Source organism: Klebsiella planticola (assembly GCF_000783935.2).
Classification (GTDB): domain Bacteria; phylum Pseudomonadota; class Gammaproteobacteria; order Enterobacterales; family Enterobacteriaceae; genus Klebsiella; species Klebsiella planticola.
Window position 1 is genome coordinate 2,127,479 of sequence record NZ_CP026047.1, and the last position, 55,448, is coordinate 2,182,926.

Here is a 55,448-nt window from a genome sequence, read left to right on the forward strand (position 1 = left end):
CTCTGATCGACAGAGTGGCACTTCAGCGCCAGTAATTTACGCTGCGCTTCCGCCGTTTTACGCTCGTTCTCTTCATGGAACAGCCCCATTGCCCCTTTATAGCCGCCGTGTTTCAGGCTTTGACTGACAGCCATGTTTTGCGCAATGGAGAAATTGCCGAAGAAACCGTTGTCCCGGCGACTCTCCGTGATGTAACCCATTCCTTTCTTCAAGGCATCCAGCGGTGAACGCGGGGTAATCGCTTTACCATTGAGGATGATTTCACCGCTGCTGCGCTTATCAACGCCAAACAGACAATCCATCAGTTCGGTACGCCCGGAGCCCACCAGACCGGCAAAGCCGAGAATTTCACCGCGATTGACGCTAAAGGAGATATCGCGGACCTTTTTCTTGTCCCGGCTGGTGACATTTTTCACCTCGAATACCGTTTCGCGCGCGATATTTCCGGTGTTCTCTTTCATCGCGTTAAAGCGGTTTTGCAACTCACGACCGACCATCAGACGTACGATATCGTCGTTATTGACCTCGCTGACCATGCCACTGCATACGCTGCTACCGTCCTTCATCACCGTGTAGCGGTCGCAGATTCGGCGTATCTCCGCCAGCTTGTGCGAGATATAGACGATGGCGGTCCCCTCTTTACGCAGCTGGTTCATGATCAGGAACAGGTAGTCCACCTCTTTGTTGGTCAGCGAAGAGGTAGGTTCATCCATGATCAGCACTTTGGCGTCGAGCATCAGTGTTTTCGCGATTTCCAGCATCTGCTTATGGCTGATGGACAGATTCGCGACTTTCTCATCTAAATCGACCTTTAATCCGATGCGCAGCAGCATCATTGCCGCTCTGATGCGCATCTCTTTCCAGTCGATAATATTGACGCCACAGACTTTTTTCGTCAGATGGCGGCCGATATATAAATTTTCCATTACGGTTAATTCATCAATAACGCTGAGTTCTTGATAAATAATGCCGATGCCGAGTCTGGCGGCTAATTTATGATCGAGTCGGGCATAATTCACGTTATTAACCGTGATGGTGCCTGTGGTCGGTTCATGTATTCCCGACAAAACTTTCATTAACGTTGATTTCCCGGCACCGTTTTCCCCTAGCAACGCATGTATTTCGTGCGGGTAAACGGTTAAATCGACCGATTTTAATGCGTGAACCGGACCAAATGATTTGCCGATCCCCGCCATTGAAATATATGGCGTGAGCATAATAACTCCTTACTTATTTTTACCCTCCTGAGGTCAGGAGGGTAAGGGGAGAACATCGGGCTAGCTGCTGGAAAAATTATTTTGTGACCAGAATAGAATCCACCAGTTTGAATTCCGGTGTTTTATCCAGTGCAATCACCTTGCCGGTTTTTTCGGCATCAACCATCATTTTCAGTCCCGTCGCGCCGATATTGCCAGGGTTTTGCGCAATCGTTGCGGTCATCTGACCGGCTTCAACCATTTTACGCGCTTCAGGGATACCGTCAGTGCCGACCACCAGAACCGTTTGGCTTTTCCCGGCGTTGGCTACAGCCTGGGCAACGCCCATTGCCATGGTGTCATTCGCGCAGTAAAAGGCTTTCAGGTTAGGGTTCCGCTGTAGCACATTAGTGGCAACATCGAGCGCCTTAATGCGATCCCAGTCGGCTGGCTGGCTGGCAACAAGCTTGATCTGAGTGGCTTTTTTGAATGCCTCCGTCGCACCGTTACGACGGGCTTCGCCCGACGCGTTCCCCGCTTTTCCCTCGATGATGGCAACGTCGCCGCCCTCAGCTCCCAGTTTCTCGATAATAAAATCGGCCCCTTTTGCCCCCACCGCGACGTTATCCGTGGTGACGAAACCTTCCACGTTACCGCCTGCTTTCTTCAGGTTATCCATATCGATTTTTTCATCGAGATTGACCAGATAAATCCCTTTCTTCCAGGCTTTCGCCACGGGCATCACCAGGTTGACCGATGAGAGAGGGGCGAAAGCGATGCCTTTATAGTTCTTATTGCTTAAGTCTTCGAAGAGCTGAAGCTGTGATTGAAAATCCCCTTCCGAAGGCGAGGCAAAAATATCGACGCTGACTCCCAGCGTTTTAGCCTCATCTTCAATACCTTTTTTCATATCAACCCAGAAAGGATTCGATAATGTTTTTAATACCACAGCGTAATCGGCGGCGGCAAAAGCGCTGGTAGATAACATTACGCCCATAGCCGCGCCGCTGAAAATTTTCAGGTATTTATTCATAACAGTGTTCTCGGTGTAGGATACAGTAATATTGATCCCACCGTAGTGGGATCGGTGTTTATTATTTACTTCAGCGCTCCTGGTGAAAAGAAATCAACAATGGCGCCGGTTTTTTGCATGTTTAAAGTGGCCTGTTCAATATTTTGTTGGGCTACCGAAACAAAAAAAGCATCTAATAATGTAAGTTGTAAAATACGCGCTGAGGCGTTTCTCCCTAATAGAGGAGTTTCTGGTGCTGGCGAGCAAATAATAAAATCAGCTAATTTAGCAATCGGTGAATGGTAACTATGGGTAATACAGATAATTTTAGCGCCGTTCTTCTTTGCCAGTTCTACTGCCGATTTAATATCGCTGGTGCGCCCGGAATGGGTGACTACCAGCACGACGTCGCCTTTTTTCAATAACGAGGCGGACATCATCATGATATGCGCATCCGGATATGTCTGGCAGCGCACGCCGATACGTAAAAACTTATGCTGCACATCGGCGCAGATGGCATTTGATCCACCGGCACCGTACAGATCGCGCTGGTTGGCCTGGGCGAAGAAACGTGCCGCGCGATGAATTTCGTCGACATTAACGATCGACTGACCTTCCATAATGGTACGCAGGGTAATATTAAAAACCTTATTCACCACGTCCTGAGGTGCTTCATCAAAGGAGAGCTCTGCCGGAAGGACCTGTTCAGATTGAGAAAAATACTCCACCAGGGCGCTACGCAGGTTACGAAAACCGCTAAAACCGAGCAGTTTGGAGACCTTAACGATCATTGCTTCGGAAACCGACAGCGCTTCCGCTACATCTTTAATGGCGGGAGCGTCGCTCAGATTGCCAGGTTTAAGCAACCATTCGACGATTCGGCTTTCGTTTTCGGTCATTCCTTCCTGCTTCATGCGTAGCCAGGGGGCGAGGCCGATACCGTTGGGGAGCGAACTGGATTCTGACTGACTCATCGCTTTCTCTTGTCCATAAAGTGAAGACGTCACTATATCACCACAGGCAAAACAGAAAAGATACAATCAACTTCACAAAAATATAATTTTTATAAAGTTTTAGTTTTTGTAAAGTGTTGGCGATTTTGAGAATGGCCATTTTTTGATTAACTATTTATAAAACAAGTATTTTTCATCTTTACCCGTAAGATTTAAGACGACAGGTAATATGAGCTGGCTATTTTTCTCGCTTGATTTGTGAATTTTCGCGATGTAGAAAGGGCACGTCAGACCGGATTTTTGACGATTATTGCGCCAGTTTTTCCGGTTTAAATCACAACTCCATCTATGTTCGTAAAGTAAGAACAGGCGAGGTTAAGTATGAAAAGGATTGCAATTGGCTGTGATCACGTCGGGTTTATCCTTAAAAACGATATTATGGCGCATCTCCGGCTGCGGGGGATCGAGGTGCTGGATAAGGGAACATGGTCACCTGAGCGTACCGATTATCCCCGTTATGCCAGCGCTGTCGCGCAGGCCATTCTGACAGGCGAAGCCGAGGGGGGGATCCTGATCTGCGGCACCGGCGTCGGGATCTCCATCACCGCCAATAAATACCCCGGCATTCGCGCGGTGGTGTGCAGTGAACCCTATTCGGCCCAGCTATCGCGGCAACATAATAATACCAATGTGCTGGCCTTCGGCGCGCGCGTGATAGGTCTTGAGCTGGCGAAAATGATTGTCGATGCCTGGTTGGGGAGCGAGTATGAAGGCGGACGTCATCAGACGCGAATTGATGCGATTACCGCGCTTGAACAGCCGCGGATTTGAGATTCCTCCGCTACTCGCCGCCACGACCGTTGATTAACGTAGGGCCAGCCCCCCGAAGAGACTGGCTCTATGAAACGTTACTTTACCGCTTTAATCCTCTGCACGCTGTCGCTGAGTAGCCAGCTGGCGCGCGCTGATATTATTGACGACGCAATCGGTAATATTCAGCAGGCGATTAATGATGCCTACAACCCCGGCGATAACCGCTCTGATGACGACGACCGCTATGATGACGGACGTTACCAGGGCAGCCGCCAACAAAGCACCGATCGCCAGCGGCAGTATGACGATCGGCAACGACAGATAGAGGATCGTCGCCGTCAGCTCGACGATCGCCAGCGCCAGTTGGATCAGGATCGTCGGCAGCTGGAGAACGACCAGCGGCGACTGGATGACGACGATTAACCGAGCTGCGTTTCTGGCCGTGGCGACGCGATGCTGACCGGGTGACGATAGCGCTTACCCGGGTTAAAGATTAATCCAGCACGATCTCCATACCGTCATAGCCGGCCTCAAATCCCGGCGGCAAGGGATGCTCCATCATCCAGAGATCAAACCGGTGGCTGATATGAGTCAGAATGACCCGCGGGCAGGCCAGTACCTGGTTGATGGCGCGTACCGTATTCAAATCGCAGTGGTTGCGCGGAGGCTGCGGGCGCGGCTCATGGCTGCAGTCGATCACGATCGCCTGCGGCTGGTTATTCAGTAAGAATTTGAGCGTTTTTTCCGGTAATCCGGCGGTATCCGACAACCAGGCTACCCGGCTGTGCGCCGACTCCAGCAGATAGCCGTAGGTCAGCTTCGAGTGATTGAGCGGTAGCGGCGTCACCCTCAGCCCCTGCAAGGTAAACACCACAAACGGCTCAACGGTATGGCTGAAGTCCAGCAGGCCGGGGTGTTTAAACAGGTCATCGCAACCTTCAGGGTCCGGCGGTCCAAACACCGGAATTGGCGCGCCGACGCCCCAGCGCAGCGGGAATAATCCCTGAACATGATCCATATGATAGTGGGTAAGTAAAAACTGCTGAAACTGGCCGGCGGGCCACTGGTCCATCAGGTCGGGCAGCCCGGCATCCAGCAGCGTCACGGCGTCATTGAAGGTCACGACCGCGCTACAGGGGCGCCGACGATGCGCCTCATCGCTGCGCGCACGCTGACAGACTGCGCAGTCGCAGCCGAAGACTGGAACCAGCTGGGCGCCGCCGGTGCCGGTTAAGCGGATAGTCAGGCCCATACTTCCTCCTCACAGCGCTTTTTTAAAACGCAGATGGCTTTGCGTATACCCTTCACGGAGATAGAAACGGTGGGCGTCGGGACGGGCTTTGCCGCTGGAGAGCTCCACCATTTGCGCGCCGTGTTCGCGGGCTTCCTGCTCCGCCCATGCCAGCAGCGCCTGGCCGACGTGCAGGCCGCGTCTCTGCGGCAGCACCACCAGTTCCTGCACTTCCCCGATCCAGGCGTTGAAATTAAGCGGAAACTGCAACTGTAGCCCAATCAGCCCGACCGTCTCTCCCTCCACCTGAGCCAGCTGATAGCGCAGGGTTGGATTTTGCAGGTTCATGGCAAATCCGGCGGTGAAATGGCGGCGATCGTACGCTTTCTGCTTTAATTCGCAAATTAACGCATATACGGCATCGACGTCGTCCAGAGTCGGGGCCCGGAGTTCACAGGTAGGCATGTTGATTCTCTTGTCGGGCGTAGTGGCGGCGCAGCAGCGTGAGGAACTGGTCGACGGATTGCCCGAGGCTGCCGTTGTTGTTCAACGTCAGACAGTCGGAAGGGGCATAGCGCGCCGCACGCTCCAGGCGCAGGGCTATCTCCGCTTCGCTCTCTCGCCCGCGTTGTTGCAGGCGCTGGCGTAGCACCTCCGGCGTGACCTGCAGGCAGATGGGTAGCAGGGCGTCAGCGTAGCGCGCCCGGGCCTGCGGCAGATGGGCGCGGGAGCCATTGGCCACCACGTCAAAACCGGCGTGCAGCCACAGGTCAATTTCGATACCAATTCCGTAGTAATTGTTATTGGCATGCCAGCTCAGGGCGAACAGCTGGCGCTCGGCGCGGTTGAAAAACTCCTGCTTGCTGAGCGCAATATGATTTTCGCTGCCGGCGTTGAACGGGCGCGTAATATAGCGATGCGCCACCAGCAGCTGGGCATTTTCGCGCTGGCGTAAGGCCGCCAGCAGGCTATCTTTTCCGGAGCCTGAGGCACCCACCAGCCAAATCAATTTTCCGCTCATCAGAAGACCCTCTTTCCTTGACGCCAGACGTGGTCAATATGGACGTGTTCGCCGCGACGGTGCGCCAGCACCATATCGGCACGCTTACCTTCCGCGATCACCCCGCGGTCGTCTAATCCCAGAGCCTGGGCCGGATTTTTGCTGACCAGACGAATGGCCTGCGGCAGCGAGAAGGCGTTGTCGTGGTCGTCCGCGATGCGGAACGCCGCATCGAGCAGGCTGGCGGGATAATAGTCTGACGACAGAATATCGAGCAGGTTGCTGGCCGCCAGCTGATGGGCCGCGACGTTGCCGGAGTGTGAACCGCCGCGCACGATATTGGGGGCGCCCATCAATACGTTCATACCGTGGCGACGTGACGCCTCGGCGGCGGCTAACGTCGTGGGAAACTCGGCGATCACGCTGCCAAGCTGATGGGATTCGAGGACATGCTCCGCGGTGGCGTCGTCGTGGCTGGCGAGCGCAATACGGCGATCGCGACACATTGCGGCGATGGACCGGCGGTTGGCGTGGGACCAGGTTGCCGCCAGCGCGATCTGCTCTTCTTCATAGCGCAGCATCTGCTCATGAGTTAGCTGATATTTGCCCTGGTAATACTCGCGATACTTCTCGCGATTGGCGAACTGACGCTGACCGGGCGAGTGGTCCATCAGCGAAACCAGGGTGACGGGTTCACGGTCTACCAGCTTTTCAAACAGCGGCAGCGTGGTGTGGTGCGGCAGTTCACAGCGTAAATGCAGGCGATGTTCGGCGCGGTTGATGCCCCGTTTCTGCGTCTCCTCGATGGCGTTGATCATCTTTTCCAGATTCTCCAGGCGATCGCCGCCGTCGCGTACGTCGCCGATGGCGACCGCATCCAGAACGGTGGTGATACCGCTGGCGACCATCAGCGCATCGTGGCTGCTCATCGCCGAGTGGGCGGGCCAGTCGACTTTCGGGCGCGGAGTAAAGAATTTGTCCAGATTATCGGTATGCAGCTCAATCAGCCCGGGCAGCAGCCAGCCGTCTTCACCGTCGAGCGCCTGCGGCAGCTGGCTCTGACTTTCGGCAAAGGCGTAAATGCTGCCCTCCTGCACTTCCAGCGATCCGTGCACCACTTCGTCTTCGAGAACCAGGTTTACATTATTGATAATCATGCTGTTATTCCCATCGGGTGCAGTCGGTCGGCGACCTGATTGCGGACCGTTTCATCATGGAAAATGCCGACGATAGCCGCGCCGCGCGCTTTGGCTTCGTTAATCAGTTCCACTACGGCGGCGCTGTTTCTGGCGTCCAGCGAGGCGGTCGGCTCATCAAGCAGTAAAATCGGGTAGTCCACCGCGAAACCGCGGGCGATATTGACCCGCTGCTGTTCCCCGCCGGAAAATGTGGACGGCGCCAGATGCCATAACCGTTCCGGAACGTTCAGACGCGTCAGCAGGCGGGCAGCCTGCGAAGCGCAGGTATCGCGCGCAATGCCGAGGTCGAGCAGCGGTTGCATCACCACTTCGAGAGCCGAGATTCGCGGGATGACGCGCAGAAACTGGCTGACCCAGCCGATGGTGCGCTTGCGGACTTCCAGCACTTTACGCGGCGAGGCGTTGACCAGGTCAACCCATTCGTCGCCGTGGCGGATATGGATATGGCCGGTGTCCGGCAGGTAGTTGGCATACAGCGAACGCAGCAGGGTGGATTTGCCGCTGCCGGAATGGCCGTGCAGCACCACGCATTCGCCATGGCTGACCTCCAGAGAGGCATTCTGCAGCACCGGCAGACGCACGCCGTTTTGCTGGTGGAGTACAAAGGTCTTACTGACATTTTCAACGTGAATCATTTTGGCCTCGTGGTTTGGGTGCCGGGTGGCGGCTTCGCCTTACCCGGCCTACGGTGCTGTGTTCATGGCCTTACCCGGCCTGTGGGCGCTGTGTTCATAGCCTGACCCGGCCTGCTGGCGCTGCGTTCATGGCCTAACCCGGCCTGGGGCGCTGCGTTCGTGGGCCTAACCCGGCCTGGGGGCGCTGTGTTCATGGCCTTACCCGGCCTGTGGGCGCTGCGTTCGTGGGCCTAACCCGGCCTGGGGGCGCTGTGTTCATGGCCTTACCCGGTCTGGGGCGCTGTGTTCACGGCCTTACCCGGCCTGTGGGCGCTGCGTTCGTGGGCCTAACCCGGCCTGTGGGCGCTGTGTTCGTGGGCCTTACCCGGCCTGGGGGCGCTATGTTCATGGTCTTACCCGGCCTGTGGGCGCTGTGTTCATGGCCTTACCCGGCCTGGGGCGCTGTGTTCACGGCCTAACCCGGACTGGGGGGGGCTGTGTTCGTAGGCCGGGTAAGCGCAGCGCCACCCGGCGACAGCAACCTCAGTTCTGCAATACCGATGACACCAGCAGCTGGGTATACGGATGATGAGGATCGTCCAGCACCCGGTCGGTTAAGCCACTTTCCACCACCTGACCCTGTTTCATGACCAGCAGACGATTAGCCAGCAGGCGCGCCACCCCCAGGTCGTGGGTGACAATCACCACCGCCAGGTTCAGCTCGACCACCAGGCCACGCAGCAGGTCGAGCAGACGCGCCTGCACCGAGACATCCAGACCGCCGGTCGGCTCGTCCATAAACACCAGCTTCGGCTGGGTCACAAGGTTGCGGGCGATTTGCAAACGCTGCTGCATACCGCCGGAAAACGTGGTGGGCAGATCGTCAATACGCGACGGCGGAATTTCGACATCGCTCAGCCACCGTTCGGCGGTGGCGCGGATATTTCCGTAGTGGCGTGCGCCGGTGGCCATCAGGCGCTCACCGATATTGCCGCCCGCTGACACCTGGCGCCGCAGGCCGTCCATCGGATGCTGATGTACCACGCCCCATTCGGTGCGCAGCAGACGGCGGCGATCCGCTTCGCTCATCGCATACAGCGAGCGGTTTTCATACCGCACTTCACCCTCCTGCGGCGCCAGGCGCGCCGAGAGGGCTTTCAGCAGAGTGGTTTTCCCCGAGCCGGACTCGCCCACGATACCCAGCACTTCACCGGGCCACAGTTCAAAAGAGACGTCGCTGAAGCCTTTGCCCGGCGCATAAAGATGGGTCAGATGATTGACCGCGAGTAACGGATGGCTCATTTGTTCAGCGCCTCGCTCTGTTGGCGGCAATAGTCGGTATCGGAGCAGACAAACATCCGTTTGCCGCTGTCATCGAGTACCACTTCATCAAGGTAGCTGTGGCGAGACCCGCAAATGGCGCAGGGTTCATCCCACTCCTGGACGGTAAAGGGGTGGTCGTCGAAATCGAGGCTCTCCACCGGGGTAAACGGCGGCACGGCGTAAATACGCTTTTCCCGCCCGGCGCCGAACAGCTGTAGCGCGGGCATCATGTGCATTTTCGGGTTGTCGAATTTAGGGATAGGCGACGGGTCCATCACATAGCGGCCGTTCACTTTTACCGGGTAGGCATAGGTGGTGGCGATATGACCGAAGCGGGCAATGTCTTCATACAGTTTCACCTGCATCACGCCGTACTCTTCCAGCGCATGCATGGTGCGGGTTTCGGTCTCGCGCGGCTCAATAAAGCGCAGCGGTTCCGGGATCGGCACCTGGAAGATCAGGATCTGATCTTCGGTGAGCGGCGTTTCCGGGATCCGGTGACGGGTCTGGATCAGCGTGGCATCGCAGGTTGCCTCGGTGGTCGCGACGCCGGTGACGCGCTTAAAAAACTGCCGTATCGACACCGCATTGGTGGTGTCATCGGCGCCCTGGTCAATCACCTTCAGCACGTCATGCTCACCGATGATACTGGCGGTCAGCTGAATACCGCCGGTGCCCCAGCCGTAGGGCATCGGCATTTCGCGGCCGCCGAACGGTACCTGGTAGCCGGGAATCGCCACCGCTTTGAGAATTGCCCGGCGGATCATGCGCTTGGTCTGCTCATCAAGATAAGCAAAGTTGTAGCCAGTGAGTGGGTTAGCCACGTTCGTTCTCCCGTTGCAGGCGTTTCAGCAGCGCCAGTTCGGCCTGGAAATCGACATAGTGGGGCAGCTTGAGATGCGAGACGAAACCGGCCGCCTCGACGTTATCGGCGTGGGCGAGGACAAACTCTTCATCCTGCGCTGGCCCGGCTATCTCCTCGCCGTACTCCGGCGCCTGTAGCGCCCGGTCGACCAGCGCCATCGCCATCGCTTTGCGCTCGCTCAGGCCGAATACCAGGCCATAGCCGCGCGTAAAGTGCGGCGGTTCGCTTTCCGGCGCCACGAAACCGTTGACCATCTCGCATTCCGTCATCAGCAGTTCGCCGATATTGACCGTAAAACCCAGCTCTTCGGGGACGATCTCAATGGCGACGTAGCCGCTGCGAATCTCACCGGCAAAAGGGTGGTTGCGGCCGTAGCCGCGCTGCGTGGAGTAGGCCAGCGCCAGCAGATAGCCTTCATCGCCGCGCACCAGCTGTTGCAGGCGTGACGAGCGAGAACAGGGATAGACCGGCGGATTGCGGGTGATGTCGTCGGGCCGGGCGTGGGACTCCTGTTCCGCTTTCGCCAGCCCCTGCTGCACCAGCAGGTTAAAAACGTGCGGTGTGGCTTCCGGCGGCCGTTCGGCGGTTTTCAGCGGCGGCGTTTCGCCGTTGGCCAGCAGGGTGAAATCCAGCAGGCGGTGGGTGTAATCGTAGGTCGGGCCGAGCATCTGGCCGCCGGGAATATCCTTATAGACCGCCGAAATACGGCGTTCCAGGCGCATGCTGGCGGTATCGACAGGTTCGCTCACCGCCAGCCGCTGCAGGGTGGTGCGATACGCGCGCAGTAAAAAAATGGCTTCGACGTTGTCACCGCTGGCCTGTTTGAGCGCCAGCGCCGCCAGTTCACGATCGGCGATGCCGCCTTCGGTCATCACCCGATCGACCGCCAGGTGTAGCTGTTGGGTAATCTGTTCAATGCTCAGTTCGGGAAGCCGTCCATCGCCTCGTCGTTTATGTTCCTGTAAGGCGTGAGCGGCTTCGATCGCTCGCTCTCCGCCTTTGACGGCAACGTACATCAGCAAACCTCCACGTGGGTGGTGCGCGGGATAGCCAGCAGGCGCTCGCCGCAGGTGAGGATCAGGTCAATGCCCAGCGGGAACGGGTGCGGGCGTTCGGTCAGCTCATCAATGATGCAGTCCGGCAGCTGCGGGGCAATCATGCGCTCTTCAGCGATACCGGCCCCGGTCAGGCGCAGCATGCGCCCGCCGCTGAGGCTGGCGAGTTGGACAATCAGCGTGACGCCGGTTTCCGGCGCAGCGACGGTACCAGCGGACAGGACGTTAAGCTGTTCGCTGCTGATACGTTCATCGGTGACGGCGAAGACCGCCTGCTGCGGCAGTTCCACCAGCGGTGCGCCGGTATGAAAACGTAAGTTCTGGCCGACGAGGTCGTTATGCAGCGCCGATGAGAGCCAGACCGGCGTTTCGTGGTCCGCCAGTGTCAGCAGCAGGCTGGTGGAGGCGATATTCAACGGCTGCCAGCCGTGCTGGAGCTGCTGCAGGGCGACAATGACGCCCGGCTCGCTCATGGCTTTGAGCAGGCGACGAAAACTGTGCTGGGCATCCTGCACCGGTAGGGTAAAAGCGGTTTGTAAGGTCATGCGTTATCTCCGCGAACCAGAGTAAAGAAGTCCACCCGGCTGGCGTTGACTTCGGCGCGTCGGGCTTCAATGCGTGCGCTTCGTTGTGCTTCCAGCGGGGTAATCAGGGTTTCCATTAAGGTGTGAAAATGGTGGGGCGATTGCATCAGCGCGTCGATGGTGGCGCAGCGTTCGGCATGTGGTCGATCGCGACCGAGGATCCAGCTGTAGCCGATGGTGCCGTCGGCAAGGCGAATGGCGGCGCGGGTGAGGGTGGCGTCGCCGGCGAAGAAGCGATCGCCGATCCCGCCCATCCGTGCCTGCAGCTGCACCAGGCCGGTTTCCGGCGCGCGAATCAGTTCATAGTCCGGCGCCAGCTGCAGGGTCTGCATCCGTGCCAGCAGCTCCTCGGGTTCACTGTGGGCCAGCACGGACATCCAGCGCTGGCGGGTTGCGGTATCAAAGTGCATTCAGTGCTCCATGGTGAATTCAATCATGTCCGCCCGGGTCAGGCTGACGGAGTACTCCGTAGCCTGCGTTTCGCCCGCGCGGTGGTTCAGGGTTCTCACGCACAGCAGCGGCGCCATGTTGGGGATCCCGAGAATATTGCTCTCTTTAGCCTGGGCGCGACGGGCGCTGATTTTGGTGCGCGCGCGGGTCAGTTCGACATCCAGCCGTTGGCGCAGGAAATCGTGCAGTGAACCCTGGGTGAAAGTTTGCAGCGCTGGCCAGAAGCGCAGGTCGGTGAAGTAGTGGTCGATCAGGCACAGCGCGACGCCGTTGACGCGGCGCAGGGTCCGGAGATGAATGACGTTGTCGCCTTCATCAATGCCAAAGGCTTCGGCGACGTGGCTGCTGGCCGGGCGCAGTACCGACAGCAGCTTTTCGCTGGTCGGGTGGCTGCCTTGATCGAGCAGATTCTGGCTGAAGCGCGCCTGGGCATTGAGCGGATAGTCGATTGGGCGCATCAGCACCAGCACGCCAACCCCCTGACGACGCTGGACCCAGCCGCGTTCAACCAGCTGATCGATCGCCCGGCGCAGGGTATGGCGGTTGACTTCAAAACGCGTGGCCAGCTGTTGTTCAGCCGGAAGGTAGTCGCCGCAGCGGTAGTGATGGCGTAGCTCCTGCTCAAGTCTGGCGGCAATTTCCTGATACCGGGTCGGATAACTGGTCGGATGTCTGGATAAGTACATGTCAGTCAAGCCTCACTAAGCAGAAGAAGGGATTTCCCTCTGAGAGTGGCCCGATCCTGACGCGTTTTTGTTACATTCCGGTTAACACACAATGACCGGCGGATGAAGAGTTGGTGCCAGCTGAGTGACAGGGCGGGAGAACCCGCCCGGAGGGGGAAGTTTTACGCTTGTTTGACAACGTTCACCATCCACGGCACGCCAAAGCGGTCGATGGTTTTACCAAAGCCGTGGGCCCAGAAGGTTTCCTGCCAGTCCATCTCGACGCTCCCGCCGTCGGCGAGGCTATCGAACCAGCGCTTGCCCTCGGCCAGGTCCTGAGTATCGAGTACCAGGGTAAAGCCGGCGTAGCGATCGGTCTCGCCGCCCGGGCTGTCGCCGAGCATGAGCTCGCTACCCGCGACGCGCAGGCTGGCATGAGCGATACAGTCGGCGGATAAATGCTGGCCGGAAGGGCAGCCATCCTGGGCATCCTGGACATTCTGCGGCATTTCGCCGTAGGTGATTTGGTGGACAAGTTCGGCGCCCAGCGTTTGCCGATAGAACGCTATCGCCGCTGCGCAGTTGCCGCTAAAGGTGATGTAAGGACTTAAGGGCATAACCATTACCTCAGGTAACGAAGACCCATTAAGTGTAGAAGGTGATGAGCCATCCAGACCAGGCGGTAGAGCCGGGTCTGGATGCTGCGACATGCGGGAAATAATCAGGCGGCGCAGCGGAAATATATCCGTTCATTTATCCCGGCGGCCGTTTCAGGAGCGGGAAAATAAATCTCCGGTGCCGGGGAAATAGAATTAGTTCTTTTTGACGAACTCGGATTTCAACTTCATCGGACCAAAACCATCAATTTTACAGTCGATGTTATGATCGCCTTCCACCAGTCGGATATTCTTCACTTTGGTGCCGATTTTCAGCATTGAAGAGCTGCCTTTAACTTTGAGATCTTTTACTACGGTGACGCTGTCGCCGTCGGCGAGTAAATTACCGTTGGCATCTTTGACTACCAGCGCGTCGTTATCATCCGCAGGCTCGGCATTGTTCCATTCGTGGGCGCATTCCGGGCAGATAAACATGCCGCCGTCTTCATAAGTGTATTCAGAATGGCATTTTGGGCAGTGTGGCAGTTGCATGACGTTCCTCGCGATTACTGGGTAAAACAGGACGTTGGTCCATTAAATGGCGGCTGATAGCCGAAAGTGTAAGTGATTATAGCGCAATCCCGCATTTTTGTCGGGCCTTTTTTATGAGTTACCGCCGGGAAGAAATGAATATATCACGTGAAGAGTGACGGGGTTATTTGCATAAAAACCGCCAGATATTTCCGGAAATGTATTGCTAAGTTCCAATATTCATTGAACTTATTGGTTTTAGCCGACTCTGTTTAAGGGTAGGTAAATTTTTGTGAAGTTGATCCCAAATTTAAACGCTGTTAGGGTAAAAAGGCGAGAACGCAAATTCACTACACTTATTAGCGGCACCGCATATTCATTATGGCCAGAGCAGGCGTCAACAGGTTCGGTTGTACGGACTGTCAGCAGACAGTGCAGGCAAACCTGCTACGCTTGAAATGTGGAGCACAGCAATTCGCCGCTCCCAACGCATGACGCGAATGACCTTGTCATTCGGCGGAGATTCGTGCGCTCAAGGCGAGAGCAAAAGAGGATAATTATGCTTAAAAGGAAAAAAGTAAAACCCATCACGCTTCGGGATGTGACCATCATTGATGACAGCAAACTGAAGAAAGCGATTACCGCAGCATCGCTGGGTAATGCGATGGAGTGGTTCGATTTTGGTGTGTATGGTTTTGTGGCGTATGCCTTAGGTAAAGTCTTCTTCCCCGATGCCGATCCCAGCGTGCAGATGATTGCCGCGTTAGGGACCTTCTCCGTTCCGTTCTTAATCCGTCCGCTAGGCGGCCTGTTCTTCGGCATGCTGGGCGATAAATATGGTCGACAAAAGATACTGGCCATCACCATTGTCATCATGTCGATCAGTACCTTCTGTATCGGTCTGATTCCGTCTTACGCCTCGATTGGTATCTGGGCGCCGATTCTGCTGCTGCTGTGTAAAATGGCGCAGGGCTTCTCGGTGGGCGGCGAGTATACCGGTGCATCCATCTTTGTTGCTGAATACTCTCCCGACCGCAAGCGCGGCTTTATGGGGAGCTGGCTGGACTTTGGTTCGATAGCCGGCTTTGTCCTGGGCGCCGGCGTGGTGGTGCTGATTTCTAGCGTGGTGGGTGAAGAGAACTTCCTCAGCTGGGGATGGCGTTTACCGTTCTTCCTGGCCCTGCCGTTAGGGCTGATTGGTCTCTATCTTCGTCATGCGCTGGAAGAGACTCCGGCGTTCCAGCAGCACGTTGATACCCTTGAGCAGGGCGATCGTGAAGGGTTACAGGAAGGGCCAAAAGTCTCCTTTAAAGAGATTGCGACCAAACACTGGCGCAGCCTGCTGACCTGTATCGGTCTGGTGATTTCCACCAACGTGACCTACTACATGTTGCTCACCTACATGCCGAGCTACCTGTCGCATAACCTGCACTACTCGGAAGATCACGGGGTGCTGATTATTATTGCGATCATGGTCGGTATGCTGTTCGTCCAGCCGATTATCGGTATGCTCAGCGACCGCTTCGGCCGTCGTCCGTTTATTCTGATCGGTAGCGTGGCGCTGTTTACCCTGTCGATTCCGGCCTTTATCATGATTAACAGCAACGTTATTGGCCTGATTTTCGCGGGTCTGCTGCTGCTGGCTGTGGTGCTCAACTGCTTCATCGGGGTGATGGCGTCCTCGCTGCCGGCGATGTTCCCGACCCATATTCGTTTTAGCGCCCTGGCCAGCGCCTTTAATATTTCGGTGCTGATTGCCGGTCTGACGCCGACTCTGGCGGCCTGGCTGGTGGAAACCTCGCAGAACCTGATGATGCCGGCTTACTATCTGATGGTCATTGCGGTTATCGGGCTGATGACCGGTCTGACGATGAAAGAGACGGCAAACCGCCCGCTGAAAGGGGCGACGCCTGCGGCTTCGGATATCCAGGAAGCGAAAGAAATTCTCGGCGAGCACTACGATAACATCGAACACAAAATCGAAGATCTCGATCAGGAGATTGCGGATTTGCAGGAAAAACGCTCCCGACTGGTGCAGCAGCACCCGCGTATTAACGAATAATCGGTTCTTGCGTTAAATCATGCCGCCGTGGGCTTCCCCGGCGGCATTTTTTATGCCCGTTTATGGCTGCGCGGGCGGCAGGCCCTGCCGGCGCTGCTGGCTGAGCTTACGATACTGCTGCGGCGGCATACCAACGTACTTGCTAAAGGTACTGTAGAAGCGGCTGCTGGAGCGAAAACCGGCGGTCAGGGCGATGTCGAGGATCGTCTTATCGGTGTCGCTGAGCAGGGCGCGCACGTGGTTGATGCGCATCGCGGTAATGTACTGCTTCATGGTTTGCTGCATCACCCGCTGGAAAATGCCCATTGCATAGTTGGGGTTCAGTTTGACATGCTCGGCAACGGCATCGACGGTCAGCGCCTGATCGTCGTGGGCGGCGATAAATTCCAGCATCTGGCTGACGTAAAACTGCGCATGCCGCGAGACGCTGTGTTTGTGGGTGCGTGAGGTTTTATTGACCAGGATCGGCTGCCAGCCGGAAAGGCTAAAGCGCTTAAGCATCAGCGCGATTTCATCGATCGCCAGCTGGCGAATCTGTTCGTTGTCGTTGTTGAGCTCCTGCTGCCAGCGCTGGACTTCAAAGACGCTGAGCTGCTGGGCGGAGAGCGATTTAATCACCATGCCGTGGGTGACGTTATTGATCAGTTCGCGATCCAGCGGCCAGGATAAAAACAGATGCATCGGCAGATTAAAGATAGCCATTTGTCGGCAATTGCCGGGGCGAGTCAACTGGTGCGGCGTACAGGCCCAGAACAGGGTGATATAGCCCTGTTTGATGAGCACCGCTTCATTGTTAATCAGATACTCCACATCGCCGTCGAACGGCACGTTGACCTCCACCTGGCCATGCCAGTGGCTGGTGGCCATCGCGTGGGGCGGGCGCAGCTCAATATCCATCCGCTGATATTCGGAATAGAGCGCCAGCGGGCTGCGGGTCTGTTTCTCGTCGCTGCTGCTCATATGCGGGTCGTGGCGCGAAGGCGGGCGGTTTTGTTCCATGACGGCGTGGGTTCCTGAATCATCACACTTGCTGGTTTTTTGCACCGGTATGCCGGTATCTTAGCGGATTAAACGGCCCGTTTTCTCTACTTTTTCGCCGATTTGTTCCCATAAACTCAGATTTCGTGTTGTCCCGCCGCCAATCTGAGTTTCCGGGAATGCTCTGTCGGGAAGAGGGCAGCGGGAAGCCGCGCGGACGTGCCACTCTGCAGGGGTTCAATGACCTGATGGAGAGAGCACTATGTCTGCCCCAAAAATTACGTTTATCGGCGCTGGCTCAACGGTTTTCGTCAAAAATATTCTCGGTGACGTTTTTCAGCGCCCGGCGTTGAAATCGGCGCACGTTGCGCTGATGGATATCGATGCGACCCGGCTGGAAGAGTCGCACATTGTGGTGCGTAAGCTGATGGATTCCGTCGGCGCCGACGGTGAAATTAGCTGCCATCGCGAGCAGAGAACTGCGCTGAAGGATGCGGATTTTGTGGTGGTGGCTTTTCAGATTGGCGGCTATCAGCCCTGTACCGTCACCGATTTTGAAGTCTGTAAGCTGCATGGCCTGGAACAAACCATTGCCGATACGCTCGGCCCGGGCGGGATTATGCGCGCATTACGCACCATTCCACACCTGTGGCGCATTTGCGAGGACATGACGGAAGTGTGCCCGCAGGCGACCATGCTGAACTACGTTAATCCGATGGCGATGAATACCTGGGCAATGTATGCGCGCTATCCGCATATTAAACAGGTGGGGTTGTGCCATTCGGTGCAGGGAACGGCGGAAGAACTGGCGCACGATCTCGATCTCGACCCGGCGGATTTGCGCTATCGCTGCGCGGGCATCAACCATATGGCGTTCTATCTGTCGCTGGAGAAAAAACGGGCCGACGGCAGCTACGTCAGCATTTATCCGGATATGCTGCAGGCCTTTGCCGACGGGCGGGCGCCGAAGCATCGGGAGAACTCGCGCTGCCAGAATATTGTTCGCTATGAGATGTTCAAAAAGCTGGGCTACTTCGTGACGGAGTCGTCAGAGCACTTCGCGGAATATACGCCGTGGTTTATCAAACCGGGGCGTGAAGATCTGATTGAACGCTATCAGGTGCCGCTGGACGAATATCCAAAACGCTGCGTGGAGCAGGTGGCCAACTGGCACAAAGAGCTGGAGCAGTATAAAACCCGCGAGCGGATTGAGATTAAGCCCTCCCGCGAGTATGCCAGCACCATCATCAACGCCCTCTGGACCGGTGAGCCGAGCGTCGTGTACGGTAACGTGCGCAACGAGGGGCTGATCGACAACCTGCCGCAAGGGTGCTGCGTGGAAGTGGCCTGTCTGGTGGATGCGAACGGCATTCAGCCCACCAAAGTCGGGAGGCTGCCTGCGCACCTGGCGGCGCTGATGCAGACCAATATTAACGTCCAGACTCTGCTGACCGAGGCCATTCTTACCGAGAACCGGGACTACATCTATTACGCCACGATGATGGATCCGCATACCTCTGCCGCGCTGGGCATCGAAGAGATTTATGCGCTGGTGGACGATTTGATTGCCAGCCACGGCGACTGGCTGCCGGAGTGGGTACATCGTTAGTCGGTTCTGTATGAGGCAGGGCGCCGCATTTCTGCCGGGCGGCGGCCAGCGCCTTGCCCGGCCTACCGGTTTTAGGCCATCAAAAGATGCCTGGTCTTTTGTTGACCCGCGCAGGCGGGCCATGGCAGAAGAGCCTGCTGTGCTACCGGCTTAACTATGCGCCAGAAAACGGGCCAGCTGCTGCTGCAGCAGCCGGTTTTCGCGGGTCAGCCGGGCATTCTCATCGAGCAGCGTTAACGCCACCGCGATACCCGGCCAGTCCAGCTCCAGCTCCCGACGCAGGCGCATCGCGCGGTGGACAATCATCACCGCGCTATCGTCGAACAACCAGACCTCCGTCAGCGGCTGGCGTGGTTCAATCACGCCCAGGCCGACGATCTCCCGCAGATCCTCTTCGGAAACGCCGGTATGCAGACAAAACTCCGTCATCGTAAAGGTCACTGCCATTTTAGCCATTATGCTTTCCCCCATGCTTGACGCGGCTCGAAGCCGGCCTCTGCATCGGCCAGCTGTTGCCAGAGCGCGCTGGCTTTCTCATTCGGTTTGGGCGGCATGACGATTTTAATCACGGCATATAAATCGCCGGTGGCCGTTTTGCTGGCCAGCCCTTTCCCTTTAATACGTAAACGCTGTCCCGCCTGGCTACCCGGTGGGATGGTCAGCAGGATGCTCTCTTTGAGCGTCGGGATGGTCACTTTGGCGCCAAGCGCCGCCTCCCACGGTGCGAGCGGCAGAACGATTTCCAGGTTATGGCCCACAATATCAAACAGCGGATGCGGCGCGATGTGGATAACCAGCCACAGATCGCCATTCGGTCCGCCGTTTTCTCCCGGCGTTCCCTGACCTTTCAGGCGAATACGCTGCCCGTCGCTGACCCCGGCGGGAATTTTCACATTCAGGGTTTTCGGCGTTTCGCTTTCAACCATTCCGAAGACGTTATAGACCGGCAGTTTGTAGCTGATGGTGCGCGTCTGCTCGGCCAGTGTCTCTTCAAGGAACACCGCGACTTCAATTTCTAAATCATGGCCGCGGGCGGCATGCTGGCGGCGGGACTGGTGCGCCTGCTGGCCAAACATCGACGAGAAGATGTCGTCAAAATCCTGCTGGCTGTAGCTTTGTTCGCGGGAGTGCTGCTGGCGGCCAAATTGCGGGTCGTTGCGGTGCTGCCAGAGCTGGTCATATTCGGCACGGCGCTGTTCATCTTTCAGGACTTCCCAGGCTTCGGCGAGATCTTTAAATTGCGCTTCGGCATCGCTTTCTTTACTGACATCGGGGTGATATTTACGAGCCAGGCGGCGGTAGGCGGTCTTAATTGTTTTTAGATCGTCTGTTGGCTTAACCCCTAGAATGGCATAATAATCCTTTAATTCCATGGCGTTATCTCATTTGACTTGCTGCGGTGGTCACGACTTTCAGTCATAAGCTTAGGGCAAATGAGTGCCGGTGGGGAAGGAATCTGGCGGAAACTTGACGCCGTCGGGATTGACGGCGTCTGTCAGCGGCGGGCGCTTAGCTGGCCGGACGCGCCCGGCCGTTGCGACGAAGTCCTTCCAGCAGCACCAGCGCCGCGCCGAGGGCGCCGGCGATAAGCGGTAGCGCATCGGGTGCCTGCGGAAACAGGCGTACGATGGTGGGGTCGGTAACCCACATCGAGCCGGCTATCCAGCCGATAAGGGCGCCTCCCAGCAGGATAACAACCGGGAAGCGGTTAAGGATGGCCAGTACCAGCTTACTGCCTGCCACGATGATCGGAATGCTGATCAATACGCCCAACGCGACCAGCAGCAGGTGGCCTTTCCCGGCGGCGGCGACCGCCAGCACGTTATCCATCGACATAATAACATCGGCCACCGTGATGGTGACCGCGGTCCGCCACAGGCTGCCTGAGCTGCCGATCTCTTCATCTTCATCCTGATGGGCAACCAGCTTGATACCGATCCACAGCAGCAGGAGCGCCCCGACAATTTTCAGCCACGGCAGAGAGAGCAGGTAGACGGCAATGGCCAACAGCAGAACGCGGGCCAGAATGGCGCCGAAGGTGCCAATAATAATCGCTTTGGTACGCTGTTCGGGCGGCAGCTTGCGGCACGCCATGGCGATCACCACCGCATTGTCGCCGCCCAGCAGCAGATCGATTGCGATGATTTGTAGCAAAATAACAACAACATCCCACTGATTGAATAGCTCGTTCATGCCTGACTCATATCATGTTAAAAAAAGTATCCTCAAGGGAAAAAGCGCAGCAAGCGTACCTCTGTTCTGGCGCATTGACCACTGCCCGGCAAAAGAGCGCTGGGGTTGCCCATGCGCGATATTGAAAAAAAAAGTTACGAATCAATGCATCGTGCCGGGATGATTCACCGGAAAAGGATGGTACTTTGTTTTGTCAGACCCACCTGCCGTTTACTCATCGCAAGGATTATCCTCATGGCTGGTACGAAAAAAATATTGATTGGCGCGTTGCTGGGCACCACGCTTCTTCCGGCTTTGGCCATTGCCGCGGAGGCGCCGGCAGCAACTTTTACCCCGGAGCAGGAAGCCCGCATTGGCAAAATTGCCGCGGATTACTTAGTCGCGCATCCGGAGGTGCTGCTGCAGGCGAGCCAGAAGCTTCAGCAGATTCAGCAGGAACAGCAGGCGAGCGCGGCAACTCAGGCCGTGATTAAAAACCAGGCTGCGCTGACCCAGGATAAAAATACCCCGACCTACGGACCGGCCAATGGCAAGGTGACCGTGATCGAATTCTTTGATTATCAGTGTATTTACTGTAGCCGTCTGGCGCCGGTGATGGAGCAGGTGATTAAAGAAAATCCGCAGACCCGGTTTGCGTTTAAAGAGTGGCCCATTTTCGGCAGTCGCTGGGAGACCTCGTTGACGGCGGCGAAGACTGGCCTGCAAATTTACCAGCAGAAGGGCGCGGAAGCTTACCTGACCTACCATAACGGGATTTACGCCACCGGGCATAACGAAGGGAAGCTGACGGCCGCGGATGTGCAGCAGCAGGCGAAGAAAGTGAATTTCGACGCGAAGAAAGCGCCGGATGTTGCGGCTGCCCTCGAGAGCACCAACCAGCTGGCGCAGGAGATTGGCTTAAGCGGAACGCCGGGCGTAATCGTGATGCCGACCACCGGCGCGACCGAAGCCACGATTACCGTCTTCCCGGGGCTGGCTGATAAAGACTCGCTGGATGCGGCGATTAAGAAGGCTGGCGGCAACTGAGTATTTATAGTCGGATTCATCGCTACAAGAACCCACCTGGCGGTGGGTTTTTCACATCATGCTCAGCAGGGCGCACCGCATCGGCATAATCATCTGGCAGAGCCCATCCTTAGTTTGCGCTTATGACGCGGCAGTCTGGAAGAGAGCGCTGACGGGAATATGGTGAGGAAGTCAGGGCAGCGGCGGGATTATCTTGTTGCATTCAGGCAATGTTTGCGTGCCTGTATTCGCGCCATCGCTTAACTGAGAAGATGTGCGATTGGCAGGGGATCGCGCAGTAAAAATCCCTGTACGGCATCGGCTCCGCTGTCACGGCTGAGCGCGTAATCTTGTCCGGTTTCAACTCCCTCAATGACGACTCGTTCGCCCATCTCGCGATAGCGTGCAATCAGCGCGGCCAGCTGTGGTTCTGCTGTTCTGAGCTGGTGAAATAGCTCGCTGGAGATTTTTATCGCGTCAAAACGCATCCCCGTGCGCTGCCAGATCGGTACCTGATGCGGATACAAATCATCGAGCCAGACTTTAAACCCCGCCCGATAGAGAGTACGTATCGCTGCCAGTACGATTTGTCGTTCGTCCCTGGCAAGGTGCAGCATATTACCAGGGTCCTGTATTTCAATAATAATCCGCGTTGGACGCCCCTGCGCAATCAGCGCCTGGATAAACGCTGGCTGAGTCATCATGTTGAGTGACATGTTGAGGGAGAAACGGCCTGGTAATGCGATAACTTGTTGGATTTGCCACAAAAATAACTGTTGTTTCGCCTGAACAGAGAGATGGCGAAAGAATGCATCTGGCGAGAGTTTCGTCTGAATCTGACTTAGCACTTCAGTGACGTTAGAGACAGAATCTGCAAAAAAGTGGATCATTTCGAGCCGGATCCCGCAAACCGGGCTCAGTTCCCGGTGATGGCTCATCTCTGACGGGAATCGGACATTCTCAATCTTTCTGCTCATGTTCATTGTTTCTGTGATTGAAGGGGCGCCGTGTGTCCTGTAGCCAGGGGATGCGGCGGTCTTTTGGGTACTCGAGATAAAAGCGGTGCGCCAGGTGGCGGGCTAGCGCAAAATCGTGCTGATGCTGGGCAATCAAAATGCGTGTGAATGAGACATTCGGATCGGGATGGACACGCACGTAGCGGGAGGCCCAGTGCCAAAAGGCGTTCAGCCACCGTTCGTCCTTCGTCTGTTGATAACGTTGCAGGTAGCCCATGTGGATATCGAACTGATACCGGGACCTCAGAAGCCAGCCGCCGGGAGGAACCTGGGCCTGAAGCCGCCACTGCTCTCCCTGTCGTTCAATGGCGGTCAACTGCTGCTGAATGTGCAGCGTTTTTCCCAGCAGTGGGATCACTATCAGGGTCAGCAGCGCGAGCGAGGTGCGGATCGTCATTGTGGTCACCCCGGCGAGCTGTGTTCCTTTTATCGGGCGATCCGCACAACGCATCAGCAGGATCAACAACAACCAGTGTGGCGTCGATTGCCAGACGGGGTACTCCGTCAACATATGGATCAAGACGGGAACCGCGCAAAGTAAGCAGGCGCGACGCCAGACATTGCCAGCCAGCCAGAGCCTGACTCCGGCAGAGATAAAACAGGCGGTGCCGGCCAGCCCGACCATGCCGCCTTCAACCAGCCATAGCACCAGTTCATTATGCGGGTGAGCAATCCGGCTCAGCCCCGTGTGGCCAAAATGCATCAGAAAGAGGGCGGGAAAGCTGCCGACTCCGGAGCCCATCCAGGGATGATGAGTAAACAGTGTCCAGCAGTCGCGGAGGACTTCCCAGCGGGTGCGGGTGGAGGTCTGATGATCGATGATCGCGACGGATAGCAGGCGCCGTACGCACTCCCCCAGCGCCATGCCCAGAATCAGGAGCAGCAATAATCCTGCCAGCCGCCGCCGTGCAGGAAAGCAACACAGCAGCAGAAACCAGCCGATAAACAGTGACAGATATCCGGTCTGGGACTGGCTTTCATGCAGCACAAACCCCATTAACAGCATGCCTGCGCCGATGGCAATACGGCATCGGGCGCCGGTACGTAAGGCGAGGGTCGCGGACAGCAGAGTTCCGCTTGCCGTGAAGCTGGCCATCAGGTTGACCTGTTGAAAAATGCCATATGGGCGCGCGTCTCGCCACCAGGGAAATTCCCAGAACTGCGCCAGAGGCAGATGCAGGTACTGAAGGGTGAATATGCCGCATTCGAGCAGACTTGCGCCCCACAGGATTGTGAGTAACTGAGTGAAGACCTTGCCTGTCAGCGGAATTTGCAGCAGAACCAGATAAAACAATGCGCCGCCGGTTATCGCACCGGCAACGAGGATGGCTTCCGAACGCCAGATCGCAGGCGTCAACAGGCAAAGCAGCGTCAGGAGGAAGGTGCCAGCGATAATGCACAACGATGGCGTCGTGATGCGCCATCTTCGGCGGGATAACAAACAGGATGCACCGCCCATTATCAGCCCGGCGTAGAGCCAGGCCATGATATTCATCGGCAGTGACAGCCCGCTTCCGCCGTTATTGGGCCAGTAAAGGTGGAGAGTGATACCCCAGAACGCCGTGCTGAGGCCGATTATCAAACGCTGTCCCGAGCGGTGAGGCGATAAAGAGGAGGTCTTCATGCTATTGATAATTTAGCGTCCAGGTTCCGCTGGCGCTGAACGGGCCAAACTCGATGGATTGATTTTTCAGGGCATCAGGCTCCACCTCGACCCAGCTCAGAAAGTGTAGCGCCATGGGGCCTTCGGTAATGGCCTGTCGGGAGGTGCTTTGGCCCAGATGAATGGCGGCGCCGTCCTCCTCGCTCAGCCCTATCGCCACGCCAGAGGCACTTCCGGGACCGCCGCTGTTCAAGGCCAGATGATCGGGTAAATTTGCATCTTCAGTACCGTTAAAGGTGACGGAAATCGTGGCGAAAACGTCGGGATTACAATCACGTAAGGGGATCGTGAACGCCTGAGGCTGACTGCGTCCGCTCAGGTAAAGGTCTTTCGCGGCGATCTGTCCAAAATCGACTTCAATCTTGTCTGCGTTGGGCGGAAGGCTGCAGGCCAGTGCCATGACGGTGCCATGAAAATGCATATCGCCGCCGACAAGTTTGGTTTCCGCATTGACGGCGCCGCTCAGGAATAAAGAGAGCAGCACCGGGAGTATCCGGTAGGTCATCGGGCGCCTCACTGAAACTGTGCCACAACGGTTGCGGAGGCTTCGAATTCCCCCTCTTTCACACTTCCTGCGCCAGGATTCGCGATGGGAGCGGCGGTGAGATTCCAGTCGCCCTGATTTTGATAAAATCCTTTCACATTATAAAACTGGTTGGGTACCACGGTACGGCCACCCTCGTCTTTGAGGATGATGCCAAGATCGTCGCGTTTCTGCCCGTTACTCAGGGTGCCGAGAAACTGGTTATTAAATCCGGCGGTTCCGGAGGCTGTGCTCGTCTGGACGGCCAGATTGATATTCAGCGCGCCCTGATCAAAGCTTCCGCCTTCGCATTGGACGTGGATGGGGATCGATTTACTAAAGTTGACCCCATTAAGCTTCTCGTTCGACCCGGGTAAATTGCCGAATTCAACCGTGATTTTATCGCCACGATTAAATGTGCATTTATCAGGAACGGTAATAATCCCGGATTTAATCACCACCCGTGAAATAGAGGTTGTTGGCGTCGGACCGGCGGTTCCCATTCGTCCCGCGACGTCGAGAAGCGACTGCGAAGCGATGTTGATCCCGTTAATGATCGGTTTGGTGACGATAAATACCACTTTCCCTTTGGAGCCGCTTTCGACGTTTCTGACCGTAGAGACGCCGTTGCGTTTCGAACATGAATTGTTGGTCAGGAGATTTGACACATTGGTAAAGGGAGCGGGTACGTAGCCGCGATAGTTTCCGGCAATCCACACCGAAACCTCGACATCCAGATATTCATTCAGACGATAGCGATTGGGGCCGTTTGATGAGAGCGGCATGGTGGAAAGCGTTGAGTAATGGATAGCCCCGCGACTGATATTTTCAACAGGGCAATGAAAATTAACCACATATTGCCCGTTCAGATTCCAGTTGAAAGGACTGGTACGTCCGCCAATATGGTTTTTATCCATATCTAACGATTTCAGCTCGATATCATACTGATGCGGCATCCCCCCTTGCGGCTCGCCTTCTCCTTGCGTGAATGCCGATGCAGCCAGGGTCATGGACGAGAGCGTGGCGCCAAGCAGGGCTTTGAACAATAGGGTCATAGATACTCCAGCTTCAATCTGAGCAGTCCTTGAAAGGCACCGGCGCTGACCTCGGGTCCGGTAGATTCCAGCGCGGCGAGAAAGTGAAGCGCATTATTTCCAGGTTTAATCATCCACATACGCTGTGGCTGATTGAGATGGATAAGCTGCTGGTGTTCGGTCATGACGCGGATACCCGCTCCCTGAACATCGCCGTGGATGCGTGCAAGATCGCTATTTTCCCACGCGCCTTCCGCCATCAGCGTGAGGGAAATGCCTTGCTCTCGCGTGCTACGTGCGAGCGGTGGGGTAGCGGAGGTTTGTCCTGGGAGATCCCGTATGGTGTGGCTCGAACCTTTCAGGCAGTCATTGAGAAACAATGTGACGAGAACCGGGCGGCTACGATCGCCTGCCTGGTGAAAAGCGCTCGCCGGAATATCTCCGAGGTTAATACTTTGATCGCGGGACGCCATGTCCAGTACGCAGGGTGAAACATAAACGCGCCCGTGAAAGCGGACGTCGCCATATTCACCTGAGACATGGCTCATGTCGTGGTGCCCGTTATCGGCCTGAATGGAGCAGGAGCACCCTGCCAGCAGCAGGATGCAAAGTCGCTTCTTCATTAACGAATCTCCCTGATGAATCCTGTTACCGGGGTTGTTGATCGGCTGGCAATGCCCGGCAAATATCACCTGTGCAGCGATATCTCAGTTCCGGATGGCCGCCAAAATCATTCACATACATCATGACGAACTGACCGATCCCGGCGTCGGTAACCTTAAACTTCTGCGATGATTTAGGGGCAACCATCATCCCCGGGAAGTTTGTTAGCCTGCCGCTGCCTTCCGCTTCGGTTTTGCGGCTCAGACCGATGACCGTGATGAAGTAGGGGGTCGGATTGTCTACCGACCACTGGCTGCCGTTTTTGTGGAAGACCAGCTGGTTTTGCCAGACTGTCCCCGGTTCTGGCGGCACAATCGCCGAAGGGCGATAAAACAGCTTGATGCGCGACTGCATCGCCAGCTGCAAAACGTTGGGTTTATCCGGTTTCGGCGGAATTTCGCGCACGTTGAGATAGAACAAACTTTCACGATCCTGCGGAAGGGAGGTAATCCCGCTGGTTTTGGTGACCCGGGCGATTCCTTTTTGCCCACCGTTAATGCGCTGTAAGGGGGGGAGAACCATGAGGGGAGAGGTCACTTTGGCGCCGCTGGCATCTTCCACCCAGGATTGCGCCAGGAAGGGCGTTGAGGGACTGGTGTTGGTTAAACTGGCGCTCACTGAGCGATCGTTCCCGGTGATGATCAAACGGGTACGATCCAGGGCGACGCCGGCCCAGGCCGAATGGACTACCGCAGCCAGTAGCAGGCCGCAAGTGGCTGACATCAGCACCCGACGTATAGGAAAAGAGGATTGGTTTTTCATCGCAGTATTCATTTTTCTGGTTAAGAGGAGTGGCAAGGCAGCAAGACATTGCCTTGTGGGTTAATGTGTCGGGGAACGTTCAGGTGGCATTGCGTCTGGCCTCCCCACACAACGGAGAGCGTTTCATCGGGTTTGACCCCCGCGATCCAGCTTTCCCCGTTGTCCATGACCATGGCGACGCTGACGCCGTTAGCATTAAAAATTTCTGCGCCAAAAGGCGGGGCTGAGCCATCGGCAAGACGCAGCAACCCCATCATTTTTTCACCCTGTGCTACCGCAAAGCGTTGATACCCAATGGCTCCTTCCGTTAACGTACTGGTGACAATGGCTTTAGTGGCGGCGATGTCCTCAGCCATCGCGTCGACGTCAATGCGGGTATCAAAGCTGTTGTAGCTGACAATGTCGGGCACGACAGCAATCCCAAAGCGGTTTGAGTGGGCCTGTTGACCATTGAGGGGAACGTTGGCAACTCCGTCGGTATCGACCATCACGCGGGCCGTGTTCATTGAGGCCTGGCTATTGTGGAAGGCGGCTCCGTGCCGCGTGGCGGTAAAACCACCGCGCACCGTCCCTCCAACCGAGATATAGCGGTCCTGTTGCCAGCTGAGGTTAGACTCTAGTTCCGCCATCATGCTGCGGTGCTGGTAGTAACCATCAAAGGCCGTTCGCCCGTCTTCTGACAGACCCGCACGTACTCGCCATGGATTATTGCGATCGCGGTTATCGGAATAAGAAACCATCTGGCTGGAGCGGCCGCCGCTGTTTTGCAACTGATATTCTGTCGAGCGTCCGTCTCGCCACGGGATCGACAGGGAAAGTGACAGACTGTCATCGCGCTTTCCCTGATACTCAGAACGATAGGCCGCAAGGTTAGCGCTGATCCCTTCCATACCGGCAAACGAGAACGTGTGCCCGACCGACAGACCATAACGATCCTGCGAACGTCGATCCCAATAGTTCTGATGGGCATAAGTCAGATACAACGTGGTGGCAAGACGAGGATCGTCGGCAAAAAAGGTGGTATTCCCGGTGAGGGTATACATCTCTTTTTCACGCCCGGTGCTGTCGTTATTTTCGTACTGCTCATCCAGAAATTGCGAGAAAGAGCGAAAGTTCCGCTGGGAAAAACGATAGCCGGCAAAGGTAATGGCGCTGTTGTATTCATCAAAGGTTTTGGCGTAGCTGAGCTTGAAGGACAATCCTTTTTGCTGGTTTTGATTTTTTATCCGGCTGATCGATTGGGTGACATCCGCCGAGAGGGCGCCCAGCAGACTCAGGTCGCGCCCTATGCCCAGGGACCCCGCGTTATAGCGATTGCCGGTCAGCAGCGCACCGCCATACAGCGACCACGCGTTGCTCATTCCCCATGAAAAGTCGCCGCTATAAAACGCCGGCCCCTGGAGGTGATGGTCGTAACGCGAGGGCTTCCCCACGGCGGCGTTGTAACGGATATAACCCGGACGCGTCAGGTAGGGAATATCAGCCGTATTGACCTGAAAGGTTTGAACCGTGCCATCTTGTTCTTCCACCCGAACATCCAACGTGCCGCGCACCGAGCTGCGCAGATCTTCGATATTGAACGGCCCTGCCGGGACGGTGGTCTGATAGATCACATGCTGCTGCTGGCTCACCGTGACTTTGGCGTTGCTTTTGGCAATGCCGTGGACCTGCGGGGCATAACCTTGCAAATTCGGCGGCAGCATACGCTCGTCGCTGGCGAGGTTGGCTCCGGTAAAACGAACAGAATCAAATATCTGTGAGTTTAAATAGATCTCGCCAAGCGTCAGCTTCGCCGCCAGCATAGGCAGGGGACGATAGGCGTAAAATTGATCCCAGTCGAAGCGTGTGCCTTGTGTGTCAGAGGTATAATTCGCCTGATACTGGCTACGTACACGCCAGGCGCCGAGGTTAAATCCTGTCTGCCCGTAACCTGAAAGGGACTGGTAACTGCCGCCATCCTGTTGATAGCGCGTTGCCTGCCCGGAAAGGTTGTAGTCAAAAATGAGCCCGGTTATGCCGTTGTCCCAACGTTCGGGTGGCGTCCAGTTTGGGTCGGTATATTTCATCCACGCCTGGGGGACGGTAATATCGAGGACGCCGGCGCTATTGTTCAGCGCTATGCCGGGTAGGCGTGAGATATCGAGACAGTTCTCTGCAAGTGGGCGGGTGTATTTCAGTGCATCCTCTTTCAGCGCCAGTAGTTCGAGCTGCTGCGGGCTGAGACAGACCAGGGTCTTATGCGGATGGTCAACATCGGAGATATATCGGACCTGTTGCTGAGCGATCTCCTGGCCGTTGATGTGCACGTCCAGCAGATAATCTCCGGGAGCCACAAAGTTACCTTCGGAAAAACGCTGTAAATCTACATTTTGTCGGTCACTGGCATCCAGCACGGCGGTATTGAATTCAATGGTTTCGTCTGCAGCAGCGGGAAAAAAAGAGGTGCAGGCCAGGGCAATGAAAAGTGCCAGAAGCGTTTTGGATGTATTCAGCGTAGTCATCTTCGTTTGCTAACCTTCAGGACCTTATTACCAGAACGGCTTACAGATAATTCACAACAAAATGCATGCTGGCGTTAAACTCACCGGAACGGATATATCCGTTTGGGGAAACTAAATGTGCTGTAAATCGGAGCGTGTTTTTACCTGGATTCAGTACATAATCTGGGGAGGGGATCCCCATATGAATGGGATTTCCATATTTATCAAAGATTGTAATTGATAAATCTCCGGAATCAGATTTCACACTTAAATCATCTTTATCATTGCTCTGTGATGCATTGTAAAAAGTGATGCTGGCACTATGAAATATACTGCCTGGATGTTGTGAATCCCCTAATGAACAGCCAAGTAAATGAATACTAAAATCATGCGCTGAAATATTTTCAGGGGCATTGCTAATATCTCTCGCAGAAATATTATGAAATTCAACTAACAATTGCTGGTCATCATGATCGACATAGCAAGCGGCTTCTATTATTTTCCCCTGTAAATGCATTTTACCTGGCGTTTTAGCTAGTTTACTGGTGCTCGCCAGGGTCCATGTTGATGGCAGGAGAATCAAAAGCAGTAGAGTCCGCCATCCAGGCATCGCTGCGCTCCCTTTATCTATTGGATATAAAGTTCTAAGCAGGCGCAGCGATGCACCTGCCCGATATCGTTACTGGTAATCGATCTGGAAGTTTACGGTAGACTCGAAGTCACCCGGAGTGACTGCTGCAGAGGCGTTATTGGCCTGTAAATAAGCCACGAAATCGATATCGGTTTCACCGTCAGTAATATTGACCTGAGATGCCGCCTGGCCCCATTTCACATCCTGGTTGCCGCTATCAACCATGCCGATACCTGCGCCTTGAGCGGTGCCGGAGGTGAAAGCGGCCAGAGCTGCGTTGTCCGGATCGATTGTTGCCGGGGTGTAAGTCACGGTGGCAGTTTTAGCCACGGTGGTATCGCATCCCTGCAGGACGATCTTCGCGTGTCTGGTTCCTGCGCGCTGGTTATCTTTTAACTGAGACGTTGGAATCTCACCAAAATTAACTTGTACCGGGCTGGATTCTGGCGCCAGGCCACAGGCTGAATTGACCAGCGTACCGGAGAACTGAATTTTCCCGTTGGTCGGGTCGACGCTTTTCGCCGCGTAAGAAGAAGTTGCCGTCAATGTCATACCGGCCATCAGCGCACAGGCGACAGCTACATTTTTCATTTTCATGTTTATTCTAGACCTTGTTTCTGTTTGGGTTATTACAACAATGTGTTGAGGCAAAGGAATGTCCTGCCTGAAATACCTTTGTCGACTGAAGGCAATAGCGTGATACCGCTCCTGGCCATCAATATCCCCTGCGAGTGAGCTAAGTAATAATCAACGCGGAATTATCAAAAGCAACCATCAACACTGTTTCGGCGACCTATATTAAGTCGGTGGAAAAATGAGGCAACGCAAAATGTGGGATTGAATCAAACTCAGCTGATCCTGTTGTTGTGGCTTCTTCTTATCAACTGTTTATGTTGTTTTGATTGTTTTTTGATCTTTATAATGGTTTTATATTTTGTATTTACCGTTATTTATAGTGTTTTTATCTGTCGTTTGTATTTTTATTTAGTCAGAAGTGGCTACCGTAGAACATTTATAAATTTTTTGTGAAAAAAGAAAAGAGGGGCAAAGTGTAGAGATGACAACAGGATAGCCATTTTTTGTCTGTGAAGTATTCGGCTATATGTATAATATTAAATAGATGTTATGAAATAGCTAATAAAGCGATCTCTGATAAATTCTAAAATGATAAATGAATTGTGATATGCTAGCGCCTCAGACATTTATTCAAGGATATTCCTGTATCAAGGAGACATCATTGGTTTCTCATATCCCAATAGATAAGATTAAATCCGTAATTATTGGCGATGGTATCGTATTCAGACCGCATAAAAACTCCTTAAAAGACGTTGCATCCGGTAAGACTGGTACTCTCAATAATGTCGCATCGCAATTGCTTCTTTATTTGTTGCAAAATGGTAACGACATTTCTACCCGCGACGAGATTCTTCTTAATGTTTTTCAGCGTAATGGCGCCAGAGCAACCGATGCAAACCTGAATCAGCATGTTTCCTTTATACGTAAAGTTATTACTTCTATCGGACACCCGGCTGAGGTTGTGGTAACGGTTCCTCGAATGGGGTTCAGAATCGGTGAGTTTGTTATTCATTTTCAACTGCTGGAGGAGCCGCAAAAAGCGGGGGAGCCTGTAACGGCTGTTTCTGATGCCAGAAAAGGCCGAAAGAGAGCGAGTCGCTGGACGATCGGTCTGACGGGGTTAATTACCAGTATTGCCGTGCTGGCGACATATTGGTGGACATGGATACCCGATGAAATTCCGATGGTTGATGTTTCAGTCCTCAGGACCGTCAGCTGGCAGCAATGTCAAATTCATATTCTGGGAAATGCCAGCACCGATAATATTACCGAGAAGAGAGCTCAGGATATTTTTCAGGAAGCCGGTATTACTCCTGATTGTTCAGTGAAAAAAGACCTTTATCTCAATACCTGGGCCAGTAACTATGACCTGATCAACTGGACATTTGCTGCGGAGTGTGGATACAACAATGGTTATTACCATTGCCATAGTCAGTATCATCATCGTGAGGAGTGGTATGAAGACTGAGAGGGATCTATCCCCTTATTTATGGGCATTGGTGATCATCATTATTGGGGGGGCGCTGATAGCTTATTTACTGGTGAACAGAGATGCCAAAAAGAACGAAATTAGCTTTTCTTGTTCATCTGAATTCAGTTCGTCCCTTGATATACATAAGTCAAAAATGGATCTTGAGGGGATTTTGTTGATTACCAGCTATCACTCTGGCTATTTTTCCTTGTCAGTGCAGGGATCGTTGAAAGCTGAAAGTGGTCAGTATGTTGTTGACCGTAAGCTTTTCTTTCGTTATTCCCGGCCCCTGGGACATGCGGCGGGGGTGTATGCGATTAATCCGTCAGGGCGTGAAAAGTCGCCAGATGATAATGCGCCTGATGCTATCGATTATCTTTTTTTTGACGCCTATGAGCGTGCGGACAAGCTGTACATGGTCAAACGTATTGATAGTGAGACGGTCGTTATCGGCGATCAGTTTTCACCGCGATATGCTTGTGTGATGAACCACTTTACTCGCTAGTGTACAGAGTCTTTCCTCGTGCAGGGACGCGCTGATGGGAGGAGAAGAGCAAGAAAGGATTGCGGTTTACGCGCTGGCTTCGAAGGGGTGAGCGGCGTGCCGCGAATAATCGAACGGAGCTCGATGAAGAGTCCGTATGGCAGCAAGCAAAAAAACCAGCCCTTAGGTTGGTTTTTTTAAATAAGAGGTCGGGCTCGGAATGGCCTTTTGACGCTGATATAGGCTGCTCCCTCCTGAAAGTATTTAGCCACAAACTTCTCATCTTCATACCGGGGCCATGCCTGTTTGCATCAAAATGATCGCCGGGACGACGAGTGACATCAGCGCGGTTGTCAGGAGCAGGACTGCTGTCAAGGATCATCAGCATTCGCTCAAGGCCAGCGAACCGATCGCGCTACCCGCCCCGGTTACCTACCGCAGCATGACCGGTCAAACGCCGGGCATGCCGGCGACCAAACAGGCTAACATCGGCTAATCACCTGTGTTACCCGGTTCAGCGATGACGATCTGCACAGGCCACAATATCCGACTTTGTCATAACAGTTTTTTCCACGCCAAAACGCGTGATGTTCAGCATCGCGTTGCCAATGTCGATAATAGATAAAAATCGCTTTCCGGTAGTGGCGCTGATAAGGCGCATGACGGGGGCAACCACGGTATATAAAAGCCGGTAAGTCGGGGTTCGGGACTGCACTTCTGGCGTAGGCAAAATAAACGCTGGTCGGAAAATCGCAGCATGGCCGGGAAACAGCATCAGCAGTTTGTTTTCTACTTCGCCACGCACACGCGCCCACATCTGCGAACTCTTTCCGCTACTGTCTGCGCCTGCGCCGGAGACATAAACAAACTTCATCTGCGGGCTGCGGGCTTTGAGCTGCCCGGCAACCCGCAGCGTCATGTCGTAAGTGACGCGTCGATACACTTCCTCACTGACTCCGGATGAACTCATCCCGGCGCAGAAGAAACACGCATCAACATCGTCGAACAGCGGGTCCGCCGCGTCAAAGTCCAGCAGGTCGCCGTTCACCACATAACGAATTCGGGGGTCATGCTCGCCTTCAGGCTGTTTTCTGACGAGCAGAATAATATCGCTCACGTCTTTTGCCGCCAGGCTTGCCAGCAACACACCCTGCCCAACCATGCCGCCGGAACCTACAATCACAATTTTCATGCGCTATCTCTTGCCGAAGCTCTGTTTGCCGGCCTCCTGTCAGGAGGCCCGTCTGGTATCAATTTAGTAGATCTTCCGTCAGATCCCACAGGCGCGACGCGTTGGCTTTATCCAGCGCCCAACCCGCAACCACTGAAAACTCGGTCATGCGGTCTCCGCTGGTACGCGTAATCAGCTCTGCCTCGTTACAATCGGCGAAATAGCGCCCGCCAACGCCCTCCAGTTCAGGTAGCGTTGCGACCACAATTGACGTGGCGGCTCCCTGCTGGGTGCTTTTCCACAAGTGCTCCGGTACCGGTAACTCTCCCGAGTACCGCTGCAGGTTTGATTTAATCGCGCCGGGCATTACCGCGTTAACGAAAATGCCCTCCTCCTTCCAGCGACGGGAAGCTTCCACGGCGAACAGCACCATCGCCGTTTTCGACTGACCATAAGCCGTCCACGGATCGTAAGGACGAATATGGTAGTGAATATCGTCGAACACCACTGGACTAAAGTGATGGCCGCTGGAGCTCACGACGACGACCCTTGCGCCGCCCGCTTTTTTCAGCGCCCCATATAGCCCTTTGGTTAAAGCAAAATGGCCAAGGTAGTTGGTAGCAAATTGCGCTTCCCAACCTTCCCGGGTTCGGGTTTCCGGCATGGCCATTACGCCCGCGTTATTAATTAGAATATGCAGAGCACCGGACCACGAAGAAGTAAATTCGGCAATAGAATTTCTGTCAGTGAGATCCAAATAAGCAACATGGATATTTTTATTGCCGGTGCTGCGAATAATATCTTCAGCGGCCTGCTTGCCTGCCTCTATATTCCTTACCGCCAGCGTAACCTCAGCGCCTGCGCCAGCCAGCGCCCTTGCTGTTTCCAGACCGATGCCTGATGCCGCACCGGTCACCACGGCACGCTTATCGCTGAGATCCTGACCTTTAATAACTTCATTGGCAGTACTATTAAAATTAAACTGTGTTTTAATCTTCATATTTAATGACTCTGAAATTTTAAAAAAAAAGTGCAGTAAAGAGCAGGTAGTAAATAAACTACCGACTCTTTAAGTTATATTCAGGGAACGAGCGAACTATTTACGTTTAAACCGTAATAGCGCGCCACATCATAGTAAAACCAAGCTGCAGCAATTTATCTTTCTCTTCCGGATGCCGAACAATTTGCTCGCTGGTGGCATCAGCGATATTTTGAATAATGGCATAGATAAACGTTTTGCAATCGGTGGCGAAGAGCGACTGCTTGATTGCCTCATCAAACATCTTATCCACCTGATTCAGCGCCTCCGGCGTCCTGGCGAGCGTCTCCGGCGTAAGCAGATCTGACACCGTCAGCAGCCTGAGCACCTGCTTTCCATCCGGATTTTTCAGCGACCATTCCGTGTAGGCTCGCCAGATATGCATAATCTGCGTGTGAAAATCGGCGTCTTTCGGGTAGCCGCTCACCAGCAGGTCAGACATATCCTGCTTCAGCATTAAATAGACTTCGTTCAGCAGCTGCTCTTTGGTGGGGAAGTAGGTAAACAACGTGCCTACCGCTACTTCCGCGCGTTTAGCAATGCTGGCCGTTGTAGCCGACAAACCGCTCTGCGCAACAATCGCCACCGCGGCCTCCAGAAGTGCCGCCTGTTTTTGCGGACTTAGGGGTCTTGCCATTCCAGCGTCTCCGGGGTTAGTACCATCTCCGCCTAGTGTAATGGATTTAGCCGATGGATTTTCGGCTTTGCTCCCGCGCAGACAAACAACGGGGAAAAATATTACTCGGGAATAAACCCGGTTTTACCTTCGATGACCACGGAGACGGACACCGCTTTTTGCTCCTCCAGCGACTGCAGGCTCTTCTCATAGCTGCCTTTAAGGATTTGGAAAGCATCGGCACCCAGCACGGTTCTCAGCGGTGGCTCTGCCTGCTGACTCAAGGTATAGATGGCATCAGCCATTTTTTGCGGGTCACCTGCGTTACTCTCTTCGCCGTGTTCGGCAATCCAGCGACGCAGTTGGCCCACGGTACCGTTTTTGTAGGCGTCGGATTCTTCAGTCCAGCGCACATTCGCCTGGAAGTTCGTTTTAATGGAGCCGGGCTCAATGATTTGCACCTTGATATTGAACTCCGCCACTTCCTGCGCCGTGCTTTCAGCAAACCCTTCAAGTCCATATTTCGCGGCATGATAGAACGCACCACCTGGGAAAGCGACGCGGCCGCCCATGCTGGTGATATAGATCAGCCGTCCTTGCTTTTTAGCGCGCAATGCTGGCAGGAATGCGCGGGTAATATGTACCGGGGAGAGCAGGTTCAGGGCAAACTGGTGCTCAATTTCCTGTTCGGTGAACTCTTCCATCGCCCCGATTATCGCCCCGCCGGCGTTGTTAACGATGACATCGCTATCGGCGTGCTTTTTCGCGATAGCAGGTAGGCGGGCATAGTCGGTCACATCCAGTTTCTCGGTGATAAGCTGTCCGGCAAACTGCTGCTGCAGTTCGGCCAGCGCGGCGGGGTTACGCACTGCGGCCACGACGGTATTGCCCGCTTCCAGCACACGACGGGTCAGCGCCAGACCCAGGCCACCGGATGCTCCGGTAATAAACCACTTTTCAGTTTTAGACGTCATCTTTGTATCCTCGGTTGATAAGCTCGGCGCATGGCCTGGCGGTGAGTTGCTGCGTTTGTCATGGCCATTAATTAAATGACTGACTACTCACTCAATTATATGGCTGGCGATTTAATTTGCAATACGCAGAGATAAAATTTATTAAAGTGTGAAGAGGGGATGAGAAGAAAAATTATATTTATCAAATAAATGAATCAATATAAAACCCAGGGTGAGCGTTTTCGCTGGGCCCGGAAAGCGCTAGCGCAATCGCCAGTGGCGGGAGTCATTAGGGCGAACGAGCAAAAATATGTTGCCACTGTCGGCCAGTTTATGAGCTTTTTCATCCGATTTAGCTGCACGGATTTTAGCGCCATCGAGCGCCAGGGGTGGGGGGCTCCTGAGAGTAAAAGGGGGATAAATTTTATCGAATTAGACGATACCCGCAGTTGTACCCTCGTAAGGGATTTGCTGTGGGGTGAAGTTGATTGAGTTGGGTGGAGTTAAGATATTGTAGAAGTGTTGATTTCTGCGGGCTTAGAATGCAAAAACGGACCTCCGTAGAGGTCCGTTAATATGAATTTTGGTGCCCGGACTCGGAATCGAACCAAGGACACGGGGATTTTCAATCCCCTGCTCTACCGACTGAGCTATCCGGGCAACGGGGCGCATTAAACCGTAATCCATCCTGTGCGTCAACCAAATTTCTTGATTTCCCTGCTGATTGCTTAACTTTGCGGCAGTTTTGCCGCGAAAGGGACCTTTTGCGGGTTCATCACATCATCCCGTTGTCACCTTCGCGGATTTTCCAGCCGCTGACGGCAGAGATAACGCGGCGCAACCCGGATACGGAGTAGCCGCCAATGAGGTCTTCGTCTTCTCGCGGCGAGCCGATCATAATTTCCGCATCGACGCCGTGGCGGTAGGCGCCATGATGGCTGATAACGGTGCCAATGAAGCATTTTCCACCGAGCCAGACGGGGATATAGGCCACCGTTTCATAGACGTAGTAAGAGGCGACGCCGCTGTAGTAATTATCCGCTTCCTCTGATGAGGTACCGGGCGGGATAGGGCAGATGGGGCCATCTTCCGCGTGATCTTTTTTATCTTTCAGCAGGTTGCTTTGCATCAGGTCCAGCGATTTGAGTAAATCGTCGCGCTCCTGTGCCGTGAGCGCCGGCGTCAGCGGCTGGCCTTTTTCCGGTGAACTTAGCGTCTCCAGCCTGTAGCGATAGCGGATCGTCACGGCAGGGCTTCTGTCCGTCGGGCTGAAGGGGCGCAGCAGATACAGGTTGTCTTCGCCGAACTGGCCGTTGTACCACAGCGCATACACCTGGCCGTTGATTCTGACCCACTGGTTCCACTGATTGGCGCCGCGGCCGTTGAGGGAAAACAGCGCCCCGGGTACGCCAGCGTCAAAATCATCGTCGTCATCGGTATCGCTATTATCGACGGTATCAAACGTATTATCCCCCCGCCTCAGCACGCCGGTGTAGCTGAAGAGCCCGGTCCCGCCGATATAGCTGTCGATGATTAAATCGCGCTTACCGTCGTTATCAAGATCGACCAGCGTGAAGCTGACCTTGCCGTTTTCTGAGTCAGCGCTGATATCGGAGTGCAGAAAAGCCTGCCACTCATCGTCGCTGATATCGACCGCGGGTTTGTTGGTCGATACCAGAGAGTCGTCCGCGTAGGTCAGCGTAAAGTTCGTGACGTGCCCGGTGAGCGGGAACTGCGCGGCAACCTTTTTCAACGCCAGTTCCGGGTCGCTCTTTTGCTCTTTCAGCACGGCGTTATACAGCGCCTTGAGCGCCAGATTATCGGCGTCCTTCTGCTGTTTTGGCCGTACCTGACTGACGAACGTGGGCAGCATCCAGGTGCCGCCAGGGGTGATTTCACGACACATACCGGTCGTGTATTTCAGACTCTGCACGAAGGTTCTGCCGTCCCAGACCCGCTCCTCGCCGTTGACGCAGTCGGCGATGCCGCGCCCTTTCATGAAAAAGGTGATTACGCCATCGGCATAGCTCGATGCATCGGTGGTGATCAGCTGTGGTTTGGCGAGAGGGGTATTCTCCACCACCCACATGGCGTAGCCGTCGTTATAGGCGGCACGCCAGCACAGGGCCTCGATTAGCGAATGGGTTTTATCGAGGGGGGTTGCGGTGATCTGCCGCTCCTGCGACGGAATATCTTTATTTTGCCAGTCATCACAGCGGCTGTTCAGCAACGGGGTCAGCGCTGGCAGCAGCTTCTGCCGCTGCTTTGCCGTCAGCGGTTCGCTCTGGGCGTTGCGGATCGTCGGGGCGGCGATAATTTCCGGAGCCGGAACGGTGCTGAGCGTGTTGTCATCGTCGGCATCGCCTTTTCGCACCAGCGCATCTGCGCTGCCCAGGCGCTGCTGAAACTCATCAATCTTCAGAAACACCGCACTGCTGCCCGCGCTGGAGAGCGGTTTACGCTGGCCGTTAAGGGCAATCTCGATGTGATTGTCATGCTCCAGCGCCTGAATCAGGGCGGCGGTCTGGCTGCTATCGAAGCGAAAATGGCTGTCGTCTTTGGCCTCAAGCGTACCGCGATCCTGATTGTCGATCAGCAGGTTAACCGTGGCGTCCTGGGGAATATCATGATCGGTCTGGGCGAAGGTCACCTGAGCGCTTACGCGCTGTCCGGCGCCCGCATTACGGGTCAACAGGACGCTGATTTCCCCCATGTTGACACCATAACCTGCGGCCCGACAGGTGCCGGTGTTATCGCAGGCGACTTCCCAGTCTTTATGCGCGAAAGAAAAACCCTGAACAGGCGCGGCCAGGAGCGATGCAGGGCATAGCCCCATGATGGCAGCCCATAGGAGAGGACGCATATAAATCCCTGTAGACATATCGATGTAGGGGGAATTATACCCTTCGCACTCCAAGTTGCATCTCTGTTGACAACCCGTGCGGCACTCAATTACCTACGGCCGGTCAGAGGGCGGGGACGCGGTTGCCCTCACGCGTCCTCTTGCGGGGGAGAGATATGCGGATTCGCATCGGGAAAGGCACAATCAGGTTAATGCGCCACCCGCACGACATTGGGCAAACCGCAGAATATCTTCCGCCAGACGCTGGGCGGTATCGACATCCGCCTGGCTGCGTTTTATCAGCAGACGGCTCAGGCAGCCTTCGACAATCAGCTCCATCTGTTTGGCCACCATCGCCGGGTCGTCCACTTCCAGCTGGGTCAGCAGTTCGTGGGTATTGGCCAGAGACGCCTGCTTTTGTTGTTCCGCCAGCTGATGGATAGGGTGCTGGGCGTCCGGATAAAAGGTGCAGGCGGCGATAAACAGGCAGCCGGGATAGCGATGGTTGCTCACGCATTGGGTTAATGCGCCGTAGCGCGCCAACAGCTTTTGCTCTGGCGTGAGCGTGTCATCGAGCAACAGCTGACGGCGCCAGGCATCAACCTGATGACTGAGGTAACGCAGCGCATCGTACAGCAGCGCTTCACGATCGGGCCAGAAACGTTTGAGGTCAGCGAGCGGGTAAGAGACGCGTTCGGCGACCATTTCCAGCGTGGTGTTGGCAATACCTTCAATTTCGAGAATTTGTATGGCTTCACCCAGGACATCTTCACGTTGCACGGTCTTCTCCTCCATTTTTCCTCCTAAAGTGTCGTTCACGGTTGCCAATCGTGCAAATGGGCGCTGAATGTCGCCGCATCCATAAAGCCGGTGACGCGCTGCGCGGGCTGCTCTTCGCCCTGCGCATTAAAGAACAGAATGGTCGGCAAGCCGAGCACCTTCAGGTGTTTCAGCAGTGCCACATCCTCGGCGCTGTTCTTGGTCACGTCTATCTGCAACAGAACGGTCTCTTTCAGGGCCTGTTGTACTTCGGTCGAGCTAAAGGTGTATTTTTCAAACTCTTTGCAGGCGACGCACCAGTCGGCGTACAGGTCGAGCATAACCGGTTTACCCTTTGCCTGCGCCAGCGCCTGGTCGAGCTCTGCGATGTTAGCGACCCGCGTAAAGGCCAGATGTGACTGCTGCCGGGCTACCGGCTCGCCAAAAGCCCAGTCCTGCAGCGGACGCGCGCTGACCAGCGCCGCACCGAGCAGAATGATTTGCACGAGGCGCAGCCAGGGGCGGGATGCGCCGAGCGCGGTAATAAAAGCCCAGCTAAAGAAGGCCACGCCCAGCAGCGACCACAGGCGCAGGCTCCAGGGCTCGCCGACGATACGCTCCAGCAAAAAAACCGGCAGCGCCAGGATCACAAACCCGAACGCGGTCTTCACATGGCTCATCCACGGGCCGCTCTTCGGCAGCAGACGGTTGCCAAATACGGTGACGAGGATCAGCGGCAGCCCCATGCCCAGCGCATACAAATACAGCGTACCGCCGCCGAGCCACAGGTTGCCGCTCTGGGCAATATACAGCAGGATGGCGCTCAGCGGCGCGGTGGTGCAGGGCGAACAGATCAGCCCGGCAATGGCTCCCATCGCAAAGACGCCGCCGGGTGAACCCCCCTGGCGTTTGTTGCTCATCAGCGTCAGGCGGGTTTGCAGCGATGAGGGCAGCTGCAGCGTGAACAGACCAAACATCGACAGCGCCAGCAGGATAAAGACCGCAGACAGGGCAATCAGTACGTACGGATGCTGCAACGCCGCCTGAAACTGCAAACCGGCGGCGGCGACCACCAGCCCCAGCGCGGTATAGGTCAGCGCCATCCCCTGCACGTAGATAAACGCCAGCAGCAGCGCTCGTCCGGTAGAGAGCCGCTGTTTGCCGCCGAGGACAATACCCGAGATCAGCGGATACATCGGCAGCACGCACGGCGTGAAGGCGATACCGATACCTATCAGCAGCGCCCATAGCGCGGAGAAGGGCAGGCTGGCTGGCGCATTATCGCCGGCGTCGCTCTTCTCTTGTCGGACAGACTGCTCGGGTTGCGAGGCCAGCTCAGGACGCTTTTCCACCGGCAGCGGCGGATTAAATTTGGGTTGTCCGGACGCGGGGAGCGCCGGATGGGCGGGGACCGACTCGCTGCCGGAGGCGGCCAGTACCGTGCGAAGCGGCACCACTTTCGTCTCTGGCGGATAGCAAAAGCCCGCGTCGGCGCAGCCCTGATATGTCACGGTGAGCGTTGCCCCTTTTTCCGCCTGGTTCAGCGTCACCGGGATGGTCAGCCGCTGGCGGTAAATCTCACTTTTGCCGTAAAACTCATCTTCATGCCAGGTCCCGGGCGGCAGCGTCGGCGCGGCGAGGGTGGCATTCGCCGGCGTCAGTTTGATCTGCTGGCGGTAGAGATAGTAACCCTCTTTGATTTGCCAGGTCAGGTTGAGGTCCCGCTGACTCTGCTGGAAATCAAAGGCAAAAGCCTGGTCTGCGGGAACAAAGTCAGAACGCCCGGGGGCGTCAAATAAGCCGGCGAAAGCGGATGTGCTGCAGAGCAGCAGAATCAGCGTAATGATGCGTTGAGCCATGAGAGGTAATCAGTGTCTCCGTGAGTGACGGGTAAAACCAGTAATTCGGGGGTTTGATACGGGTGATGGGACTTCAGGCAATCCAGTAACGCCTGCTGGTGAGCCCGGTCGGTTTTCAGCAGCATTTGCACTTCATACTCCTGCTCCAGCTTGCCTTCCCAGTAGTAGAGCGATGTCGCTCCAGGCAGGAGCGTGGCACAGGCGGCGAGCTTTTCGGCCAGCACTTTGGCCGCCAGATCCTGGGCAGTGGCTTCATCCGGCGCGGTACAGAGAACAACAACAGCATCAGGCGTAGTCATCGTGAACCTCGTATCAGCGAAAAGAGGCACTATAGCACGCACGATGAGGGGAATAATGAAACGGGCCAGAAACTGGCCCGAATTTAAGCAGATTTACAGCATGATGCCGCCAATGATGAACCCCAGAATGACGCACAGGGTGATGGCAATCACCCCTGGGATCAAGAACGCATGATTAAAGACATACTTGCCGATACGCGTTGACCCGGTGTCGTCCATTTCGACCGCCGCCAGCAGCGTAGGATAGGTCGGCAGCACGAACAGCGCGGAGACGGCAGCAAACGAGGCGATGGCGGTCAGCGGGGTGACGCCAAGCAGCAGCGCAGCCGGCATCAGCGCTTTGGTGGTCGCGGCCTGGGAGTAGAGCAGGGTCGCGGCGAAGAACAGCACCACCGCCAGCAGCCACGGATAGTTGTGCAGCAGGTCGCCGGCTACGGTCTGGATGTCGGTGATATGCGCTTTGACGAAAGTATCGCCCAGCCAGGCGACGCCCAGGACACAGACGCAGGCGCTCATCCCGGATTTAAAGGTGCTGGCGTTGAGCACTTCGCTGGTGTCGATTTTGCAGGTGACGCTAATCAGCGTGGCGATGGTCAGCATGAACACTACGATCGCTTCGTTACGCGGCAGCACCGGGTTCTGAATCAGCCCGACGGTATCGCTGATGGCGGTGGCGTAGAACATGACCGCCACGATGCCGATCAGAAACAGCAGCACCGAACGTTTTGCATGCGGCTTCAGCTCGAAAACCTGGCTCCCGCGCAGCTTCACTTCACCTTTTGCCAGACGCTCCTGATAAATCGGGTCATCTTTCAGTTCGCAGCCGAGGAAGTTACAGACAACCGCCGTGATCATTACCGCAATCAGCGTCACCGGAATACAGATGGCCAGCAGCGTCAGATAGCTCACGCCCAGAGGTTCGAGGATCCCGGCAAAAAAGACCACCGCAGCGGAAATCGGCGAGGCGGTAATGGCAATCTGCGAGGCGACGACGGCGATAGACAGCGGGCGGGACGGGCGAATGCCCTGCTCCTTCGCAACCTCGGTAATCACCGGCAGGGTAGAGAACGCGGTATGACCCGTTCCCGCCAGGACGGTCATAAACCAGGTGACCAGCGGAGCAAGGAAGGTAATGTATTTCGGATGGCGTCTGAGCATACGCTCGGCAAGACTGACCAGATAATCCATGCCTCCGGCCACCTGCATGGCGGCAATAGCGGCGATAACCGCCATGATGATTTCAATGACGTCGAAGGGGATCGCGCCAGGTTTGATTTGAAAGAGGAGCGTCAGGACGAGGACGCCCAGACCACCGGCAAAGCCGATGCCGATACCGCCGAGCCTGGCCCCCAGGTAAATCGCCAGCAGGACAATCACGAGTTCTGCACCAAACATATACGCCTTCCTTGTTTTTTAACAAGTTGATATTGAATTGTTGTGATTTAGTAAACCTAAAAAAGCAAAAAAGGCATGTCATTGCTGACATGCCTTTGGCTAGTTTAACCTGAAAGCTTACTGTTCGCTTTCATCGGTATAACGCTTCGCTTTATAGGCCGGATGCATCAGGTTTTGTGGAGAGAAAATATCGTCCAGCTCCGCTTCGGTCAGTAATCCACGCTCCAGGACAACCTCCCTTACGCTCTTGCCGGTTTCGGCGCAAATCTTGCCGACAATATCGCCATTGTGGTGGCCGATAAACGGGTTGAGGTAGGTGACGATACCGATGGAGTTATACACATAGCCTTCGCACACCGCTTTATTGGCGGTGATGCCGTTAATGCATTTTTCCAGCAGGTTGTAGCAGGCGTTAGTCAGGATGTGGATAGATTCAAACATCGCCTGGCCAATAACCGGCTCCATCACGTTCAGCTGCAGCTGACCGGCTTCCGAGGCCATGGTCACCGTGGTGTCGTTGCCAATCACCTTGAAGCAGACCTGGTTGACCACTTCCGGGACGACCGGGTTAACTTTCGCCGGCATGATCGAGGAACCCGCCTGCAGCTCCGGCAGGTTGATTTCGTTCAGACCCGCGCGCGGGCCGGAAGAGAGCAGGCGCAGGTCGTTACAGATTTTGGACAGTTTCACCGCCAGACGCTTCAGCGAGCTGTGTACCATCACGTAGGCACCGCAGTCGGAGGTGGCTTCAATCAGATCTTCCGCCGGAATCACCGGCAGGCCGCTGACTTCCGCCAGTTTTTGTACCGCCAGCTGCTGGTAGCCATCCGGCGTATTCAGGCGCGTACCGATGGCGGTGGCGCCGAGGTTAACTTCGAGCAGCAGCTCTCCGGTGCGCAGAATGCTTTTGATTTCTTCATTCAGCAGAACATTAAACGCGTGAAACTCCTGGCCGAGCGTCATCGGCACAGCGTCCTGCAGCTGGGTACGACCCATTTTCAGGACATCCTGGAATTCGACGGCTTTATTCTGGAAACCGTCACCCAGCTGGTTGATGGCGTCGGTTAATTTCAGCAGGGACGCATAAACCGCGATACGGAAACCGGTCGGGTAGGCATCGTTGGTGGACTGGCATTTGTTAACGTGGTCGTTCGGGTTCAGATACTGGTATTCACCTTTCTGATGGCCCATCAGCTCAAGGCCAATATTGGCCAGCACTTCATTGGTGTTCATGTTGACGGATGTCCCTGCGCCGCCCTGGAACACATCAACCGGGAACTGGTCCATGCATTTACCGTTATTCAGAACTTCATCGCATGCGGCAATAATGGTATTCGCGACGCTTTTAGGAATGGTTTGCAGTTCCTTGTTGGCCATCGCGGCGGCCTTTTTGACCATCACCATGCCGCGCACGAACTCGGGGATATCGCTGATTTTGCTATTGCTGATGTAGAAGTTTTCAATCGCTCTCAGAGTATGAACACCATAGTAGGCGTCAGCTGGAACTTCCCTGGTACCCAACAGGTCTTCTTCGATACGAATGTTGTTTAACATGTGAACCTTCTTTTTCAAGCTGCCAATGAATTCACCAAATACGCAGAATTTATGGGATTTTGCGCATTTTCTTGCCGAAGATTATTTCCTTAATCGGCCCGGTGCCCACGATCATATGCTGATGATAGCGAATGTCAGCAACCTTGATCACTTATTATGTCGAGAAGGGTATAAGAATTATTAATCTGTGAAATGAGTCACCGCTTTGCCGTTCCTGGAAAAAATAAGCGCTTCTGCCGATTGAAATGTGCTGTTTGAGCCCAATATTGATGTGATGCGAAAAGCACACCGATGACTGCGGGGGCCGATAGTGAACCCCGCTAATGAAGGAGACGCCAGTGCGTTGGATTCCGTTTATTGCCATTTTTTTATACGTTTACATTGAGATATCGATCTTTATCCAGGTGGCTCACGTGCTTGGCGTTCTGTTGACGCTGATTCTGGTGATCTTTAGCTCGGTGGTCGGTATGTCGCTGGTGCGCAACCAGGGCTTTAAAAACTTTATGCTGATGCAGCAGAAAATGGCGGCTGGTGAAAGCCCGGCGGCAGAAATGATTAAAAGCGTCTCGCTGATTATCGCCGGTCTGCTGCTCTTGCTGCCGGGGTTCTTTACCGATTTCCTCGGCCTGCTGCTTCTGCTGCCGCCGGTACAGAAACACCTGACCCTGAAGCTGATGCCGCACTTACGCTTTAGCCGGATGCCCGGCGGTGGTTTTAGCGCGGGAACCGGAGGCGGTGAGACCTTTGACGGGGAGTTCCAGCGCAAAGATGAAGAGCGCGACCGTCTGGATCATAAAGACGACCGCTAACCCCTCAGGCCCGGCAAGGCCGGGTTGATACGGTGATATAGCTGATGAGCCGGATATGCGTTGCGCTATCCGGCTTTTTTATGGGCTGTTTCATTCTCAATGATGGTGGGGAAGCGCCGCCGGACGGCGCTTTGGCAGCCACAGCCACAGCGCCGCCATCACCAGCAGAGCGTACAGGCTTTTCCAGCCGACCATCGCCAGTAACAACAGGCAGAGCAGGCTCCCGATGAACGCCAGAACCCGATAGCGCCCCCGCAGTAACCGGCAGCCCGCCAGCATGCACAGCAGATAAATCATAATAAAGATGCCGTTGGCATAGACGATCAGCGCATCGAGGTTGATATCCAGCCAGTAGATGGCGAGCGTACTGATGACACAGCAGCCCAGCACCACGTTGAGCGCATTGCGTGGGATTTGCTGCGGCGAGAGGCGGGCGAGATAGCTTTCTGGCTTGTACTGCGCCTGCGACCAGACCAGACGGGCAAAACTCTGGATATAGATATTGAGGCTGGCGAAGCAGGCGAGATAGCCAATGACGCAGGCGATCCACAGTGCCTGCACGCCAAACAGGCGCACCACGATATTGGGCAGCGATGCGGCGGCGGCCATATCGCTGCCGAAGGCATGAAAATGCAGGACCAGTACGGTACAGGCCCAGTAAACGGAGCCCGCCAGCAGCAGGCCGATCATGAGTGCACGGGGGAAATCGCGCTCCGGGCGTTTAAATTCCGATGCCAGATGGGCGAAGGCTTCAAGGCCGACGAAACACCAGAACATCACCGACAGGGCGGCAAAAAGGCGGGAGCGATCGATATCCGCCGGCGCCGGAAAGGGGATTTGCGCCGGGCTAATCCCGCCGCGCCACCAGATAGCGACGATCAGCGCGACGATCAGAACCGCTACCAGCGTTTGTAGATTCGCGCTGGAGCTTGCGCCCCGCGACCCGACCCACCAGATGATGGCCAGCGTCCCCAGCTCCGCGAGCAGCAGTTGGCTGTCGTGCCAGCCAAACAGCGCCTGGCCGAAGCCGGTGGCTATATGCAGCGCCGCCGGTAGCCCAACCGGAATGACCGACAGGAACAGCCAGCCGGTGACGCGTTCCATATGGGAACCAAATGCCATATTGACAAAGTGTGCCACGCCGCCCGCGCTGGGGAAGTGACGGCCAAGGACGGCAAAGACGATAGCGATCGGGAAGACCAGCAAAATGAGCGCGGGCCAGGCCCACAGGCTGTTATCTCCCGCCACCAGTGCGGCAAGAGCGGGAACGGCAAAGACGCCGGTGCCGAGTAGCGACGTAGAAAGCAGCCCCACTCCCTGAGCCAGACCTAACTCCTGTTTTAAACCACTCATGATGCCATCCTGCCCTGACAAAAGATCGATGGTATCACAATCGTTTTTGCTTATGACGATGGCAAACCGGCATCTGTTTCTGTGCGTCAGCGCACGAGGAAAAATTTTTTTTTAACTTTCCCCCTTGAAGCGCGAAAACCCACCCCCATCTCTCAGGCACTAGCCGGAAAACCGTATACGGGCCGGTGTCACCCATAACTGATAATGACTTTCTCAAAGGAGAGCTATCAATGAGTATTCGTCCGTTACATGATCGTGTGATCGTCAAACGTAAAGAAGTTGAAACCAAATCTGCAGGCGGCATCGTTCTGACCGGTTCTGCGGCAGCCAAATCAACTCGTGGCGAAATCATCGCTGTCGGTAAGGGCCGCATCCTGGAAAACGGAACTGTGCAGCCGCTGGACGTTAAAGTTGGCGACATCGTTATTTTCAACGACGGCTACGGTGTGAAATCTGAAAAAATCGACAATGAAGAAGTGCTGATCATGTCTGAAAGCGACATTCTGGCAATTGTTGAAGCGTAATTCGCGCGCGAAACTGAACGAATTTGAGGAATAGAAAAAATGGCAGCTAAAGACGTAAAATTCGGTAACGACGCTCGTGTAAAAATGCTGCGCGGCGTGAACGTACTGGCAGATGCAGTGAAAGTGACCCTGGGCCCGAAAGGCCGTAACGTGGTTCTGGATAAATCTTTCGGTGCACCGACCATCACCAAAGATGGTGTTTCCGTAGCGCGTGAAATCGAGCTGGAAGACAAGTTCGAAAACATGGGTGCGCAGATGGTGAAAGAAGTTGCCTCTAAAGCGAACGACGCTGCAGGTGACGGTACCACCACCGCAACCGTACTGGCTCAGGCTATCATCGCAGAAGGCCTGAAAGCCGTTGCTGCTGGCATGAACCCGATGGATCTGAAACGCGGTATCGACAAAGCTGTCGTGGCTGCCGTTGAAGAACTGAAAACGCTCTCCGTACCGTGCTCCGACTCTAAAGCTATCGCTCAGGTTGGTACCATCTCCGCTAACTCCGATGAAACCGTAGGTAAACTGATCGCGGAAGCGATGGATAAAGTCGGTAAAGAAGGCGTTATCACCGTTGAAGACGGTACCGGTCTGGAAGACGAACTGGACGTTGTTGAAGGTATGCAGTTCGACCGTGGCTACCTCTCCCCGTACTTCATCAACAAGCCGGAAACTGGCGCTGTTGAACTGGAAAGCCCGTTCATCCTGCTGGCTGACAAAAAAGTCTCCAACATCCGCGAAATGCTGCCGGTTCTGGAAGCCGTTGCGAAAGCAGGCAAACCGCTGGTTATCATCGCTGAAGACGTTGAAGGCGAAGCGCTGGCCACTCTGGTGGTCAACACCATGCGCGGTATCGTGAAAGTCGCTGCTGTTAAAGCACCGGGCTTCGGCGACCGTCGTAAAGCTATGCTGCAGGACATCGCTACCCTGACTGGCGGTACCGTCATCTCTGAAGAGATTGGTATGGAGCTGGAAAAAGCGACGCTGGAAGACCTGGGTCAGGCGAAACGCGTTGTGATCAACAAAGACACCACCACCATCATCGATGGCGTGGGTGAAGAAGGCGCAATTCAGGGCCGCGTTGCTCAGATCCGTAAGCAGATCGAAGAAGCGACCTCTGACTACGACCGTGAAAAACTGCAGGAGCGCGTAGCGAAACTGGCTGGCGGCGTTGCGGTAATCAAAGTCGGTGCAGCGACCGAAGTTGAAATGAAAGAGAAAAAAGCGCGCGTTGACGATGCTCTGCACGCAACCCGTGCTGCGGTAGAAGAAGGTGTTGTTGCCGGTGGTGGCGTTGCGCTGGTGCGCGTTGCCGCTAAACTGGCTGGCCTGACCGCTCAGAACGAAGATCAGAACGTCGGTATCAAAGTTGCGCTGCGCGCAATGGAAGCTCCGCTGCGTCAGATCGTGTCCAACGCCGGCGAAGAGCCGTCTGTTGTTGCTAACAACGTGAAAGCGGGTGAAGGCAACTACGGTTATAACGCGGCAACTGAAGAATACGGCAACATGATCGACTTCGGTATCCTGGACCCGACTAAAGTGACGCGTTCTGCTCTGCAGTACGCTGCATCCGTTGCTGGTCTGATGATCACCACCGAGTGCATGGTGACCGACCTGCCGAAAAGCGACGCAGCCGATTTAGGCGCTGCTGGCGGCATGGGTGGCATGGGCGGTATGGGCGGCATGATGTAATCGTGCGCTATACCCCTTAGAAACAAAGAAACCCCCGGGCAGAAATGCTCGGGGGTTTTTCTTTTTCTCATCTTTTTAGTATAAGGTGTACATCCGGGCCAGCGCGTCCAGCTCATTGATCATGGGGAATAACATGCAGGTAAGATATTTAGCAGGGATTGTCGGCGCAGCATTATTGTTAGCGGGTTGCAGTTCCAGCAACGAACTGAGCTCAGGCGGACAGAGCGTACGCTTTGTTGAAGATAAGCCGGGTGCGGATTGCCAGCTGTTGGGGACCGCGACGGGCAAGCAGAGCAACTGGCTGTCCGGGCAGAACGGTGATGAAGGCGGCTCCATGCGTGGCGCAGCTAACGCGCTGCGCAACCAGGCTGCGGCGATGGGCGGCAACGTGATTTATGGCGTGAGCAGCCCGACGCAGAATCTGCTGTCGAGCTTTGTGCCAACCGATAGCGAAATGAACGGCCAGGTCTATAAGTGCCCGAACTGATTTGATTCCGGGCCTCTGCCGTCGATGGTCAGAGGGCCCGGGCGATCTCCACGCGTTCAGTCAGTCTGTGAATCGGCGGTCTGCCAGCTTTTCCCCGGCAGACCTTTTCACGAATGTTGTTTTAAGCCCAAATCCAGCGGTGTCTTACTTGGCTCACCGCCGATTTCCCGCGCCAGTCTTGGCACCATATACCCTGAAACCAGCGTCAGCAGCTCACGCATGATGGCGCGGGCCTCTTCATCTTCGACCATAAAATGGGCCGCGCCCTGGACTTTATCCAGCACGTGCAGGTAATAAGGCATGACGCCGGCATCGAACAGGGCATTGCTCAGAGCGGCCAGCGTGTGCGCATTGTCGTTGACGCCGCGCAGCAGAACGCTTTGATTCAACAGCGTGACACCGGCTTGACGCAAGCGCGCCATCGCAGCGCGGAAATCGGCATCAATCTCATTGGCGTGGTTGATATGGTTGACCAGCAGCACCTGCAGCGATGAGCTGGCAAAGCGTGCGGCCAGCGCATCGGTAATCCGCGCCGGGATGACGACGGGCAGGCGGCTGTGAATGCGCAGACGCTTAATGTGCGGAATCGCTTCCAGCTGAGTGAGCAGCCAGTCCAGCTCATGGTCTTTCGCCATCAGCGGGTCGCCGCCGGAAAAAATAATCTCATCGAGCTGCGGGTGCGCGGCAATGTACTCCAGCGCCGCCTGCCAGTTACGCTTATTGCCTTGATTTTCGGCATAAGGGAAGTGTCTGCGGAAACAATAGCGGCAATTTACCGCGCAGCCGCCCTTGACCAGCAGCAGCGCCCGGTTGCGGTATTTATGCAGCAGACCGGGTACCACGCTGTGCTGTTCCTCCAGCGGATCGGTGGAAAAACCCGGCGCTGAAATAAACTCATCTTGTGAGGTAAGTACCTGACGAAGCAGGGGATCGTTGGGATTTCCCGGCTCCATACGGGCGATAAATGCCCGCGGCACGCGCAGGGCGAAGAGGCGTTTTGCCTCGCGTCCCGCCAGCAGGTTCGCATCAGCGTCTACATTTAAAAGATGCAGCAGTTCATCGGGACTGGTCACAACATCTGCAAGTTGCGTTAACCAATCTTCTCTGGATGGGGTATTTAGGGTTACAATATGCGCCATTTTGTGGCTTAGCTACCAATTAACAAATTTAGAGGGCCTTATGGCGACTTACTATAGCAACGATTTTCGTGCCGGTCTTAAAATCATGATGGACGGCGAACCTTATGCCGTTGAAGCCAGTGAATTCGTAAAACCAGGCAAAGGCCAGGCTTTTGCCCGCGTTAAGCTGCGCCGTCTGCTGACCGGGACTCGCGTAGAGAAAACCTTCAAATCTACCGATTCCGCCGAAGGCGCAGACGTTGTTGATATGAACCTGACTTACCTGTACAACGACGGTGAGTTCTATCACTTCATGAACAACTCCACTTTCGAGCAGCTGGCTGCCGATGCGAAAGCCGTAGGCGATAACGCAAAATGGCTGCTGGATCAGGCTGAGTGCATCGTGACCCTGTGGAACGGTCAGCCTATCTCCGTCACCCCGCCGAACTTCGTTGAGCTGGAAATCGTGGAAACCGATCCAGGCCTGAAAGGTGATACCGCAGGTACCGGCGGTAAACCGGCGACGCTGTCTACTGGCGCAGTGGTTAAAGTACCGCTGTTCGTTCAGATTGGCGAAGTCATCAAAGTGGATACTCGCTCTGGCGAATACGTATCCCGCGTGAAGTAATTCATGCCATAGAGGGTTGGCGCAGCAGCGTGCTGCGCCTGCTATAGCCCTCAAGAGAATAGCCGTTAAGGAAACAGCAGCTCATTAACCGCAGGCAGGGAAGATGAACAACGCGATAAAACTTCTGCTGGTGCTCTCTCTGAGCGCAATATTGCTTACCGGATGCAATACCGCCCGCGGCGTTGGCGAAGACATCCAGGGGCTGGGGCATGCGATTTCGCGTGCGGTCAGCTAAACGCCTTTTGGCCCGATCTTTTGCTTTGATCACCGCTTCGCTGTACCGTTTCGCTTACACCTTCCGCTAATTCACTCCTTTTCTCTTAAAAAACGCTGAGATTCCGCCATCCTGGGTCAGGTTGTCTATGCTTATAGGGCACGATAACTAAAACTGGTAATAAGGATGATATTATGGTGAAAAAAGCAATTGCAGCGTTCTTTACGGTTTTGGCCCTCTCTTCTGTGCTGACCGCATGTAATACAACACGTGGTGTGGGTCAGGATATTTCAGAAGGCGGCAGTGCCATTTCTGGGGCTGCGACAAAAGCTCAGCAATAGACCCTGACGGTACGGTGACTGGCCGTACCGTTCTTTCCATCGTACGTTCTGCTGGTTATAATCTCTGTGCTTTCATCCACACCTTACGGGACGACCTGTAAGCGTATCGCATTCGGGGACGGCCCCATCAAGGGGGTCCTGTGTCCTGGTTCGTTTTATTTATCGCCGGTCTGCTGGAAGTGGTCTGGGCGGTTGGTCTGAAATACACCCACGGTTTTAGTCGCCTGCTGCCAAGCGTGATCACGATTGTGGCTATGGTGCTCAGCATGGCGCTACTGTCATGGGCGATGAAAACGCTGCCCGTCGGCACCGCCTATGCGGTCTGGACGGGAATAGGCGCAGTAGGCGCGGCGATCACCGGGATCGTCCTGCTGGGCGAGTCCGCCAGCGCCATGCGTATTGCCAGCCTGGCGTGTATCGTTGTCGGTATTATCGGGCTGAAAATCAGCGCGCACTGACTAATAGCGCTGGTTAACCCAGATAAGTTTACTGACGTCGAAGCCCTGTCGGGTGGCGATGTCCAGCATCTGTTGTTTCACTTCCGGTGAGACCTTTGGCGAGCGGGCCAGCAGCCACAGATAATCGCGGTCTGGCCCGCAGACCAGCGCGTAGCGATAATCTTTATCCAGGGCGATCACGTTGTAGCCGCCGTAGAAAGGGCCGAAAAAGGAGACTTTCAGCGCGGCACGGGTCGGCTGGCCGGTGAAGTAGGCCACGCCATCGGTTTTCTGCCACATGCCCCGATCGGGGTTATAGCCTTTGTTCACCACATCCAGTCCGCCATCATCGCGCAGGCTGTAGGTGGCGGTCACTTTTTCAAGGCCACTTTCAAACTGATGGTCAAAGCGGGCTATTTCATACCAGGTGCCGAGATAGCGCTGGGTATCAAATGGACTGACCACCGTTACGCCTTGTGGCGGCGTTGGCGTGCTACAGGCAACAACCAGAAACGAGGCGGCAACAACCGCAATAATGGGCAGCACACGCATAGCATTTTCCTTGCTGGCTTTTTAGCTAAGTGTAGATTCTATCTGGAGAAAAGCGGGGATATTTTCTGCAAAAGAGAGCCCGATAACAGAATGCTACCGGGCTGCAGGGAGGTTAAATGAATAACACGCCAATCAGCGTCACAACGCTCAGGATCGCGGCCAGGCCGTAGAAGACCCATTTACCATTCGGAACGTGAATTTTCAGGTCGTGCATGGCGTGATGGATACGGTGTAGCCCGCACCACAGCGGCAGGACGATCATCAGGAAGATAAAGGCGCGGCCCACAAAGCTCTGGGCAAAGCCCAGTACGCGCTCGTAGCTGAATGCATCGCCCGGCGCCAGGCCTAACGGCAGCAGAATACCGACCAGCAGCACCATGACCGGCGCGACAATCGCGCCCCACATACCGCCTGCGCCAAACAGCCCCCAGAATACCGGTTCATCGGAACGTTTCGGGTTGGGATTGATCATTACAGCCTCCTTACCAGAACAGGGCAACAAACAGGATCACCACGGTCACCAGCGCGGTCACCACCCAAAGCCCTTTAATCACCGGCTCTGGCCCCATTTTTTCACCCTTAATAATGATATTGGCGGCTTTCGGCGCCAGCTCAAACCATGTTTTTGTGTGCAGCAGCGCGGCACCCAGGGTGATCAGGTTCAGGACCACCACCACCGGGTTTTGCAGGAAGCCGACATAGCCAGCCCAGCTTTCTGCGCCATGCTTCAGGGCAAACAGACCGTAAATCAGCACGATACTGAACCATACCGTTGGCACTGCGGTTCCTTCACGCACCATATAGAAGCGATAAAACGGCAGTTTTTTCCACCAGGTGGACGTCATCGGCCGCACGTAGGGTTTGCGTTTAGTCGTCATCATGCACTCCTTAGCGTGGTTTCAGGGTCGCGATAAGAAAGTCTTTCGAGCTTTCTACCTTGCCCTGCTGAATGGCGGCTGCCGGATCGACATGCTTCGGACAGACTTCCGAGCAATAGCCCACGAAGGTACAGGTCCAGACGCCGTTCTGACCGTTAAGCTGCGCCATGCGCTCCTTCTTGCCGTGGTCGCGACTGTCTTCGTTGTAGCGATGGGCGAGGGTGATGGCCGCCGGGCCGATAAACTCCGGATTAAGACCAAACTGCGGGCAGGCGGCGTAGCACAGGCCGCAGTTGATACAGCCGGAGAACTGATGGTATTTGGCCATCTGCGCCGGGGTTTGCTTGTTTGGCCCCTGATCCGGTGTGCGCGGATTGCCAATGATATAGGGCTTAATGGCCTCCAGACTCTCGATAAAGTGGGTCATATCGACCACCAGATCGCGCTCAATCGGGAAGTTGGCCAGCGCCTCAACCTTAATGCCCTTGGTGTATTCGCGCAGGAAGGTTTTACAGGCCAGTTTCGGCACTTTGTTGACCATCATCCCACAAGAACCGCAGATCGCCATGCGGCAGGACCAGCGATAGCTGAGGTCCGGCGCAAGGTTATCTTTGATATAACCCAGCGCGTCGAGCAGCGAGGTTTGTTCATCATAAGGCACTTCATAGAACGCGCTGTGCGGGGCGGTGTCCACTTC

General features: G+C 55.2%; 60 protein-coding genes and 1 tRNA gene (2 of these 61 running past the window's edge). 15 read left to right on the forward strand and 46 right to left on the reverse strand.

Annotated elements, in window-relative coordinates:
• The 3 genes from alsA to MC50_RS10290 all read right to left on the reverse strand — a co-directional run.
• On the reverse strand, positions 1-1,217 hold the 5' portion of the coding sequence (gene alsA, locus MC50_RS10280; RefSeq protein ID WP_032689902.1) for a D-allose ABC transporter ATP-binding protein AlsA. 316 nt of this gene lie to the left of the window's left edge; 1,217 of the gene's 1,533 nt are visible here — the first part of the coding sequence; it begins with the start codon at positions 1,215-1,217; its stop codon lies beyond the left edge, outside the window.
• A gap of 76 nt (positions 1,218-1,293) precedes the next feature.
• Positions 1,294-2,229, reverse strand: coding sequence for a D-allose transporter substrate-binding protein (gene alsB, locus MC50_RS10285; RefSeq protein WP_032697117.1), 936 nt, complete (start codon positions 2,227-2,229; stop codon positions 1,294-1,296).
• Positions 2,230-2,294: 65 nt separating this feature from the next.
• On the reverse strand, positions 2,295-3,182 hold the full coding sequence (locus MC50_RS10290; protein WP_004856567.1) for a MurR/RpiR family transcriptional regulator: 888 nt from the start codon (positions 3,180-3,182) through the stop codon (positions 2,295-2,297).
• 360 nt (positions 3,183-3,542) lie between these two features.
• Here MC50_RS10290 and rpiB point away from each other — a divergent pair, with 360 nt between their 5' ends.
• Positions 3,543-3,992, forward strand: coding sequence for a bifunctional allose-6-phosphate isomerase/ribose-5-phosphate isomerase RpiB (rpiB, locus tag MC50_RS10295; RefSeq protein WP_032689900.1), 450 nt, complete (start codon positions 3,543-3,545; stop codon positions 3,990-3,992).
• Between the two features lie 69 nt (positions 3,993-4,061).
• Positions 4,062-4,397 (forward strand): DDRRRQL repeat protein YjdP, encoded by a 336-nt coding sequence (yjdP, locus tag MC50_RS10300; RefSeq protein ID WP_032689899.1) that lies wholly within the window; start codon positions 4,062-4,064, stop codon positions 4,395-4,397.
• A gap of 70 nt (positions 4,398-4,467) precedes the next feature.
• On the opposite strand, the gene phnP is transcribed toward yjdP, so the two are convergent.
• The 13 genes from phnP to MC50_RS10365 all read right to left on the reverse strand — a co-directional run bounded on the left by phnP (position 4,468) and on the right by MC50_RS10365 (position 14,108).
• Positions 4,468-5,226 (reverse strand): phosphonate metabolism protein PhnP, encoded by a 759-nt coding sequence (phnP, locus tag MC50_RS10305; RefSeq protein ID WP_047663788.1) that lies wholly within the window; start codon positions 5,224-5,226, stop codon positions 4,468-4,470.
• Positions 5,227-5,235: 9 nt separating this feature from the next.
• Positions 5,236-5,670, reverse strand: a complete 435-nt coding sequence (gene phnO / locus MC50_RS10310; protein ID WP_032689895.1) for an aminoalkylphosphonate N-acetyltransferase — start codon at positions 5,668-5,670, stop codon at positions 5,236-5,238.
• On the reverse strand, positions 5,657-6,226 hold the full coding sequence (phnN, locus tag MC50_RS10315; protein WP_032697118.1) for a ribose 1,5-bisphosphokinase: 570 nt from the start codon (positions 6,224-6,226) through the stop codon (positions 5,657-5,659). Before phnN ends, phnO begins: the two co-directional genes overlap by 14 nt.
• Positions 6,226-7,362: an alpha-D-ribose 1-methylphosphonate 5-triphosphate diphosphatase gene (phnM, locus tag MC50_RS10320; protein ID WP_046853235.1), complete on the reverse strand. Its 1,137-nt coding sequence runs from the start codon at positions 7,360-7,362 to the stop codon at positions 6,226-6,228. The genes phnN and phnM overlap by 1 nt, the downstream gene beginning before the upstream one ends.
• Positions 7,359-8,039, reverse strand: coding sequence for a phosphonate C-P lyase system protein PhnL (gene phnL / locus MC50_RS10325; protein ID WP_032697120.1), 681 nt, complete (start codon positions 8,037-8,039; stop codon positions 7,359-7,361). Before phnL ends, phnM begins: the two co-directional genes overlap by 4 nt.
• A 522-nt stretch (positions 8,040-8,561) precedes the next feature.
• The gene (gene phnK, locus MC50_RS10330) at positions 8,562-9,320 is read right to left on the reverse strand and encodes a phosphonate C-P lyase system protein PhnK (protein ID WP_046853234.1); all 759 of its coding nucleotides are present in this window, start codon (positions 9,318-9,320) and stop codon (positions 8,562-8,564) included.
• A complete protein-coding gene (locus MC50_RS10335; RefSeq protein ID WP_032698356.1) occupies positions 9,317-10,165 on the reverse strand; it encodes an alpha-D-ribose 1-methylphosphonate 5-phosphate C-P-lyase PhnJ in 849 nt (282 codons plus the stop codon). Before MC50_RS10335 ends, phnK begins: the two co-directional genes overlap by 4 nt.
• Positions 10,158-11,222, reverse strand: a complete 1,065-nt coding sequence (locus tag MC50_RS10340) for a carbon-phosphorus lyase complex subunit PhnI (RefSeq protein WP_046853233.1) — start codon at positions 11,220-11,222, stop codon at positions 10,158-10,160. Before MC50_RS10340 ends, MC50_RS10335 begins: the two co-directional genes overlap by 8 nt.
• Entirely contained in the window at positions 11,222-11,806 is a 585-nt protein-coding gene (phnH, locus tag MC50_RS10345; RefSeq protein ID WP_004856589.1) for a phosphonate C-P lyase system protein PhnH, read from the reverse strand. Before phnH ends, MC50_RS10340 begins: the two co-directional genes overlap by 1 nt.
• Positions 11,803-12,255 carry a phosphonate C-P lyase system protein PhnG gene (phnG, locus tag MC50_RS10350; RefSeq protein ID WP_032689889.1) on the reverse strand — a complete coding sequence of 151 codons (453 nt, stop codon included), beginning with the start codon at positions 12,253-12,255 and terminating at the stop codon, positions 11,803-11,805. The genes phnH and phnG overlap by 4 nt, the downstream gene beginning before the upstream one ends.
• Positions 12,256-12,981, reverse strand: a complete 726-nt coding sequence (phnF, locus tag MC50_RS10355) for a phosphonate metabolism transcriptional regulator PhnF (protein ID WP_032689888.1) — start codon at positions 12,979-12,981, stop codon at positions 12,256-12,258. It lies immediately after the preceding gene.
• A 161-nt stretch (positions 12,982-13,142) separates the two neighbouring features.
• Positions 13,143-13,577 (reverse strand): VOC family metalloprotein YjdN, encoded by a 435-nt coding sequence (gene yjdN / locus MC50_RS10360; RefSeq protein ID WP_047663790.1) that lies wholly within the window; start codon positions 13,575-13,577, stop codon positions 13,143-13,145.
• Between the two features lie 195 nt (positions 13,578-13,772).
• On the reverse strand, positions 13,773-14,108 hold the full coding sequence (locus tag MC50_RS10365; protein ID WP_004097870.1) for a zinc ribbon domain-containing protein YjdM: 336 nt from the start codon (positions 14,106-14,108) through the stop codon (positions 13,773-13,775).
• A 538-nt stretch (positions 14,109-14,646) separates the two neighbouring features.
• Between MC50_RS10365 and proP the strand changes: the two genes are divergently transcribed.
• Entirely contained in the window at positions 14,647-16,149 is a 1,503-nt protein-coding gene (proP, locus tag MC50_RS10370; protein ID WP_032689886.1) for a glycine betaine/L-proline transporter ProP, read from the forward strand.
• Positions 16,150-16,209: 60 nt separating this feature from the next.
• Here proP and melR read toward each other — a convergent pair whose 3' ends face one another.
• Positions 16,210-17,148 carry a transcriptional regulator MelR gene (gene melR, locus MC50_RS10375; protein ID WP_047663793.1) on the reverse strand — a complete coding sequence of 313 codons (939 nt, stop codon included), beginning with the start codon at positions 17,146-17,148 and terminating at the stop codon, positions 16,210-16,212.
• Between the two features lie 241 nt (positions 17,149-17,389).
• Here melR and melA point away from each other — a divergent pair, with 241 nt between their 5' ends.
• Positions 17,390-18,736: an alpha-glucosidase/alpha-galactosidase gene (melA, locus tag MC50_RS10380; RefSeq protein WP_032689884.1), complete on the forward strand. Its 1,347-nt coding sequence runs from the start codon at positions 17,390-17,392 to the stop codon at positions 18,734-18,736.
• A 150-nt stretch (positions 18,737-18,886) separates the two neighbouring features.
• On the opposite strand, the gene cbpM is transcribed toward melA, so the two are convergent.
• The 3 genes from cbpM to MC50_RS10395 all read right to left on the reverse strand — a co-directional run bounded on the left by cbpM (position 18,887) and on the right by MC50_RS10395 (position 20,929).
• Entirely contained in the window at positions 18,887-19,192 is a 306-nt protein-coding gene (cbpM, locus tag MC50_RS10385; protein ID WP_032689883.1) for a chaperone modulator CbpM, read from the reverse strand.
• A complete protein-coding gene (cbpA, locus tag MC50_RS10390) occupies positions 19,192-20,109 on the reverse strand; it encodes a curved DNA-binding protein (RefSeq protein ID WP_032689882.1) in 918 nt (305 codons plus the stop codon). The genes cbpM and cbpA overlap by 1 nt, the downstream gene beginning before the upstream one ends.
• A gap of 136 nt (positions 20,110-20,245) precedes the next feature.
• Positions 20,246-20,929 carry a TerC family protein gene (locus MC50_RS10395; RefSeq protein ID WP_032697125.1) on the reverse strand — a complete coding sequence of 228 codons (684 nt, stop codon included), beginning with the start codon at positions 20,927-20,929 and terminating at the stop codon, positions 20,246-20,248.
• A gap of 234 nt (positions 20,930-21,163) precedes the next feature.
• On the opposite strand from MC50_RS10395, the gene MC50_RS10400 reads away from it, so the two are divergent.
• On the forward strand, positions 21,164-21,955 hold the full coding sequence (locus MC50_RS10400) for a DsbA family protein (RefSeq protein ID WP_032689879.1): 792 nt from the start codon (positions 21,164-21,166) through the stop codon (positions 21,953-21,955).
• A 239-nt stretch (positions 21,956-22,194) separates the two neighbouring features.
• On the opposite strand, the gene MC50_RS10405 is transcribed toward MC50_RS10400, so the two are convergent.
• The 9 genes from MC50_RS10405 to MC50_RS10445 all read right to left on the reverse strand — a co-directional run bounded on the left by MC50_RS10405 (position 22,195) and on the right by MC50_RS10445 (position 31,303).
• The gene (locus MC50_RS10405) at positions 22,195-22,911 is read right to left on the reverse strand and encodes an EAL domain-containing protein (protein ID WP_050461230.1); all 717 of its coding nucleotides are present in this window, start codon (positions 22,909-22,911) and stop codon (positions 22,195-22,197) included.
• Positions 22,895-24,532: a PglL family O-oligosaccharyltransferase gene (locus MC50_RS10410; protein WP_319830351.1), complete on the reverse strand. Its 1,638-nt coding sequence runs from the start codon at positions 24,530-24,532 to the stop codon at positions 22,895-22,897. Before MC50_RS10410 ends, MC50_RS10405 begins: the two co-directional genes overlap by 17 nt.
• 43 nt (positions 24,533-24,575) lie before the next feature.
• Complete coding sequence (locus tag MC50_RS10415) at positions 24,576-25,118, reverse strand: fimbrial protein (protein ID WP_032689877.1); 543 nt, start codon at positions 25,116-25,118, stop codon at positions 24,576-24,578.
• Between the two features lie 8 nt (positions 25,119-25,126).
• The gene (locus tag MC50_RS10420; RefSeq protein ID WP_047663798.1) at positions 25,127-26,191 is read right to left on the reverse strand and encodes a fimbrial protein; all 1,065 of its coding nucleotides are present in this window, start codon (positions 26,189-26,191) and stop codon (positions 25,127-25,129) included.
• On the reverse strand, positions 26,188-26,793 hold the full coding sequence (locus MC50_RS10425) for a fimbrial protein (protein WP_032689875.1): 606 nt from the start codon (positions 26,791-26,793) through the stop codon (positions 26,188-26,190). Before MC50_RS10425 ends, MC50_RS10420 begins: the two co-directional genes overlap by 4 nt.
• A 25-nt stretch (positions 26,794-26,818) precedes the next feature.
• Entirely contained in the window at positions 26,819-27,595 is a 777-nt protein-coding gene (locus MC50_RS10430) for a fimbrial biogenesis chaperone (RefSeq protein ID WP_032689874.1), read from the reverse strand.
• Positions 27,596-27,615: 20 nt separating this feature from the next.
• Positions 27,616-30,096 carry a fimbria/pilus outer membrane usher protein gene (locus MC50_RS10435; protein ID WP_047663799.1) on the reverse strand — a complete coding sequence of 827 codons (2,481 nt, stop codon included), beginning with the start codon at positions 30,094-30,096 and terminating at the stop codon, positions 27,616-27,618.
• Positions 30,097-30,136: 40 nt separating this feature from the next.
• Positions 30,137-30,685 carry a fimbrial protein gene (locus MC50_RS10440; protein ID WP_072000050.1) on the reverse strand — a complete coding sequence of 183 codons (549 nt, stop codon included), beginning with the start codon at positions 30,683-30,685 and terminating at the stop codon, positions 30,137-30,139.
• Between the two features lie 69 nt (positions 30,686-30,754).
• Positions 30,755-31,303, reverse strand: coding sequence for a fimbrial protein (locus tag MC50_RS10445; protein ID WP_032689872.1), 549 nt, complete (start codon positions 31,301-31,303; stop codon positions 30,755-30,757).
• Positions 31,304-31,943: 640 nt separating this feature from the next.
• Between MC50_RS10445 and MC50_RS10450 the strand changes: the two genes are divergently transcribed.
• Together MC50_RS10450 and MC50_RS10455 are read left to right on the forward strand one after the other, a co-directional pair.
• The gene (locus tag MC50_RS10450; RefSeq protein ID WP_047663802.1) at positions 31,944-32,750 is read left to right on the forward strand and encodes a winged helix-turn-helix domain-containing protein; all 807 of its coding nucleotides are present in this window, start codon (positions 31,944-31,946) and stop codon (positions 32,748-32,750) included.
• Positions 32,740-33,258 (forward strand): FidL-like protein, encoded by a 519-nt coding sequence (locus tag MC50_RS10455; protein WP_032697131.1) that lies wholly within the window; start codon positions 32,740-32,742, stop codon positions 33,256-33,258. Before MC50_RS10450 ends, MC50_RS10455 begins: the two co-directional genes overlap by 11 nt.
• A 493-nt stretch (positions 33,259-33,751) precedes the next feature.
• Here MC50_RS10455 and MC50_RS10465 read toward each other — a convergent pair whose 3' ends face one another.
• The 11 genes from MC50_RS10465 to aspA form a co-directional block, all read right to left on the reverse strand.
• Complete coding sequence (locus tag MC50_RS10465) at positions 33,752-34,429, reverse strand: NAD-dependent epimerase/dehydratase family protein (RefSeq protein WP_047663803.1); 678 nt, start codon at positions 34,427-34,429, stop codon at positions 33,752-33,754.
• A 58-nt stretch (positions 34,430-34,487) separates the two neighbouring features.
• The gene (locus tag MC50_RS10470) at positions 34,488-35,408 is read right to left on the reverse strand and encodes an SDR family NAD(P)-dependent oxidoreductase (protein WP_047663804.1); all 921 of its coding nucleotides are present in this window, start codon (positions 35,406-35,408) and stop codon (positions 34,488-34,490) included.
• A 106-nt stretch (positions 35,409-35,514) separates the two neighbouring features.
• Positions 35,515-36,084 carry a TetR/AcrR family transcriptional regulator gene (locus tag MC50_RS10475; protein ID WP_047663806.1) on the reverse strand — a complete coding sequence of 190 codons (570 nt, stop codon included), beginning with the start codon at positions 36,082-36,084 and terminating at the stop codon, positions 35,515-35,517.
• A gap of 101 nt (positions 36,085-36,185) precedes the next feature.
• Complete coding sequence (locus tag MC50_RS10480) at positions 36,186-37,037, reverse strand: SDR family NAD(P)-dependent oxidoreductase (RefSeq protein ID WP_032697136.1); 852 nt, start codon at positions 37,035-37,037, stop codon at positions 36,186-36,188.
• 563 nt (positions 37,038-37,600) lie between these two features.
• Positions 37,601-37,676, reverse strand: a tRNA-Phe gene (locus MC50_RS10490).
• Between the two features lie 115 nt (positions 37,677-37,791).
• Positions 37,792-39,879, reverse strand: coding sequence for a DUF1176 domain-containing protein (locus MC50_RS10495; RefSeq protein WP_047663811.1), 2,088 nt, complete (start codon positions 39,877-39,879; stop codon positions 37,792-37,794).
• A 183-nt stretch (positions 39,880-40,062) separates the two neighbouring features.
• Complete coding sequence (locus tag MC50_RS10500; protein WP_015585335.1) at positions 40,063-40,638, reverse strand: transcriptional regulator; 576 nt, start codon at positions 40,636-40,638, stop codon at positions 40,063-40,065.
• 35 nt (positions 40,639-40,673) lie between these two features.
• Positions 40,674-42,476, reverse strand: coding sequence for a protein-disulfide reductase DsbD (locus MC50_RS10505; protein ID WP_047663812.1), 1,803 nt, complete (start codon positions 42,474-42,476; stop codon positions 40,674-40,676).
• A complete protein-coding gene (gene cutA, locus MC50_RS10510; RefSeq protein WP_004856939.1) occupies positions 42,452-42,775 on the reverse strand; it encodes a divalent cation tolerance protein CutA in 324 nt (107 codons plus the stop codon). The genes MC50_RS10505 and cutA overlap by 25 nt, the downstream gene beginning before the upstream one ends.
• A 93-nt stretch (positions 42,776-42,868) precedes the next feature.
• Entirely contained in the window at positions 42,869-44,170 is a 1,302-nt protein-coding gene (locus MC50_RS10515; RefSeq protein ID WP_004856943.1) for an anaerobic C4-dicarboxylate transporter, read from the reverse strand.
• Between the two features lie 117 nt (positions 44,171-44,287).
• Positions 44,288-45,724 (reverse strand): aspartate ammonia-lyase, encoded by a 1,437-nt coding sequence (gene aspA / locus MC50_RS10520; RefSeq protein ID WP_032689857.1) that lies wholly within the window; start codon positions 45,722-45,724, stop codon positions 44,288-44,290.
• A 338-nt stretch (positions 45,725-46,062) separates the two neighbouring features.
• On the opposite strand from aspA, the gene MC50_RS10530 reads away from it, so the two are divergent.
• On the forward strand, positions 46,063-46,533 hold the full coding sequence (locus MC50_RS10530; protein ID WP_032689856.1) for an FxsA family protein: 471 nt from the start codon (positions 46,063-46,065) through the stop codon (positions 46,531-46,533).
• Between the two features lie 96 nt (positions 46,534-46,629).
• Here MC50_RS10530 and yjeH read toward each other — a convergent pair whose 3' ends face one another.
• Entirely contained in the window at positions 46,630-47,886 is a 1,257-nt protein-coding gene (gene yjeH, locus MC50_RS10535) for an L-methionine/branched-chain amino acid transporter (protein WP_032697139.1), read from the reverse strand.
• A gap of 230 nt (positions 47,887-48,116) precedes the next feature.
• On the opposite strand from yjeH, the gene MC50_RS10540 reads away from it, so the two are divergent.
• From MC50_RS10540 to MC50_RS10550, 3 genes are all read left to right on the forward strand, one after another.
• Positions 48,117-48,410: a co-chaperone GroES gene (locus MC50_RS10540; protein WP_003855929.1), complete on the forward strand. Its 294-nt coding sequence runs from the start codon at positions 48,117-48,119 to the stop codon at positions 48,408-48,410.
• 39 nt (positions 48,411-48,449) lie between these two features.
• A complete protein-coding gene (gene groL / locus MC50_RS10545; RefSeq protein WP_004856960.1) occupies positions 48,450-50,096 on the forward strand; it encodes a chaperonin GroEL in 1,647 nt (548 codons plus the stop codon).
• Between the two features lie 133 nt (positions 50,097-50,229).
• On the forward strand, positions 50,230-50,583 hold the full coding sequence (locus MC50_RS10550; protein ID WP_004856962.1) for a DUF4156 domain-containing protein: 354 nt from the start codon (positions 50,230-50,232) through the stop codon (positions 50,581-50,583).
• Positions 50,584-50,690: 107 nt separating this feature from the next.
• Here MC50_RS10550 and epmB read toward each other — a convergent pair whose 3' ends face one another.
• Positions 50,691-51,722, reverse strand: coding sequence for an EF-P beta-lysylation protein EpmB (gene epmB, locus MC50_RS10555; protein ID WP_004856965.1), 1,032 nt, complete (start codon positions 51,720-51,722; stop codon positions 50,691-50,693).
• Positions 51,723-51,762: 40 nt separating this feature from the next.
• Here epmB and efp point away from each other — a divergent pair, with 40 nt between their 5' ends.
• From efp to sugE, 4 genes are all read left to right on the forward strand, one after another.
• Positions 51,763-52,329, forward strand: coding sequence for an elongation factor P (gene efp / locus MC50_RS10560; RefSeq protein ID WP_004856970.1), 567 nt, complete (start codon positions 51,763-51,765; stop codon positions 52,327-52,329).
• 103 nt (positions 52,330-52,432) lie between these two features.
• Positions 52,433-52,564: an entericidin A/B family lipoprotein gene (locus MC50_RS10565; protein WP_032689855.1), complete on the forward strand. Its 132-nt coding sequence runs from the start codon at positions 52,433-52,435 to the stop codon at positions 52,562-52,564.
• A gap of 173 nt (positions 52,565-52,737) precedes the next feature.
• On the forward strand, positions 52,738-52,884 hold the full coding sequence (gene ecnB / locus MC50_RS10570; RefSeq protein WP_004097935.1) for a lipoprotein toxin entericidin B: 147 nt from the start codon (positions 52,738-52,740) through the stop codon (positions 52,882-52,884).
• Positions 52,885-53,024: 140 nt separating this feature from the next.
• Positions 53,025-53,342 carry a quaternary ammonium compound efflux SMR transporter SugE gene (gene sugE, locus MC50_RS10575; protein ID WP_032689854.1) on the forward strand — a complete coding sequence of 106 codons (318 nt, stop codon included), beginning with the start codon at positions 53,025-53,027 and terminating at the stop codon, positions 53,340-53,342.
• Here the strand turns inward: sugE and MC50_RS10580 are convergent, their stop codons facing one another.
• The 4 genes from MC50_RS10580 to frdB form a co-directional block, all read right to left on the reverse strand.
• Positions 53,343-53,873, reverse strand: coding sequence for a lipocalin family protein (locus tag MC50_RS10580; RefSeq protein WP_032689853.1), 531 nt, complete (start codon positions 53,871-53,873; stop codon positions 53,343-53,345).
• Between the two features lie 112 nt (positions 53,874-53,985).
• Positions 53,986-54,345 carry a fumarate reductase subunit FrdD gene (gene frdD, locus MC50_RS10585; RefSeq protein ID WP_032689851.1) on the reverse strand — a complete coding sequence of 120 codons (360 nt, stop codon included), beginning with the start codon at positions 54,343-54,345 and terminating at the stop codon, positions 53,986-53,988.
• A gap of 10 nt (positions 54,346-54,355) precedes the next feature.
• The gene (gene frdC, locus MC50_RS10590) at positions 54,356-54,751 is read right to left on the reverse strand and encodes a fumarate reductase subunit FrdC (RefSeq protein WP_032689850.1); all 396 of its coding nucleotides are present in this window, start codon (positions 54,749-54,751) and stop codon (positions 54,356-54,358) included.
• 10 nt (positions 54,752-54,761) lie between these two features.
• Positions 54,762-55,448: the 3' portion of a fumarate reductase iron-sulfur protein gene (gene frdB / locus MC50_RS10595; RefSeq protein ID WP_032689849.1), read on the reverse strand. Its footprint extends 48 nt past the window's final position; the window shows 687 of its 735 coding nt (coding positions 49-735); its start codon lies beyond the right edge, outside the window — the gene reads right to left on this strand; the stop codon is at positions 54,762-54,764.

Excerpts from the sequence above, each read along its gene's own strand:
- alsB (WP_032697117.1), bottom strand. The coding sequence starts at position 2,229 with ATGAATAAATACCTGAAAATTTTCAGCGGCGCGGCTATGGGCGTAATG.
- MC50_RS10290 (WP_004856567.1), bottom strand. The coding sequence starts at position 3,182 with ATGAGTCAGTCAGAATCCAGTTCGCTCCCCAACGGTATCGGCCTCGCC.
- rpiB (WP_032689900.1), top strand. The coding sequence starts at position 3,543 with ATGAAAAGGATTGCAATTGGCTGTGATCACGTCGGGTTTATCCTTAAA.
- yjdP (WP_032689899.1), top strand. The coding sequence starts at position 4,062 with ATGAAACGTTACTTTACCGCTTTAATCCTCTGCACGCTGTCGCTGAGT.
- phnP (WP_047663788.1), bottom strand. The coding sequence starts at position 5,226 with ATGGGCCTGACTATCCGCTTAACCGGCACCGGCGGCGCCCAGCTGGTT.
- phnO (WP_032689895.1), bottom strand. The coding sequence starts at position 5,670 with ATGCCTACCTGTGAACTCCGGGCCCCGACTCTGGACGACGTCGATGCC.
- phnN (WP_032697118.1), bottom strand. The coding sequence starts at position 6,226 with ATGAGCGGAAAATTGATTTGGCTGGTGGGTGCCTCAGGCTCCGGAAAA.
- phnM (WP_046853235.1), bottom strand. The coding sequence starts at position 7,362 with ATGATTATCAATAATGTAAACCTGGTTCTCGAAGACGAAGTGGTGCAC.
- phnL (WP_032697120.1), bottom strand. The coding sequence starts at position 8,039 with ATGATTCACGTTGAAAATGTCAGTAAGACCTTTGTACTCCACCAGCAA.
- phnK (WP_046853234.1), bottom strand. The coding sequence starts at position 9,320 with ATGAGCCATCCGTTACTCGCGGTCAATCATCTGACCCATCTTTATGCG.
- MC50_RS10340 (WP_046853233.1), bottom strand. The coding sequence starts at position 11,222 with ATGTACGTTGCCGTCAAAGGCGGAGAGCGAGCGATCGAAGCCGCTCAC.
- phnH (WP_004856589.1), bottom strand. The coding sequence starts at position 11,806 with ATGACCTTACAAACCGCTTTTACCCTACCGGTGCAGGATGCCCAGCAC.
- phnG (WP_032689889.1), bottom strand. The coding sequence starts at position 12,255 with ATGCACTTTGATACCGCAACCCGCCAGCGCTGGATGTCCGTGCTGGCC.
- phnF (WP_032689888.1), bottom strand. The coding sequence starts at position 12,981 with ATGTACTTATCCAGACATCCGACCAGTTATCCGACCCGGTATCAGGAA.
- yjdN (WP_047663790.1), bottom strand. The coding sequence starts at position 13,577 with ATGCCCTTAAGTCCTTACATCACCTTTAGCGGCAACTGCGCAGCGGCG.
- MC50_RS10365 (WP_004097870.1), bottom strand. The coding sequence starts at position 14,108 with ATGCAACTGCCACACTGCCCAAAATGCCATTCTGAATACACTTATGAA.
- proP (WP_032689886.1), top strand. The coding sequence starts at position 14,647 with ATGCTTAAAAGGAAAAAAGTAAAACCCATCACGCTTCGGGATGTGACC.
- melR (WP_047663793.1), bottom strand. The coding sequence starts at position 17,148 with ATGGAACAAAACCGCCCGCCTTCGCGCCACGACCCGCATATGAGCAGC.
- melA (WP_032689884.1), top strand. The coding sequence starts at position 17,390 with ATGTCTGCCCCAAAAATTACGTTTATCGGCGCTGGCTCAACGGTTTTC.
- cbpM (WP_032689883.1), bottom strand. The coding sequence starts at position 19,192 with ATGGCTAAAATGGCAGTGACCTTTACGATGACGGAGTTTTGTCTGCAT.
- cbpA (WP_032689882.1), bottom strand. The coding sequence starts at position 20,109 with ATGGAATTAAAGGATTATTATGCCATTCTAGGGGTTAAGCCAACAGAC.
- MC50_RS10395 (WP_032697125.1), bottom strand. The coding sequence starts at position 20,929 with ATGAACGAGCTATTCAATCAGTGGGATGTTGTTGTTATTTTGCTACAA.
- MC50_RS10400 (WP_032689879.1), top strand. The coding sequence starts at position 21,164 with ATGGCTGGTACGAAAAAAATATTGATTGGCGCGTTGCTGGGCACCACG.
- MC50_RS10405 (WP_050461230.1), bottom strand. The coding sequence starts at position 22,911 with ATGAGCAGAAAGATTGAGAATGTCCGATTCCCGTCAGAGATGAGCCAT.
- MC50_RS10415 (WP_032689877.1), bottom strand. The coding sequence starts at position 25,118 with ATGACCTACCGGATACTCCCGGTGCTGCTCTCTTTATTCCTGAGCGGC.
- MC50_RS10420 (WP_047663798.1), bottom strand. The coding sequence starts at position 26,191 with ATGACCCTATTGTTCAAAGCCCTGCTTGGCGCCACGCTCTCGTCCATG.
- MC50_RS10425 (WP_032689875.1), bottom strand. The coding sequence starts at position 26,793 with ATGAAGAAGCGACTTTGCATCCTGCTGCTGGCAGGGTGCTCCTGCTCC.
- MC50_RS10430 (WP_032689874.1), bottom strand. The coding sequence starts at position 27,595 with ATGAAAAACCAATCCTCTTTTCCTATACGTCGGGTGCTGATGTCAGCC.
- MC50_RS10435 (WP_047663799.1), bottom strand. The coding sequence starts at position 30,096 with ATGACTACGCTGAATACATCCAAAACGCTTCTGGCACTTTTCATTGCC.
- MC50_RS10440 (WP_072000050.1), bottom strand. The coding sequence starts at position 30,685 with ATGCCTGGATGGCGGACTCTACTGCTTTTGATTCTCCTGCCATCAACA.
- MC50_RS10445 (WP_032689872.1), bottom strand. The coding sequence starts at position 31,303 with ATGAAAATGAAAAATGTAGCTGTCGCCTGTGCGCTGATGGCCGGTATG.
- MC50_RS10455 (WP_032697131.1), top strand. The coding sequence starts at position 32,740 with ATGAAGACTGAGAGGGATCTATCCCCTTATTTATGGGCATTGGTGATC.
- MC50_RS10465 (WP_047663803.1), bottom strand. The coding sequence starts at position 34,429 with ATGAAAATTGTGATTGTAGGTTCCGGCGGCATGGTTGGGCAGGGTGTG.
- MC50_RS10470 (WP_047663804.1), bottom strand. The coding sequence starts at position 35,408 with ATGAAGATTAAAACACAGTTTAATTTTAATAGTACTGCCAATGAAGTT.
- MC50_RS10475 (WP_047663806.1), bottom strand. The coding sequence starts at position 36,084 with ATGGCAAGACCCCTAAGTCCGCAAAAACAGGCGGCACTTCTGGAGGCC.
- MC50_RS10480 (WP_032697136.1), bottom strand. The coding sequence starts at position 37,037 with ATGACGTCTAAAACTGAAAAGTGGTTTATTACCGGAGCATCCGGTGGC.
- MC50_RS10495 (WP_047663811.1), bottom strand. The coding sequence starts at position 39,879 with ATGCGTCCTCTCCTATGGGCTGCCATCATGGGGCTATGCCCTGCATCG.
- MC50_RS10505 (WP_047663812.1), bottom strand. The coding sequence starts at position 42,476 with ATGGCTCAACGCATCATTACGCTGATTCTGCTGCTCTGCAGCACATCC.
- cutA (WP_004856939.1), bottom strand. The coding sequence starts at position 42,775 with ATGACTACGCCTGATGCTGTTGTTGTTCTCTGTACCGCGCCGGATGAA.
- MC50_RS10515 (WP_004856943.1), bottom strand. The coding sequence starts at position 44,170 with ATGTTTGGTGCAGAACTCGTGATTGTCCTGCTGGCGATTTACCTGGGG.
- aspA (WP_032689857.1), bottom strand. The coding sequence starts at position 45,724 with ATGTTAAACAACATTCGTATCGAAGAAGACCTGTTGGGTACCAGGGAA.
- yjeH (WP_032697139.1), bottom strand. The coding sequence starts at position 47,886 with ATGAGTGGTTTAAAACAGGAGTTAGGTCTGGCTCAGGGAGTGGGGCTG.
- MC50_RS10540 (WP_003855929.1), top strand. The coding sequence starts at position 48,117 with ATGAGTATTCGTCCGTTACATGATCGTGTGATCGTCAAACGTAAAGAA.
- groL (WP_004856960.1), top strand. The coding sequence starts at position 48,450 with ATGGCAGCTAAAGACGTAAAATTCGGTAACGACGCTCGTGTAAAAATG.
- MC50_RS10550 (WP_004856962.1), top strand. The coding sequence starts at position 50,230 with ATGCAGGTAAGATATTTAGCAGGGATTGTCGGCGCAGCATTATTGTTA.
- epmB (WP_004856965.1), bottom strand. The coding sequence starts at position 51,722 with ATGGCGCATATTGTAACCCTAAATACCCCATCCAGAGAAGATTGGTTA.
- efp (WP_004856970.1), top strand. The coding sequence starts at position 51,763 with ATGGCGACTTACTATAGCAACGATTTTCGTGCCGGTCTTAAAATCATG.
- MC50_RS10565 (WP_032689855.1), top strand. The coding sequence starts at position 52,433 with ATGAACAACGCGATAAAACTTCTGCTGGTGCTCTCTCTGAGCGCAATA.
- ecnB (WP_004097935.1), top strand. The coding sequence starts at position 52,738 with ATGGTGAAAAAAGCAATTGCAGCGTTCTTTACGGTTTTGGCCCTCTCT.
- MC50_RS10580 (WP_032689853.1), bottom strand. The coding sequence starts at position 53,873 with ATGCGTGTGCTGCCCATTATTGCGGTTGTTGCCGCCTCGTTTCTGGTT.
- frdD (WP_032689851.1), bottom strand. The coding sequence starts at position 54,345 with ATGATCAATCCCAACCCGAAACGTTCCGATGAACCGGTATTCTGGGGG.
- frdC (WP_032689850.1), bottom strand. The coding sequence starts at position 54,751 with ATGACGACTAAACGCAAACCCTACGTGCGGCCGATGACGTCCACCTGG.